The 57,671-nt window shown below is 51.4% G+C and carries 50 protein-coding genes (2 of these 50 running past the window's edge); all 50 read right to left on the minus strand.

Annotated features, from left to right (window positions below; all coding sequences use genetic code 11):
• Window positions 1-685, minus strand: partial view of a chorismate synthase gene (gene aroC / locus WC515_02075; protein ID MFA5146153.1) — the 5' portion only. The gene continues 440 nt to the left of window position 1, outside the view; only the first 685 of its 1,125 coding nucleotides appear in the window; the start codon lies at window positions 683-685; its stop codon lies off the left edge, out of view.
• An 11-nt stretch (window positions 686-696) separates the two neighbouring features.
• Entirely contained in the window at window positions 697-1,470 is a 774-nt protein-coding gene (locus WC515_02080; protein MFA5146154.1) for a prepilin peptidase, read from the minus strand.
• Window positions 1,471-1,494: 24 nt separating this feature from the next.
• Window positions 1,495-2,346 (minus strand): shikimate dehydrogenase, encoded by an 852-nt coding sequence (gene aroE, locus WC515_02085; GenBank protein ID MFA5146155.1) that lies wholly within the window; start codon window positions 2,344-2,346, stop codon window positions 1,495-1,497.
• A 51-nt stretch (window positions 2,347-2,397) separates the two neighbouring features.
• The gene (locus tag WC515_02090; protein MFA5146156.1) at window positions 2,398-3,906 is read right to left on the minus strand and encodes a 2-isopropylmalate synthase; all 1,509 of its coding nucleotides are present in this window, start codon (window positions 3,904-3,906) and stop codon (window positions 2,398-2,400) included.
• Between the two features lie 10 nt (window positions 3,907-3,916).
• Window positions 3,917-4,906 (minus strand): ketol-acid reductoisomerase, encoded by a 990-nt coding sequence (gene ilvC, locus WC515_02095; protein MFA5146157.1) that lies wholly within the window; start codon window positions 4,904-4,906, stop codon window positions 3,917-3,919.
• A gap of 104 nt (window positions 4,907-5,010) precedes the next feature.
• Window positions 5,011-5,526, minus strand: a complete 516-nt coding sequence (gene ilvN, locus WC515_02100; protein MFA5146158.1) for an acetolactate synthase small subunit — start codon at window positions 5,524-5,526, stop codon at window positions 5,011-5,013.
• 38 nt (window positions 5,527-5,564) lie between these two features.
• On the minus strand, window positions 5,565-7,241 hold the full coding sequence (ilvB, locus tag WC515_02105) for a biosynthetic-type acetolactate synthase large subunit (GenBank protein MFA5146159.1): 1,677 nt from the start codon (window positions 7,239-7,241) through the stop codon (window positions 5,565-5,567).
• 59 nt (window positions 7,242-7,300) lie between these two features.
• Window positions 7,301-8,956, minus strand: a complete 1,656-nt coding sequence (gene ilvD / locus WC515_02110; GenBank protein MFA5146160.1) for a dihydroxy-acid dehydratase — start codon at window positions 8,954-8,956, stop codon at window positions 7,301-7,303.
• Between the two features lie 109 nt (window positions 8,957-9,065).
• A complete protein-coding gene (gene alr, locus WC515_02115; GenBank protein ID MFA5146161.1) occupies window positions 9,066-10,217 on the minus strand; it encodes an alanine racemase in 1,152 nt (383 codons plus the stop codon).
• Between the two features lie 28 nt (window positions 10,218-10,245).
• Entirely contained in the window at window positions 10,246-10,914 is a 669-nt protein-coding gene (gene tsaB / locus WC515_02120; protein ID MFA5146162.1) for a tRNA (adenosine(37)-N6)-threonylcarbamoyltransferase complex dimerization subunit type 1 TsaB, read from the minus strand.
• 114 nt (window positions 10,915-11,028) lie between these two features.
• The gene (gene tsaE / locus WC515_02125; protein ID MFA5146163.1) at window positions 11,029-11,448 is read right to left on the minus strand and encodes a tRNA (adenosine(37)-N6)-threonylcarbamoyltransferase complex ATPase subunit type 1 TsaE; all 420 of its coding nucleotides are present in this window, start codon (window positions 11,446-11,448) and stop codon (window positions 11,029-11,031) included.
• A 2-nt stretch (window positions 11,449-11,450) separates the two neighbouring features.
• The gene (locus tag WC515_02130; protein MFA5146164.1) at window positions 11,451-12,362 is read right to left on the minus strand and encodes a thiamine-phosphate kinase; all 912 of its coding nucleotides are present in this window, start codon (window positions 12,360-12,362) and stop codon (window positions 11,451-11,453) included.
• Window positions 12,363-12,409: 47 nt separating this feature from the next.
• Window positions 12,410-13,444, minus strand: coding sequence for an S-methyl-5-thioribose-1-phosphate isomerase (mtnA, locus tag WC515_02135; protein ID MFA5146165.1), 1,035 nt, complete (start codon window positions 13,442-13,444; stop codon window positions 12,410-12,412).
• Window positions 13,445-13,447: 3 nt separating this feature from the next.
• Window positions 13,448-14,551 (minus strand): DUF362 domain-containing protein, encoded by a 1,104-nt coding sequence (locus tag WC515_02140; protein ID MFA5146166.1) that lies wholly within the window; start codon window positions 14,549-14,551, stop codon window positions 13,448-13,450.
• A 2-nt stretch (window positions 14,552-14,553) separates the two neighbouring features.
• Window positions 14,554-15,594 carry a CPBP family intramembrane glutamic endopeptidase gene (locus WC515_02145; protein ID MFA5146167.1) on the minus strand — a complete coding sequence of 347 codons (1,041 nt, stop codon included), beginning with the start codon at window positions 15,592-15,594 and terminating at the stop codon, window positions 14,554-14,556.
• A 33-nt stretch (window positions 15,595-15,627) separates the two neighbouring features.
• Entirely contained in the window at window positions 15,628-16,995 is a 1,368-nt protein-coding gene (locus WC515_02150) for a TatD family hydrolase (protein MFA5146168.1), read from the minus strand.
• Window position 16,996: 1 nt separating this feature from the next.
• On the minus strand, window positions 16,997-18,538 hold the full coding sequence (gene metG / locus WC515_02155) for a methionine--tRNA ligase (protein ID MFA5146169.1): 1,542 nt from the start codon (window positions 18,536-18,538) through the stop codon (window positions 16,997-16,999).
• Window positions 18,535-19,359, minus strand: coding sequence for a stage 0 sporulation family protein (locus WC515_02160; GenBank protein ID MFA5146170.1), 825 nt, complete (start codon window positions 19,357-19,359; stop codon window positions 18,535-18,537). Before WC515_02160 ends, metG begins: the two co-directional genes overlap by 4 nt.
• A 14-nt stretch (window positions 19,360-19,373) precedes the next feature.
• Window positions 19,374-20,339 carry a DNA polymerase III subunit delta' gene (gene holB, locus WC515_02165; protein ID MFA5146171.1) on the minus strand — a complete coding sequence of 322 codons (966 nt, stop codon included), beginning with the start codon at window positions 20,337-20,339 and terminating at the stop codon, window positions 19,374-19,376.
• Entirely contained in the window at window positions 20,308-20,961 is a 654-nt protein-coding gene (gene tmk / locus WC515_02170; protein MFA5146172.1) for a dTMP kinase, read from the minus strand. Before tmk ends, holB begins: the two co-directional genes overlap by 32 nt.
• On the minus strand, window positions 20,943-22,406 hold the full coding sequence (gene cysS, locus WC515_02175; GenBank protein MFA5146173.1) for a cysteine--tRNA ligase: 1,464 nt from the start codon (window positions 22,404-22,406) through the stop codon (window positions 20,943-20,945). The genes tmk and cysS overlap by 19 nt, the downstream gene beginning before the upstream one ends.
• Window positions 22,407-22,427: 21 nt before the next feature.
• Window positions 22,428-23,111, minus strand: coding sequence for a serine O-acetyltransferase (cysE, locus tag WC515_02180; protein MFA5146174.1), 684 nt, complete (start codon window positions 23,109-23,111; stop codon window positions 22,428-22,430).
• Window positions 23,112-23,585: a 2-C-methyl-D-erythritol 2,4-cyclodiphosphate synthase gene (ispF, locus tag WC515_02185; GenBank protein ID MFA5146175.1), complete on the minus strand. Its 474-nt coding sequence runs from the start codon at window positions 23,583-23,585 to the stop codon at window positions 23,112-23,114.
• Window positions 23,582-24,250: a 2-C-methyl-D-erythritol 4-phosphate cytidylyltransferase gene (gene ispD / locus WC515_02190; GenBank protein MFA5146176.1), complete on the minus strand. Its 669-nt coding sequence runs from the start codon at window positions 24,248-24,250 to the stop codon at window positions 23,582-23,584. Before ispD ends, ispF begins: the two co-directional genes overlap by 4 nt.
• Before the next feature lie 13 nt (window positions 24,251-24,263).
• A complete protein-coding gene (locus tag WC515_02195; protein MFA5146177.1) occupies window positions 24,264-25,286 on the minus strand; it encodes a PIN domain-containing protein in 1,023 nt (340 codons plus the stop codon).
• Window positions 25,287-25,320: 34 nt separating this feature from the next.
• Window positions 25,321-25,932 (minus strand): MlaD family protein, encoded by a 612-nt coding sequence (locus WC515_02200; protein MFA5146178.1) that lies wholly within the window; start codon window positions 25,930-25,932, stop codon window positions 25,321-25,323.
• A gap of 11 nt (window positions 25,933-25,943) precedes the next feature.
• Window positions 25,944-26,711 (minus strand): ABC transporter ATP-binding protein, encoded by a 768-nt coding sequence (locus tag WC515_02205; GenBank protein MFA5146179.1) that lies wholly within the window; start codon window positions 26,709-26,711, stop codon window positions 25,944-25,946.
• 97 nt (window positions 26,712-26,808) lie between these two features.
• The gene (locus WC515_02210) at window positions 26,809-27,597 is read right to left on the minus strand and encodes an ABC transporter permease (GenBank protein ID MFA5146180.1); all 789 of its coding nucleotides are present in this window, start codon (window positions 27,595-27,597) and stop codon (window positions 26,809-26,811) included.
• 9 nt (window positions 27,598-27,606) lie between these two features.
• Window positions 27,607-29,058, minus strand: a complete 1,452-nt coding sequence (locus tag WC515_02215) for a hypothetical protein (GenBank protein ID MFA5146181.1) — start codon at window positions 29,056-29,058, stop codon at window positions 27,607-27,609.
• Between the two features lie 9 nt (window positions 29,059-29,067).
• Complete coding sequence (locus WC515_02220; GenBank protein ID MFA5146182.1) at window positions 29,068-31,491, minus strand: ATP-dependent Clp protease ATP-binding subunit; 2,424 nt, start codon at window positions 31,489-31,491, stop codon at window positions 29,068-29,070.
• A 23-nt stretch (window positions 31,492-31,514) separates the two neighbouring features.
• Window positions 31,515-32,561 carry a protein arginine kinase gene (locus WC515_02225; protein MFA5146183.1) on the minus strand — a complete coding sequence of 349 codons (1,047 nt, stop codon included), beginning with the start codon at window positions 32,559-32,561 and terminating at the stop codon, window positions 31,515-31,517.
• Complete coding sequence (locus tag WC515_02230; GenBank protein ID MFA5146184.1) at window positions 32,558-33,070, minus strand: UvrB/UvrC motif-containing protein; 513 nt, start codon at window positions 33,068-33,070, stop codon at window positions 32,558-32,560. Before WC515_02230 ends, WC515_02225 begins: the two co-directional genes overlap by 4 nt.
• A gap of 26 nt (window positions 33,071-33,096) precedes the next feature.
• On the minus strand, window positions 33,097-33,969 hold the full coding sequence (ilvE, locus tag WC515_02235; protein ID MFA5146185.1) for a branched-chain-amino-acid transaminase: 873 nt from the start codon (window positions 33,967-33,969) through the stop codon (window positions 33,097-33,099).
• An 82-nt stretch (window positions 33,970-34,051) separates the two neighbouring features.
• A complete protein-coding gene (locus WC515_02240; protein MFA5146186.1) occupies window positions 34,052-34,774 on the minus strand; it encodes an ABC transporter ATP-binding protein in 723 nt (240 codons plus the stop codon).
• On the minus strand, window positions 34,767-35,948 hold the full coding sequence (locus WC515_02245) for an ABC transporter permease (GenBank protein MFA5146187.1): 1,182 nt from the start codon (window positions 35,946-35,948) through the stop codon (window positions 34,767-34,769). Before WC515_02245 ends, WC515_02240 begins: the two co-directional genes overlap by 8 nt.
• Entirely contained in the window at window positions 35,949-37,424 is a 1,476-nt protein-coding gene (gene lysS, locus WC515_02250; GenBank protein MFA5146188.1) for a lysine--tRNA ligase, read from the minus strand.
• Between the two features lie 64 nt (window positions 37,425-37,488).
• Window positions 37,489-40,902, minus strand: a complete 3,414-nt coding sequence (locus tag WC515_02255; GenBank protein ID MFA5146189.1) for a PAS domain S-box protein — start codon at window positions 40,900-40,902, stop codon at window positions 37,489-37,491.
• Between the two features lie 14 nt (window positions 40,903-40,916).
• A complete protein-coding gene (locus WC515_02260; protein ID MFA5146190.1) occupies window positions 40,917-41,750 on the minus strand; it encodes a PilZ domain-containing protein in 834 nt (277 codons plus the stop codon).
• 111 nt (window positions 41,751-41,861) lie between these two features.
• Window positions 41,862-43,184 carry a GDSL-type esterase/lipase family protein gene (locus WC515_02265; GenBank protein ID MFA5146191.1) on the minus strand — a complete coding sequence of 441 codons (1,323 nt, stop codon included), beginning with the start codon at window positions 43,182-43,184 and terminating at the stop codon, window positions 41,862-41,864.
• Between the two features lie 14 nt (window positions 43,185-43,198).
• Entirely contained in the window at window positions 43,199-44,236 is a 1,038-nt protein-coding gene (locus WC515_02270; GenBank protein ID MFA5146192.1) for a hypothetical protein, read from the minus strand.
• Between the two features lie 7 nt (window positions 44,237-44,243).
• Window positions 44,244-44,501 (minus strand): type II toxin-antitoxin system RelE/ParE family toxin, encoded by a 258-nt coding sequence (locus WC515_02275; protein ID MFA5146193.1) that lies wholly within the window; start codon window positions 44,499-44,501, stop codon window positions 44,244-44,246.
• Complete coding sequence (locus WC515_02280) at window positions 44,498-44,785, minus strand: type II toxin-antitoxin system Phd/YefM family antitoxin (GenBank protein ID MFA5146194.1); 288 nt, start codon at window positions 44,783-44,785, stop codon at window positions 44,498-44,500. The genes WC515_02275 and WC515_02280 overlap by 4 nt, the downstream gene beginning before the upstream one ends.
• Before the next feature lie 223 nt (window positions 44,786-45,008).
• Complete coding sequence (locus WC515_02285) at window positions 45,009-46,007, minus strand: hypothetical protein (GenBank protein ID MFA5146195.1); 999 nt, start codon at window positions 46,005-46,007, stop codon at window positions 45,009-45,011.
• Window positions 46,008-46,188: 181 nt separating this feature from the next.
• A complete protein-coding gene (locus WC515_02290; protein MFA5146196.1) occupies window positions 46,189-47,184 on the minus strand; it encodes an SGNH/GDSL hydrolase family protein in 996 nt (331 codons plus the stop codon).
• A 321-nt stretch (window positions 47,185-47,505) separates the two neighbouring features.
• Window positions 47,506-49,632, minus strand: coding sequence for a sialidase family protein (locus WC515_02295; GenBank protein ID MFA5146197.1), 2,127 nt, complete (start codon window positions 49,630-49,632; stop codon window positions 47,506-47,508).
• A 204-nt stretch (window positions 49,633-49,836) separates the two neighbouring features.
• Window positions 49,837-50,271 carry a hypothetical protein gene (locus WC515_02300; protein MFA5146198.1) on the minus strand — a complete coding sequence of 145 codons (435 nt, stop codon included), beginning with the start codon at window positions 50,269-50,271 and terminating at the stop codon, window positions 49,837-49,839.
• Window positions 50,268-50,828, minus strand: a complete 561-nt coding sequence (locus WC515_02305; GenBank protein ID MFA5146199.1) for a hypothetical protein — start codon at window positions 50,826-50,828, stop codon at window positions 50,268-50,270. Before WC515_02305 ends, WC515_02300 begins: the two co-directional genes overlap by 4 nt.
• A gap of 9 nt (window positions 50,829-50,837) precedes the next feature.
• The gene (locus WC515_02310) at window positions 50,838-51,248 is read right to left on the minus strand and encodes a hypothetical protein (protein MFA5146200.1); all 411 of its coding nucleotides are present in this window, start codon (window positions 51,246-51,248) and stop codon (window positions 50,838-50,840) included.
• A gap of 268 nt (window positions 51,249-51,516) precedes the next feature.
• Window positions 51,517-52,161, minus strand: coding sequence for a HEAT repeat domain-containing protein (locus WC515_02315; GenBank protein ID MFA5146201.1), 645 nt, complete (start codon window positions 52,159-52,161; stop codon window positions 51,517-51,519).
• On the minus strand, window positions 52,158-57,671 hold the final stretch of the coding sequence (locus WC515_02320; GenBank protein MFA5146202.1) for a LamG-like jellyroll fold domain-containing protein. Its footprint extends 5,733 nt past the window's final position; the window shows 5,514 of its 11,247 coding nt (coding positions 5,734-11,247); its start codon lies off the right edge, out of view; it ends in the stop codon at window positions 52,158-52,160. Before WC515_02320 ends, WC515_02315 begins: the two co-directional genes overlap by 4 nt.

The raw sequence follows: 57,671 nt of genomic DNA on the forward strand, positions 1-57,671 counted from the left end.
GATTTGCGTCGATACGCCTGTCCCACTGCGTGTAACTGCCCAATCCCGGGGGGACACCCTCTATTATGATCTCAAAGACGCCGCCCAGCGTATCACCCGCCTTGAGAGCGTTATCTATCTCCGCGCACATAAGACGCGCCGCATCGGGGTCCGCACAACGGACGATCGAACGCTCCGACATCGTGATGATCTTGCCGAGTGACATGCCTCTGGCGTCGGACTCCACGGGCCCTATCATTATAACGTGGCTCCCTACCCTGATACCGAACTCTTTCAGGAGAGACCTGGCTGCCGCTCCAGCCGCCACCCGCGCCACCGTTTCGCGGGCGCTTGCCCTCTCAAGCACGTTCCTGGCGTCCCGGAAACCGTACTTAAGCACACCCCCGAGATCGGCATGGCCCGGCCTCGGCTCCAGCACCGCGGGCAGTCTCTCTATCGACTGGTCGACATTCTTTATCATCAGGGCTATGGGGCTGCCGATGGTGAGACCCCTGCGCATGCCGGATAATATCTCCACCTTATCCGACTCTATGCGCATCCTCTTACCGCGGCCATATCCGGACATGCGCCTTGCGAGTTCGTCATTTATCGCTCTCTCATCTATGCGCAATCCCGCGGGCATGCCGTCGATTATGGTGAGCATGCACTTGCCGTGCGATTCACCTGCGGTCAAATATCGTAGCATAATCGCCTCCTTTAAACTCCGTAGAACAACATCCCGATTATTCTTTCCCCGAAAAATATAGCTATGAGCACGGCTAATGAAAGATACGGACCGTACGGTATCGTCTCCGCCCCGCGTTTTATCTTCATGATGATACCGGTTATCGAACCGAAGAACGGCGCTATGAAAAATGCGAGGATCACAAGCTCCCACCCGAGGAATGCCCCCGCCATCGCCATCAACTTAACGTCTCCGCCGCCCATCGCCTCTTTTTTGAATACCATCTCACCCAGAACTCCCGTGAGGTATATCGCCCCTCCGCCGGCTAAGGCGCCTGCCAGGGACTGCAAAAGGCCGCGCCACTTGACGCTCTCGCCGAAAAGGGACGGGAATAATGCCGAGAATATTATGCCCGCCGCAAAGACGGATATCGTCACCTCATCCGGTATCTCTTCGATCTCGAGATCGACGAATGTGGCTATTATAAGAGCTGACGTTAAGAGTGAATATGCAAAGAACCTCTCGTTTAAGCCGAATTTCAAAAATAACGCCGTTATGAGCGCCGCGGCAATGAGCTCTACAAGAAAATACCTGAAAGATATCGCCTGGCTGCATGCCCTGCATCTTCCTTTCAGCAACAGATAGCTGACGAACGGTATGTTGTCATACCAGGCTATCCTTGTACCGCACTTCGGACAGTGGGAAGGCGGCATCACTATCGATTGGCCTTTCGGAAGGCGGTATATACATACGTTGAGGAAACTCCCCACCACCGCCCCTATAACGAATACGAATAGATTAACCATCCCCTATCCCCTATACCCTATACCCTAACTTTGCTTACTCAGCTCTTCCCTCAGCGCTCTGCGCATCACACCGACCGGCGCCTTCTTCCCTGTCCATATCTCGAAAGCAATAGCGCCCTGATACAGGAGCATACCTGTCCCGGTAAGGGCATGGAGTTTCGCTTTTGTCGCTTCGGCTACAAGCGCGGTCGTCTTACGGTTATATACAAGATCATATACATATAACCCCGTATGTAAAAGATCCTTATCAACCGGCGACGGATCCCCTTCCTTCATCCCCACAGGGGTAGCGTTTATCAAGAGATCCGCCCCTTCTATGGCCCGCTCAAGAGACCCTTTGACTATATGCAGCCGCTCAACGCCGTAATACCCGCTGTAATGGGCCTTCAGGTCTTCGCATCTCTTTCCGTCGACATCATATATGAATATCTCTTTCGGGCCGTTCCCCAGATACATGGTAACGGCCGTCGCCGCGCCGCCCGCGCCCAGTATCAGTATCGTCTTGCCCTCCGGCTCGAACTTCAACTCCTCCACCAGAGACCGGTAGAAGCCCGGACCGTCCGTATTGAACCCTTCCGGCTTACTGCCGGTGACCTTTATGGTATTGACGGCGCCGAGGCGTTTCGCGTTCTCGTCCAGCACGCCGTGCCTGGCTATATAATCCTTTGCCCCTATCTTATGCGGTATGGTGACGTTGATGCCGGATATCTGTTCCTTATCGAGAGATCCGAGGAAATCTTCAAGCTCGTGGGGTGCGACATCGAAGGTCCGGTACTCGGCGTCGATGCCGGAGGCGCGGAAAGCCGCATTCTGCATCGCCGGTGACAGCGAATGCTTTACCGGATGGCCTATTATTCCGTAGATCTTACTTGTCATATCGGCTCTTACCGCACAGGCCCGGGAGCGGGACAAGGGGGAACCGCGGGCTCATTTTCCGCGGACGAGTTTGTTCGCGGCATTTATGTACGCCTTGATGCTTGCCTCTATGATGTCGGTGCTCGCCCCTCTTCCCGAAACGACCCTTCCCTTGGACCCTATCTTGACCAAAACCTCACCGAGCGCGTCCTTCCCGCTTGTGACGGATCGTATCTGATAGTCGAGGAGCTTTCCGCCGATCCCGGCGATCTTGTCGATCGCCTTATAGCAGGCGTCGACCGGGCCGTCGCCGCTCGAAACGGAGTCCGTATTCTTGCCGTTGAACCTGAGCGTGACGTTCGCGGTCGGCTTGACCTCGTCCCCGGACGACACATGAAAATGGACGAGCTTGAACTTCTCCGGGATCTTGCTTATCTCCTCGTCTATTATCGTCTCGAGGTCCTCGTCGAAGATCTCTTTCTTCTTGTCCGCCAATTTTTTGAACCTTTCGAACGCCTCATCTACCTGCTCTTTTGCGAGGTCTATGCCCAGGCGCTTGAGCCGCTCGACGAAGGCATGTCTTCCCGAATGTTTGCCGAGCACTATCTTCGACTCTTCGAAACCGACATCCTCCGGCTTCATGATCTCGTAGGTTATGCGTTCCTTCAATATGCCGTCCTGGTGTATCCCGGATTCGTGCGCGAACGCGTTGGAACCGACGATGGCCTTGTTCGGCTGTACAGGCATCCCCGTCAGCTTAGAAACGAGCCGGCTCACCTTGTATATATGCTTCGTATTCACATCCGTATGGATGCCCCGGAAGATATCGGACCTCGTCTTTATCGTCATGACTATCTCTTCAAGCGAAGCGTTACCCGCGCGTTCCCCGAGCCCGTTCATGGTGCACTCGACCTGGCCTGCGCCGTTCAGGACGGCCGCGAGAGAATTTGCCACGCCCAGCCCAAGGTCATTATGGCAGTGTACGCTTATGACGCATCTATCGATATTCGGGACGTTCTCTTTTATGCCCCTGATAAGATCGGCGAATTCAAAAGGCGTGGCATACCCTACCGTATCGGGTATGTTCACCGTTGTCGCCCCTGCGTCTATTACCGCCCCGACCACTTTATAGAGGAACTCCCTCTCCGTGCGGGACGCGTCTTCCGGAGAGAATTCTATATCGGCGCATCTGGACTTTGCGTACTTTGTGGACGCTACCGCAAGGCGTAATATCTCGTCTTCGGCCTTCTTCAATTTATACTTCATGTGTATCTTCGACGTGGCGAGGAAGAGATGGACGCGCGGCCGCGCAGAGTGCTTTACCGCGTTGACGGCGGCATCTATATCCTTTTCGATGCACCGGGCCAGGCCGCAGATCACGGGCCCCTTCACATGCCTGGCGACGGCCTTCACCGCCTCGAAATCGCCCGGGCTCGAGATAGGAAAACCCGCCTCGATCACGTCTACACCCAAAACGGCGAGCTCCCTGGCGATCTCGAGCTTCTCGTTTATATTCAAGCTCGCCCCGGGCGACTGCTCACCATCCCTCAATGTCGTATCGAATATTATTATCTTTCCCATGCTCTTACCGTTATTTCATCCACGGCATCATCTTCCTCAATGCCGCCCCTACCTTCTCTATCGGATGATCGTCTTCCTTTTTCATTATGCTGTTGAAGTTCGGCCTGCCCTCTTCATTCTCCTTTATCCACTCGCGGGCGAATTTACCGCTCTTTATCTCTTTCAGTATCTTCTTCATCTCCTTGCGTGTGCGCTCTGTTATTATGCGTTTCCCGCGGGAGATGTCTCCATAGCAGGCAGTATTGGAGACCCTGCGCCTCATACCGCTTATGCCCGTCTCCTGTATAAGATCGGTTATCAGTTTGAGCTCATGCAGGACCTCAAAATATGCTATCTCCGGCTGGTAACCTGCCTCCAGCAGAGTATCGAACCCTGCCTTGATCAGTTCGCTGGCACCGCCGCACAGCACCGCCTGCTCGCCGAAGAGGTCCGTCTCCGTCTCTTCGTCAAATGTCGTCTCGATGACCCCTGCCCTGGTACCGCCGATACCCTTGGCGTACGCCAGGGCCGTCTTCATGGCATTCCCTGTGGCATCCTGGTAGACCGCCACAAGACACGGCACCCCCTTCCCCTCCTCGTACATCCTGCGCACGAGAGCGCCGGGCCCCTTTGGCGCGATCATGAAGACATCTATCTTCTTCGAGGGCTTTATCTGCTTGAAACGTATATTGAACCCGTGCGAAAAGACGAGGGACTTGCCCTTCGTCATATTCTTCGCGATGGCATCTTTATATATCTTTGCCTGAAGATGGTCCTGGGTAAGTATCTGGATGATGTCACCTGCCGCCGATGCCTCTTCCGCAGAGACGGGCTTGAATCCGTCCTTCACCGCCTGTTCATAATTTGGGGTGTTGGGAAGTTCGCTTACTATGACATCCACTCCCGAATCCCTCAGGTTAAGGCTCTGCCCGCGCCCCTGGATACCGTACCCTATCACCGCGACCTTCTTCCCTTTCAGGATATTCAGGTCCGCGTCCTTGTCATAATATATCTTCGCCATGTCTGATTCCCCTTTCTAACACCGTATGTCACCAAGTCACCATGTCACCAGGTCACAAGTTTTAAAGTCACTGGTGACTTTGTGACTTTGTGACTTTGTGACTCTCACTCGTTTACCTCGGGCTTGCCGTCTGCCTTCAGCCCCTTGTCCTCTATGCTCATAGCTATCCTGCCGGTCCTGACCACCTCCATCATACCGAAAGGACGCAACAGCTCAAGCAGCGCATGGATCTTATTATGGTCGCCGACCGCCTCCGCGCTTATAGACCTGGCACCGGCGTTGACTACCCTGGCGCCTACAGAATCTATCGCCTCTATCGCTTCTTTCCGGTTCTTGGCGGTGACGGACACTTTGACCATAACGAGTTCCCTGTCCACGAACTCACCCTCCTTAAAATCGACCACCTTTATTATATCGATCAGCTTATTCAGCTGCTTCTTTATCTGCTCAAGCGTCTTTTCGTCGCCTTCGACGACTATGGTCATACGCGATACGGCCGGGTCTTCCGTCTCTCCGACCGCGAGCGAATCGATATTATACCCGCGCGCGCTGAAGAGCCCCGCGACCCGCGCGAGCACACCGAACTTATTCTCAACCAATACCGATATCGTATGTTTCACTTTTTCCTCCAAACTCCTAACTCCCGACTCCAAACTAACTACGCCAGCCCTCCGCCTATCATCTTATTGATCGCCTCTCCTGCCGGCACCATCGGAAAGACGTTCTCCTCTTTCTCGACATGAAAGTCCAGAAAGACGACGTTGTCGGTCTTAAGCGCCTTCTCTATGGCGGGGCGCACCTCTTCTTTTTTGGTAACGCGTATGCCGCAGGCACCGTAACTGGCCGCCAGCTTCACAAAGTCGGGGCATCCGCCATCGAAACAGGTCTGGGAGTAGCGCTTCTTATAAAAGAGCTCCTGCCATTGCCTCACCATCCCCAGGCATGAGTTATTGAGTATCGCGACCTTCACCGGCAGCTTATTGATGACCGCCGTCGCGAGCTCCTGTATATTCATCTGTATGGAACCGTCGCCGGCTATATCGAAGACGGCCGCCTTGGGATCCCCGAGCTGCGCGCCTATGGCCGCGGGGAATCCATACCCCATGGTCCCCAGGCCGCCCGAGGATAACATCGTCCTGGGCTTTATGAACTTATAGAACTGGGCGGCCCACATCTGGTTCTGGCCCACCTCCGTTGCTATGATCGCCTCTCCCCCGGTCGCCTTCCATATCTCCTCAATGATGTATTGGGGGCGGAGCTTATCGTCGTCTTTATAGAAGAGGGGATGTTTCTTCTTCCAGTCATCTATCCTCTTGACCCACTCCTTAGTATCCGTCTTCTTCACCGTCTTCACAAGTTTCGCAAGGATGGTCTTAGCGTCCCCTACTATGGGGATATCGACATCGACATTCTTGGAGACGCTTGCCGGGTCTATGTCTATATGTATGACCTTGGCATGCGGCGCGAACGCATCGAGCTTACCGGTCACCCTGTCATCGAACCGCGCGCCGACCGCTATGATGAGGTCGGACTCCATGATAGCATAGTTCGCGTAAGCGGTACCGTGCATGCCGAGCATCCCGAGCGAAAGCTTATGCGTCTGCGGGAATGCGCCGAGACCCAGCAGCGTCATCGTCACGGGTATCTCGTTTTTGGTCGCAAGCTCGAATATCTCAGCGGAAGCGCCTGATATTATAGCGCCGCCCCCAACATAGAGAAGAGGCCTCTTCGAGTCCTCGATCGCCTTTTTGGCCCTCTTTATCTGCCCGGGGTGGCCAACGTAAGTAGGTTTATACCCGCGTATATCGACCTTTTCCGGATAGTGGAATTCCGTCTCCTGGACCTGGATATCGGACGGGAGGTCTATGAGCACAGGGCCGGGCCTGCCGGTCGTAGCTATATGGAACGCCTCTTTCACTATCCCGGCGAGGTCCTTGACGTCCTCCACAAGATAGTTATGCTTAGTTATAGGCCTCGTTATGCCGGTGATATCGGCTTCCTGGAATGCGTCATTCCCTATCAAGAACGACTTCACCTGTCCGGTTATCGCCACCATCGGGATGGAGTCCATGTAAGCGGTCGCTATGCCCGTGACAAGGTTAGTCGCGCCGGGGCCTGAGGTCACGATGCAGACCCCCGGTTTCCCGGTAACGCGCGCATATCCGTCGGCCGCGTGCGCCGCACCCTGCTCATGCCGCGTCAGGATAAATCTTATCGGGGCATCATACAGCTGGTCGAAAACGGCCAGCACCTGGCCCCCGGGATAGCCGAATATCACTTCGACCCCCTCTTTCTTGAAGCACTCTATCAGTATCTTTGCGCCTGTCATTTTCATAAAGTATATAGCCCCTTAGGGTATAGGGTTTAGGGTATAGGGTATAGTAATATTTTACCTTACGCTTTTAAGATCGCTCCCTCTGATGCCGAAGAGACCATCTTCGCATATCGCGCGAGATAACCTTCCGTCTCTTTCGGCGCGGGGGCCCTCCATTTAGCGAGGCGCGCCTTTATCTCGCCTTCGCTGAGGTCCACGTCAAGCCGCCTCGACGGTATATCTATTATGATCCCGTCATCGTCCTGCACTATCGCAAGCGCCCCTCCGGCAAAGGCCTCGGGAGCTATGTGGCCTATGCAGGGCCCCTGCGTCCCTCCCGAAAACCTTCCGTCGGTGATCAACGCAACGTGGTCCGCAAGCCCCATACCGACGATCGCCGCGGTCGGGGATAGCATCTCCCTCATCCCGGGTCCGCCCTTCGGACCCTCATAGCGGATCACGATGCAATCGCCCTTTTTGATCTTCCCTGCCATGATCGTCTGCATGCACGCCTCTTCAGAATCGAAGACACGGGCCTTTCCCTTGAACTTCATCATCGCCTCCGAGACGGCGGTCTGCTTTATGACCGCGCCCTCTGGCGCAATGTTCCCGCGGAGCACCGCTATCCCGCCCTCCTGGTGATAGGCGTTCTTTGCGTCGCGTATAACGTCCTCGTCCAGCACCTGCGCATCGTTCGCTATCTGGCTGATCGATCTCCCGCTTGAAGTCATGATGTCGCTCAGGGAATTCTTCATCCTCTTCATGATCGCGGGGATGCCCCCGGCAGATTCCAGGTCTTCCATGAAATGCTCCCCGCCGGGAAGTATATTAGTGATGTGCGGCGTCCTCTTCGAGATCTCGTCGAACATATCGAGCGAGACCTTGACACCGAACTCATTCGCTATCGCTATCAGATGGAGCACCGTATTGGTCGAACCTCCCAGCGCCATATCGATCTTTATCGCGTTCTCGAACGCCTCCCTGCGCATGATCGTGCGCGGAAGGATGTTCCGGCGCACCAGGTTCACGATCACTTCGCCGCTCGCCTGGGCGATCCTCTCTTTTTTCGCCGAAACGGCAAGGCTCGTCGCGCACCCGGGCACGCTCATACCGAGGGCTTCCGTCACGCAGGCCATGGAGTTCGCCGTATAGAGCCCCTGGCAGGCGCCCGCCCCGGGACAGGCGCACATCTCAAGCGCGCTCATCTCTTCCTGGGATATCTCGCCCTTCTTGAAGCGTCCGACCGCCTCAAATGTATCTTTGACCAGGGATAACCGCCTTCCCCTCAGGTTGCCGCTCATCATGGGTCCCGCCGTCACTACTATGGAAGGGACGTTGATCCGCCCGACCGCCATCAGCATGCCCGGCGTTATCTTATCGCAGTTGGTAAGGCAGACGAGCCCGTCAAAGCAGTGTGCCTTCATGATCGTCTCGACCATATCGGCGATAAGCTCTCTTGAAGCAAGCGAATACTTCATGCCCGTATGTCCCATAGCTATGCCGTCGCATATGCCGGGAATGCCGAAGAAGAAAGGCACCCCGCCCGCAGCCGCTATGCCGCGCTCGATGAACCGCTCAAGGCGCGCCATATGTATATGCCCCGGGATTATATCGGTCCTTGAGGTCGCAACCGCTATAAACGGCTTAGCCATATCATCTTTGGATATGCCTGTGGCGTACAGGAGACTGCGCGCACCTGCCCTCTCAATACCCTTCTTTATCTTGTCGCTTTTCATAGGATTTCCTCATCTTTTAGATACCGAACCCCGTATCACACTTAGATTTAGCATTATATAATATTATGAGCTAATATGTCAATTGAATTAAAGGAGGAACCCTTGAGGACTATATGTAGATCCGCGGGACGCGGTTTGAGATGGAGCAGATGACTTCGTAGGCGATGGTGCCTGCAAGGCGGGCAAGGCGCTCGGTCCTGATCTCGTTACGGCCCTGCCGGCCTATAAGGACGACCTCGTCCCCCAGTTGTACGCCCTTTATGTGGCCGACATCTATCATCGTCTGGTCCATAGTGACCTTGCCTATAACGGGGGCGATCTGCCCTCTCACCAGGACCTCCGCCTTATTGGACAGGTTCCGGCCGTATCCGTCAGCGTAACCGATCGGCAGGGTCGCGATCTTCGTGTGCTTCTGGGTGATGTAGGTCCTCCCGTAGCTTATAGACCGCCCGGGAGGCGTATCTTTTATGAAGACTATCTTCGTCTTGAGCGAAAGGGCCTGTTTCAGCTTTATAAGCTTCGGGAAGGTATGCTTCGGATACATCCCGTATATGATGAGGCCGGGCCGCACGAGGTTCATATGCGACCTCCCGAAGTCAACGGTCGCTATCGAATTGGCCGCATGGCGTATCGGTATCTTGATCCAGTTCCTCTCTATCTCGGCAAGGAGCTTTTCGAAGGCGTCGATCTGGTATTTCGTGAAGAAATCGTCCCTGCCGGCGCTTGAAAAATGGGTGTAGATGCCTTCCAGCACAAGCCCCTTCTCCCCCACTATCTTTTTGATGAAATCGGACGCATCTTCGTGCCATACGCCTATCCTGCCCATACCGGTATCTATCTTTATATGGGCCTTCACCTTCAACCCATCCTCGCTGGCTTTGCGTATCGAATCGATCAGCTCGGGTCCGCATATGGTAAGCGTAATATCCTTCTCGGCCGCGGCCCTAACTTCTGACGGCAGGACCGAACCGAGTATAAGTATAGGCGTCTTTATGCCGTGGTCCCTCAGCCGCACCGCTTCATCCGTCGTGGCTACGCCCAGGTAGTCGACATTGAGCCGGTCCAGGACCGTCGCGACCTCGACCGTGCCGTGGCCATAGGCGTTCGCCTTGACGACCGCCATTATCATGACATTCTTCCCGACCATACGCCGGACCTGCTTATAATTATATTCGATGGCCTTCAGGTCCACCTCCGCCCATGTCGGCCTGTGGCGCGTCCTCGTGACCCCGTTCATCGTCTTTACTTTTATCTCATCCATACTTTCCCTATACCCCATACCCTAACCCCTATACCCCCTTAATGTCGCACTCCTTCGAATACATATACATCGGCTCCAGGTCTTCAGGGGCGACGGACTTCTCCCTCTTGAGGATTTCCAGGCCGAGCATCGCTACGATCCCGGCGCGCGGATGCCAGTCCTTCTTAAAATGGACGGCGCCTTCCGGTGTGACCTGCCCTGACGCATTGCCCAGAAGCATGATATCTTTTATCTTCATCTCTTTTATTTTATTCGATAGATCCCCGGCCGGCAACAATAAATATTTCGAGATCTTCTTCAGCTTCCTGCCGTCTGACCTGTAGAGACACCCATATACCTTATTCTTGCGCGCATCCAGCACGGGACATACCACCCCGGTGAATTTCACGGCGTTCTGCGCGATCGCGTCCAGGGTCGGGACGGCTGCGACGGGCTTCTTCACGGAATAAGCGAGGGCCTTTATCGTGACCACCCCTATCCTGAGGCCCGTGAACGATCCCGGACCGGCGCTTATGCAGAAGCCGTCGATATCGCGCAATTTAAACCTTGCCTTCCCAAGCGCGCGGTCTATCATCGGAACGAGAAGGCTCGAATGGCTCATATCTGCCTTCCTGTGGAACCGGCCCAGCACCTTGCCGCCGTCGCAAACGGCGATGCTGAGGTAGTCCGTCGATGTGTCTATTGCGAGTAGTTTCATTGTTCAGCTTTCAGCTTTCAGCTTTCAGCTTTCAGCTTTCAGCAGCTATCAGCATGCCTGACGGCAGTCAGGCTTTTGTTTTAGCTGATAGCTGAAGACTGATAGCTGAAAGCTCTATGCGTGTTTTTTTACAACTATCTTCCTCTCATTCTCTCCCGCGACCGACAACTTCACTTCGATATATCTCTTCGGCAAAAGGGCGCGGATCCTGTCCGCCCACTCGACGACGGTCACGCCTTCTCCGTAGAAATATTCGTCGTAATTCATGGGATCGAGGATACCCGGCTTATCGAGCCTATACAGGTCAAAATGATAAAGGGGCATCCTCTTACCCCTGTACTCTTTTATTATGACGAACGAAGGGCTGTTGACGTAACGCACATCTTTCACCCCGAGCCCTTTCGCTATGCCTTTGGTGAATACGGTCTTGCCGGCTCCCAGGTCCCCGATGAGGGCTACCACATCGCCTCTCTTCAGCTCCCCGGCAAGCTCCCGGCCCATCCGTATGGTATCTTCCCTGCTATGAGAGATCATCTTTAAAAATGGAGATATCCTTTAGGTTTCAATGGCTTCTCTCTGCCGTACTCATCGATAAGGCGGCATCCATAACGTTTATCGGTGACCTCTCCTATAAGCGTGACCGGCGTCTTCATACGGGGAAGGGCGGACCTGAAGAGACGCGCCGCCTCGGGCGCGGCCATGGTGAATAAAAGCTCGAAGTCCTCCCCTCCGTACAGCGCGTCTTCCAGGGAACGCGCCGCACCTGACAGCGGGACTGCGCCCGCACAGATCCTGGCGCCTGCGGAACTCGCCTTGAGAAGGCGCCGGAGATCGAGGGCCAGCCCGTCGGAGATGTCGATCATGGAGTGGACCTTGAAATCCCTGACGAGCGAACGCGACTCCTCCAGCCGGGGCATAAAACGGAGATGCCGTCCTTTTATTGAACCTCCCAATCCTCCGGTCACCAGGATCGCATCCCCTCTCACGGCGCCGCTTCGCAGGACGAGGTCGCCCTTCTTCACCTCTCCTATAAGCGAAACATCGATCACCACCCTGCCGGAGGCGCTCGTATCGCCGCCCACTATATTTATGCCGCACATCCCGGCGAGGCTCCGCATGCCTTTATATACACCGTCGGCGAAAGAGACGGGGAGGTCCGGATCTATGGCTGCGGAGACGAGCGCATATCTGGGCGCTCCTCCCATCGCAGCTATGTCGCTGACGTTCCTGGCAAGCGCCTTCCACCCTATCTCGAAAGGCGTCGCGCCGGACCGTTTGAAATGGACATCCTCCACGAGCATGTCGCAGGTGAAGAGGAGATATTTATCCTTTGTCCACCTGATCACGGCGGTATCGTCGCCGATACCCTTCACTACGGACCCGTCGAGCCGGATGCCTTTGGCGAGCCGCTCGATGAGCCCTATTTCACCTATATCTCTTATCTTCATATCGTTTCCCTACTACCTACGACCTAACACCTAAGATGGTGAACCGGTCACTTTAACTTTCCCAGACTTTTACCATACGGCTTCCTGAATATGCCCTTCTCGGTCACTATGGCCGTGATGAGGCCGTTAGGAGTGACGTCAAAGGCCGGGTTGTATACCTTCACGCGCCTCGGCGCTATCATCTTGCCCAGGGCGCCTCTTACCTCGTCGGCGTGCCGTTCCTCTATCGGTATCTCCCTGCCTGACCTCAGGCTGAGATCGAACGTAGATAGAGGCGCTACTACATACATGGGGATACCGTGGTGTTTGGCGAGGACGGCCAGGTTATATGTCCCTATCTTGTTCGCCGTGTCCCCGTTACCGGCGATCCTGTCGGCCCCTACGAAGACCTTGTCGACCATACCCCTCTCCATGAGACTCGCCGCCATATTATCGCAGATGAGGGTCGTGTCGATATGCTCATGCATCAGCTCCCAGGCGGTGAGCCGTGAGCCCTGGAGAAGAGGGCGGGTCTCGTCGACGTATACCTTTATCCGCTTTCCCTGCCTCTTCGACTCAAAGAGGACCCCGAGCGCTGTCCCGTAATCCGCGGTCGCCAGCCCCCCGGCATTGCAGTGTGTAAGGATCCTGTCCCCTCTCCTGACCAGGCGGGCGCCGAATCCGGCCATGAGCCGGCAATTCTTCTTATCCTCTTCGATGATATCGAGCGCCTCTTTGAGCAGTATCTCTTTTATCCTGGCCACAGGCCTCTTCCTGTTCGCGCAGGCGGTCTCTTCCATCCTCGCCATTGCCCAGAAGAGGTTGACCGCCGTCGGGCGTGAACGCCCCAGGAATGCCCTTATACGCTTCAACTCGCGGTGGAGACCCCCGAAATCCCCCGCCCTGGACCTTTTGATGCCCAGCACCATGCCGAGGGCGCCCGCTATACCAAGCGCCGGGGCCCCGCGTATCTCGAGACGCCTGATCGCCTTCCACAGGCGCCCGATATCTGCGCAATAGACATATTTGAGCTTCCCGGGCAGGAGCGTCTGGTCCACATACTTTATCTTCCCGTTCTTCCAGCTTATCGTCTCAACAGGCATCGCTCACCCCCATATCGCCTTCGTCAGCACGTTGCGCCTGATGTCGATCGCCCTGTAAGGGCAGACTTCGTGGCAGCACATGCACCTGACGCACTTTTTGTAATCTATCCTGCAGCGATCCGGCTCTATCTCTATCGCCTCCGCCGGACAGCTTATCTTGCAGAGGTTGCACCTGGCGCATACCCTTGCGTCTATATACGGGTTGAACTTCACCAGCGATGCGAAGCTGTTCAATAATGCCTTCGGCAAAAATTTCAGAGGCGTCGTCTGCGGAAGCTTGAAATCTTCTTTTATGAAATTTTTAATGTCCTCTCCGGCGATCTCTATCCTGGCCGGATCCATCTCCCCCAGCCCGGCCGCATACGCTTCTCTCGTCGTAAGTACGTCCCACGGCTCCAGGCCCATCGTCCTGGCGAGACACGAATCTATCGCCACCGCGTCTTCGCCGGCCATGATGAACCCCATATTCTTAAGCTCTCCCCTCGCCGGGCCGTCGCCCTCCATCGCTATCACGGCATCGACCACGGTCAGTTTCGGTCTCGCGATCGAATATACCCTGGCGATCAGTTTCGCGAACTCTTCGGGTTTCGGGGCGCGCGAATGGCACCCGGCCTTGTACAGGCCGACCAGGGTGCCGAATGTATTCTTTATGGCGGCCGTCAATGTGGTAAGCACGTGGGTCTTCATCTTCGGTATCGAGATAAAAGAGCCGGAATCGAAGACGTGACGGCTTACCGGTATCCCGTCCACGAACTTCGAACTTGTGAACTTGACGATCTCCGCGCCTTCCTCCAGGGCTATGCGTTTCATGCCGGATATCTCCAGCACCTCTTCTATATTGCTGCCGAAACCTCCGGGCGAATCGCCGATGACGGGCCTGCCGCCCGCGCCCTTTACGAGCCTGACAAGCGCGCGCACAACCTCCGGGTGGGTATCCACGCAGTCCTCGGGGGGACGCGGCGAAAGGAGGTTCGGCTTCAGGAGCACCTTTGTGCCCGGCTTTACGAACTTCTCCATACCGCCGACGAGGTCGACCGCCCGTTTAACGGCATCGAAGACCTGCCGCGTCTCATACTCCCTGCACCCTGTTATCGAAACTTTCGACATCTTCAGCTCAGCTGTTTCAATATGAAGACAAAGAACACCATGCTCAGGTTATGTATCATATGTACCGTGATCGAGGAGACGAGCGTGCCGGTCCTCTCGTACATATACGCAAGCGCTATGCCCAGCACCATGATAGGCAGAAACCCTACGACGTTCGTGTGCAGGACGGCAAATAAGGCCGAGGTGATGAGCGCCGCCCAGAATACGCCGATATATTTCCTGACGGCGCTGTACATGAAGCCCCTGAAGAAGAGCTCTTCGATGATCGGGCCGATGACTGCGGCAAATATGCTGGTGAATAACAGGAATGCCTGGTTCTGCTCTTTAAGGAATAGTTCGACCACCGGCTGCTTCTCCGGCACATAACCGGTCAGGCGTATGAAAAAGAGTATCACGGCCAGCACCGCTATAAGCACGGGCATTATCGCTATGTAACAGACGATGCCGTAGAATATATTGCGGGCCAGATTTTTCACGGATAGCCCGAGCGATATCAACTTTTCCTTATACTTCGTTACGGTAAAGTAAAGTATGAATACGACCGTCAACGTATCCAGGACGGCTGAATTGAGCATCATCCTGAAATTATCGTTCTTGAGCGCCGGAAAGATGTCGGCCAGGAACGATTCTATGATCACGGCCATGTACCCGAAGAAGAGAAAGAGTATGGCTACCCTCGCCACATCTGCCGGGTCCCATCCGATCCCTTTGGTCTCATGCCGGTGCGTCGTTATGTCCGGCATCCTGCCGGAAATAAGAGAAGATACGAATATCCAATCGGTCGCTATCCCCAGCAGTAATACCGCGAAGATCAGAAGGGACGCCAGGCCCAGGACCAGGGCAAGGGGCCTGTTCTCTGCGAGCTTCTTCTCCATCTCAATGCGCTGGGCCACGGGGTCTTCGTTCCATTCGGACTTTGAGATCATCTTACCGGCGTCCAGGGCTTCATCCGATGTGAAGAGCGCTATATTGAAGACGATGATAAAGGTGACGAGGAGGATATATAGCCGGTCTTTTTGTATAAAATTTAAAAGTTTACTCATACTGTAATCTCATGTAACCTTATGCAACCTTGTTTACCCCGTCACCCCTGCGTGCCTCAGCCTGAACTCCGCGCCCAACCCTTTCGCGATCTCTTCGCATCTCTTTACATCGACCCCGGGAAGGTCAAGGCACGTCACTTCCGTCTCTATCCCCTTTCCCACGCATCCCTTTATGAAATCGAGGACACCCTTATATGTCTTATCCCCGAATTTCGGGTCGCATAATCTCATGTACGCCTCTTTTGTATCGGCATTGAGGCTTACCGATACCTTATCCACCAGGCCGGCAAGTTCGGCCGCTATAGGCCTCGAGTTTATCAGGTCGCCGTGGCCGTTCGTCACGAGCCGTATCCTCGCATTCTTCGCCTTGAGCATTACCGACACCGCCTTGACCGCCTCCAGGCGCATAGTCGGCTCGCCATAGCCGCAGAAGACCACCTCTTTATATTTAGCCGGATCGCCGACGGCACCCAGTATCTCTTCCACCGTAGGCTCTCTCTCAAGCCGCAGGTTGTGCCCCTTTACAAAAGGCGTATAACTTCTGACGCAGAAATCGCAGGAATTGGTGCACCCGTTCGTTATGTTGAGGTACAGGGAACCGCGTATCCCGTATGCTATCTCAGGCGCCTCTTCCAGGCCAAGGCCGAAGAGCGCGTTGGCGTTGTGGGTCGTTATCCTGCCGATGTCCTCCGGGGATAGCCCCAGAAGCCGCGACCATTCCTCTGCCAGATACGATAGATACGACGGCTCGTTCCTCTTTCCCCTGAATTCCTGCGGCGCAAGGAACGGCGCGTCCGTCTCCAGCAGAAGGCGTTCCGGCGGCACTACGCGCGCCACCTCCCGCAGACCACCGGCGTTCTTGAATGTGAGGTTACAGGTAAAGGAGACGTATAGTCCCGCGTCGAGGCATCTCTTCAGGAAGGCCATGTCTCCGGCAAAGCAATGCATCACGCCTTTCGCTTCACCGTCCAGCTCGGATCCCAGGATATCGAGCACTTCGCTGCCGGCCTCTCTTGAGTGAAGGATGAGCGGCAGGTCCAGTTCGCGGGCCAGCTTTATGAATTTTTTGAACGCGGCGGCCTGCTGCTCTCTGGGGGCGAGGTTTCTGTAATAATCGAGGCCGACCTCTCCGACGGCGACCACTTTATCTTCCTGCGCAAGGGCCCTGATCCCGGAGACGGCCGCGTCGTCGACCGAAGAGGCATCGTGAGGATGGATACCGACCGAAGCGTATATAAATCCGTGCTTCCTGGCCAGTTCGACGGCCCGGATCGAACCGTCCATGGAACTGGCGACATTCACGATCCGCGCCACACCCTTCGAGAGGGCTCTCTCTATGACACCATCCCGGTCCGGATCAAAGTCCTTAAAATCGAGATGGCAGTGCGTATCTATCAACATGTCATACTTCTATTCTGGGAAATAACGGGTCGGCTTTACTTATCCTGGTCCCTTCTTTAAGGCATCCTGTGCCGGGCGCGGCCAGCTTACAGCCGTCCTTCTCCAGGCCGAGTTGCGCGTATATATTACCCGCTGTCGACGGCATGAACGGATAGACGGCTGACGCAACCGTCCTTAGGGCCTCAAGGAGTCGGTATATTACGCCCGCGAGCTCGTCCGTCTTCTTCTCTTTAGACAGGCTCCACGGTTTCGAATCCTCGATATATTTATTGGCGAGATTTACGACTTCCCATATCCCGGCAAGCGCTTCCGAAAATTGCAGCTTCGGTATCGTCCTCTCCAACTCCCCGGATAACGCCTCCATCTTTTCCTTTAATATTTTTCCCCCAACCCCCAACTCCGGACTCCCAACTACCGCCGGTATCTTTCCGTCAAAGTATTTCTCAACCATCGTCAGCGTCCTGTTCACCAGGTTCCCCAGGTCGTTGGCGAGGTCTGCATTATACCGGCGCGTGACCGTATCCTCGCTGAACGCCCCGTCAAGGCCGAACGGGACCTCACGAAGCAGGAAATAACGGTACGGGTCCACGCCGTACCGCTCTATCATATCGAGCGGGTTGACGATGTTGCCCTTCGATTTTGACATCTTTTCGCCTTTGACCACCCACCAGCCGTGCGCAAAGATCGTCTTCGGCGGCTCTATACCGAGCGCGTGCAGGATGACCGGCCAATATACGGCGTGGTGGCGCAGGATATCCTTGCCTATGACGTGGAAATCGCACGGCCAGTACCTTTTAAAGCGCTCCATGTCATCCGGGTAGCCCACTCCGGAAATATAATTTATGAGCGCGTCGAACCAGACATAGGTCACGAAATCCCTGTCGAACGGCATCTCTATACCCCATGAAAGGCGCGTCTTCGGCCTCGAGATACACAGGTCCAGGAGCGGTTCGTTCAGGAACCCCAGCACTTCATTCTTCCTGAAGTCGGGCTGCACGAAATCCGGGTGCGTCTTTATGTGATCTATCAGCCATGCCTGGTGGTCCGACATCTTCAGGAAATAGTTCGCCTCGTCCAGTTTTTCCAGGGGCCTCTTGCAGTCGGGGCATATCCCGTCGTGGCTCTGCGTCTCGGACCAGAACGTCTCGCACGGGGTGCAGAACCACCCTTCATATACCTTCTTATATATCTTATCCTCCCGTTTCAGTTTCTCGAGTATCGCCTGTACCGTCTTTATATGCCTGTCGTCCGTCGTCCGGATGAAATAGTCATACTGCACGTTGAGACGTTTCCACAGGTCGCTGAAATCGGGCACGATCCCGTCGACAAATCTCTTCTCTTCGCCCTTTTTAAAACCCGCTTCCAGCGTCGCCTTCTCTATCTTTTCGCCGTGCTCGTCCGTACCGGTCATGAAGAATATATCCCGCCCCGACTGGCGCAGGAACCTGGAGACGGTGTCGCAGGCTATCTGGGTATAGGAATGGCCTATGTGCGGTTTCGAATTGACGTAATAGAGCGGCGTTGTGATATAGAACGTCTTCATGCCTTTTTGTCCTGCCCCTTGCCCTTTGCCTCTTGACCCTCTTTGTAGAACACCTCGATCTGCTTCCCGTCCTCAAGCTCGACGGTAGCCGAACGTTTGAGGGCGTTCACGGCCACGACCTTCCCGGCGCCCTTATCCGTCTTGATGATCTCTCCCTGGTGCGGCGCCCCCTTCATCAGCTCCTTGTAGGTCGCGTATTCATAACCGAGGCAGCACATGAGACGGCCGCACAGCCCGGATATCTTCGTCGGGTTCAGGGGCAGGTTCTGCTCTTTTGCCATCTTTATGGTGACCGGCTCAAAATCCTTGAGATACATGGCGCAGCAGAGGCTCCTGCCGCACGGGCCGAACCCGCCCAGCATCTTCGCCTCGTCCCTCACGCCTATCTGTTTAAGCTCGATCCTCGTCTTGAACTCGCTCGCCAGGTTCTTCACCAGGTCCCTGAAATCTATCCTTCCTTCCGCGGTGAAGTAGAAGATGATCTTCGAGCGGTCGAACGAGAACTCGGCATCGACCAGCTTCATGGAGAGTTTCCGCTCCTGTATCTTCCTGGTGCAGGTCGTCATTATCTCCTGTATCTTCTTTTTGTTCTTCTCTATCTGGTGGATGTCCCACGGGTTTGTCTTCCTGATGACCTTCCGGAGCGGCTCTTCGATATCGGAATCGAGGATGACTTCCGCCTCCGACAATACTTCCCCGTAATCCAGGCCCCTGTCCGCTTCGACTATGACCATGTCTCCCACCTTGAACTTCATGCCGCTGGTGGAAAAATAGGATATCTTGCCTGCTTCTCTTAAACGTATCTGAACGACTTCATACATAATGCGCCTCTTCTTTAGCCCGCCATCCTGAGAAGGAGCGTATTCATAGCGAGCTTCGCGTTCGCGCTCTGTCCCAGGAAAAAAGTTGTCGAGATTATATCATGCGTCACGCCCTCGAGATAATCGGCGTCCAGCGTCCCGGCCTCTGCCTTTATGACATCGTGTTTGTCTTCATGTATGAGCGCAACGAAACCGCCGGCGTCCGATTTTGCCGCGATGATGTCCCTGTACCAGGAGAGCATTATATCGAGATAGAGCCCCAGGTCTTCCCTGGGGGTATTGTCAAAATCGAGCTCCAGGAGTCTTCTCCCCGAGGAGGCGCCCGCTATCATATCTCTCTTCCGGAAGAAATCTTTCTCCATGTACTCCAGCGCCTTCCCGGGGCTCCCGCCCGAAAAGCGCGCCAGCACCCGCGCCTGGCCGGGAGAGAGCGTACGGTCCTGCGCCAGGATGACTTCCACATCACCCGCTCTCAGCGCAAAGAACCTGACTACCTGCGCCCGGGATACTATCGTCGGAAGAAGGACGGCCGTATCTTCCGCTATAAGTATCAGGACAGAATCCGGCGGCGGTTCCTCGAGCGTCTTGAGCAGGGCGTTCGACGCCTCGCGCGTCATGGAGCCGGCCTCATCGATTATGCATACCTTCTTCCTCGCCTTATACGGCCGGAGCGATATATCCTTTATCAGCTCCCTTACGGCGTCTATCTTTACGGACGACCCCGGTTTCTGCGGAGCGAATATGAATAGGTCCGGATGCGCCCCTTTCTCCATGGCCGTGCAGGAGTCGCACTTTCCGCACGGCCTGTCCGTATGGGCCGCTCCGCAGTTCATGGCCTTCGCAAAATAGAGCGCCGTCGACATCTTTCCTACGCCGCGGGGACCGGAAAATATGTACGCGTGCGCCGTCCTTTCCTTCCCGAGCGAACGCCTGAGGAACGAGATCGCGCTATCCTGCCCTTTTATACCGCCTGATGACACGCATCACCTCTCGACGCACCGACCCCTGCGTCTCGTCTATGCTATCCGCCACCCGCACCACTTTGATCCGGCGCGGCTCGCCTTTTGCCAGCTTTAAATACCCGGAGCGCACCCTGCGGTGGTACGACAGGTCCTTCTCCTCCATCCTGTCTATCCCTTTAGCCCGGGCGCGCTTAAGGCCTGTCCTGACGTCAATGTCCAGGAGGATAGTGAGGTCCGGCTTCAGGCCCCCGGTAGCCACCCGGTCCACCGCCTTTACAATATACAGGGGAACGCGTCCGCCGTAACCCTGATAACTGAATGTCGCATCGCTGAACCTGTCGCAGACGACCGCCTTCCCGGCCTTAAGGTTCGGCCGTATCACCTCTTCCACGATCTGGGCGCGGTTCGCCTCGAAGAGAAAGAGCTCCGCCAGGTCCGTGATCTCGATATCCTTTGAATGGAGCAGCACATTGCGTATATGTTCGCCGAGATCTGTCCCGCCGGGTTCGCGCGTATGGATACATCCGTAAGAAAGGCCCTTCAGGTACTCACACAGTAACCTCGAGTGCGTGCTCTTGCCGCACCCCTCAGGCCCTTCGAAAGTTATGAATAGCCCTCTCTTCAGATCTTTCTTCGCCACGTAGTGCCCTCTTTAGTGTCTTCCAGTATGATGCCGCTTTCCGCAAGCCCTTTCCGTATATCGTCTGCCGCTTTAAAATCGCCGCTCTTTCTCGCATCGGCCCTCTTCGCAACAAGTTTCAGTATATCCTTATCGCTCAGCCCATTTTCGTGGACCGTTTCCGAAAGATCGAGCCGGAATATCCCGCTCAGGTCCAAAAGCATATCCCGGGCATCAGAGAGCACACCCATATCGTCTTTATCGACCTCTGTCTTAGAACCTATAAGCTTGTTGGCATATGTGACGAGGTCGAAGAGTACGGCAAGCGCAAGGGGGGTATTGAAATCATCCTCCATCGCCTCTTCAAACTGTTTTTTGTAATTTTCCAGTTCTGCAATTTTTGAATTTTGGTTTGTAGTTTTGATTTTTGATATCCTTCCCGCTTTACCCAGGAATATCAAAAACCTCTCCTTCTCCCGCTTCATCTCCTCTATCTTCTCTTCCGTGTAGTCGACCGGGTGACGGTAATGCGTACCTAAGAATAGGAGCTTAATATAATCTGCGTCCCTGTAACGGGCGAGGAAATCCTTTATGGTGATGAAGTTACCAAGCGACTTGGCCATCTTCTCTCCCCGTATCGTAAGGAGGCCGTTATGTATCCAATAACGCGCGAACCTCTTACCGGCGCCTTCGGACTGGGCGATCTCGTTCTCATGGTGTGGGAATATGAGGTCTATCCCCCCTCCGTGTATGTCAAATTCATCCCCCAATACGTCGGAACTCATCGCGGAACATTCTATGTGCCATCCGGGACGGCCTCTGCCCCAGGGGCTCTCCCATGACGGCTCGTCGTCTTTTGCCTTCTTCCATAACGCAAAATCAAGAGACCCCCTCTTATTCTCTCCGGGAGAGATCCTGGCCCCTGCTTCCATCTTCCCCATATCCTGCCTGGAGAGCTTCCCGTAATCCTTCGAGGTCTTTATGTCGAAATAGACGTCCCCTCCCGACTCATAGGCGCGCCCGTTCTTTATGAGCATCTCTATGAACTTTATCATCTTCGGTATATATACCGTCGCCTTGGGCTCCTTGTCCGGCCTCTCTATCCCGAGAAGCTTCATATCGGCGTGATAGGCGTCTAGATACTTCTCCGCAACCTCCTTTACCCCTTTTTCCAGGCTGATAGCTGAAAGCTGACGGCTGAAAGCTGAACGCGCCTTCTCGATAATTTTATCATCCACATCGGTGACGTTACGGACGAATGTGACATCGTACCCTTTATATACAAGATACTGCCGTATGACGTCGAAGATATAGGCGCTCCGCGCATGGCCTATATGCGGCTCATCGTACACCGTAGGTCCGCAGACATACATGCCTATACGGCCCTTGCGGATGGGTACGAACTCTTCCTTTTTACGGGTTAGAGAATTGTATATACGGAGGGAATTCTTCTCTGGATTTATCATTTTGATTCTGGATTCTATCTGTCATTTGCCGTTACGCTCTAACCGATCGATCCTCTTCTCCAGTTCCTCTATATTCTGCATTATGGGATCGATAACGTGTATATGGTCGAGGTCTATATCTATCTTCTTCCCGTCCTGTTTGGTGACCCTTCCCGGCACGCCCACAACCGTCGAGTTGTGCGGCACGTTCTTGATCACAACGGCATTCGCCCCTATATAAGAGTTATCGCCTATAGTTATATTCCCGAGCACCTTCGCCCCTGTCCCCACCACCACGTTATTACCTATGGTCGGGTGTCTCTTGCCGCGCTCTTTCCCGGTGCCGCCGAGCGTCACACCCTGATATATGGTGACGTTCTCGCCTATTATGGTCGTCTCGCCTATCACCACCCCCATGCCGTGGTCTATGAAGAGCCCGTCCCCTATCCTGGCCCCGGGGTGTATCTCGATCCCTGTAAAGAACTTGCCTATCTGGGATATCCACCTCGGAAAGAACGGCACGCCGAAACGCCTGAGCGTATTCGTTATCCTGTAAAATATCAGCGCATGCAGGCCGGAATACGTGAGCAGCACTTCCAGGAAACTGGTCGCGGCCGGGTCGCGTTCAAATATGACCTTTATCTCTTTCCTGAATACGAGCGCTATCAGGACCCAGAAAAGGACCGTTACGCTCAGTATCAGGAACAATATATTCGTGCACATCATTTACTTCTCCTTCAGCATGACGACCGCATATGCCGCTATCGCGTCGCCTCTTCCGATGGCGCCGACACCTTCATTGGTCGTTGCCTTTACGCTTATCCTGTCCTTGCCTATGCCGAGTATCTTCGACATCGCTTCCACCATGCTTTCCCTGAACGGCTGTATGCTCGGCTCCTCCGCGATTATCATGGTGTCTATGTTCGAGATGGAGAAGTTCTTTTTAGCCGCTATCTCGCATACCTTCCTCAATATCTCCATGCTCGCTATACCTTTATACTGTGGGTCCGTGTTCGGGAAGTGCTGTCCTATATCTCCCAGCGAAAGGCCGCCCAGTATCGCGTCCGAGACGGCGTGCAGCACGACGTCGCCGTCGGAATATCCTATAAGGCCTTTCACGTACGGTATCTCTACGCCCCCCAGGAAAAGCTTCCGCTCCTCGACCAGCCTGTGTATATCGTACCCTATCCCGACTCTCATAATAGCACCTCCGCCAATCTCAGGTCCTCTCTCGTAGTGACCTTTATATTCCCGGGAGAACCCTTTATTATCTTCACCCTCCCGCCGGCGCGTTCAACCAGGCCGGCATCATCCGTAACGTTACCGCCTTTTATCTTCCCGTAAGCCCTCTTTATCACCCCATACCTGAATGCCTGCGGCGTCTCGGCCCTGAATATGACGCGTCGGTCGAGCGTCTTCTTTACAAAAAATCCATTATCCACGAGCTTGACCGTATCGCTCTCCGGGACGGCTACTATCGCGCCGCCGTACTTCAGGGCCGCGCGGATCGACTTTTCGATGATCCCCGGCTTCGGGAAAGGGCGTCCCCCGTCCTGTATCAGGACTACGTCGTAGGAGGGCCCTGCCTTCTCAAGGCAGTTGCGGACCGATTCGAACCGCGTCCTGCCGCCCTCTGTGACTTCGATGACCTTCCGGAACCCGAACCTCCTGACCAGCTGCCGCATCCGTCCGACGCACCCCTTTTCGGCCGCCACTATTATACCGTCGACGGCACGGCACGCGTCAAGCGCCCCAAGCGCATAAGCCACAAGCGGCTTCCCGCGCAAACGGACGAACGGTTTCTTGGTCCTCAGGCCCAATCTTTTACCGTATCCCGCGGCAGCGACTATCGCGACAGTCCTCATATCTCTTAAGGCCCTACCTCTTCCAACCCTGTTGCCGCGACGACTCGTCAAGCTTCGCGAATATCATCCTGCCTGCCGACGTCTGGAGCACGCTGGTGACGATAACCTTCACGGGCTGGCCTATAAGGTGTTTCGTATTGTCCACCACCACCATGGTCCCGTCATCAAGATACGCCACCCCCTGGTTATGCTCCTTCCCCTCTTTTATTATCCTGACATCCATCGTCTCGCCGGGAAGGACGACAGGCCTCAGGGTGTTCGCCAGTTCGTTTATATTGAGGACCGGCACCCCCTGGAGCTCCGAGATCTTGTTAAGGTTAAAATCGTTCGTGAATATCTTGGCGCCGAGGAGCTTGGCAAGTTTCACCAGTTTCGCATCCACATCCTTTATATCCGGAAAATCCTCCTCGTGGATCCTTACGTCAAGCGCCGTATTCTTCTGGATCTTATTGAGAATGTCCAGGCCCCGCCTGCCGCGGTTCCTCTTCAGCGAGTCCTGCGAATCCGCGATCTGCTGCAGCTCCTTGAGGACGAACCTCGGTATTATCAGCCGCCCTTCGATGAACCGCGTCTGGCATATGTCGGCTATCCTGCCGTCGATTATGACGCTCGTGTCGAGCACTATGATATCGTCCTTCTTGTCCTGCCTTACGAATTTGACATAAGGTATTATAAGGTTGAATTCGTCCTTTCCCCTCATGGCGATGACCATGCCCAGGTAACAGAATACCAGTATCAGTATTATCTGGATCGATGAGAATAGCTCTATCTCCATCGGTATGAGCTTCAAAACGCTCGTCAGTATCCACGCCATGAAGAACCCGAATATCATGCCGAAGACGCCGGCCGATAGGTTCCTTATGGAGAAGCGCCTCATCGCGACCTCTACCAGGATGATCGCGACAGACCCTACAAACCCGCTCGCCGTACCGGTGAGCGCCCATTCCAGCCGGAAATCGCCCAGGAGGGCGCCGACATAATACCCGACCACACTGCTCAATATTACGAAAAAAGCCCTTATAAAAAGTATCGTCATCGTTTAACCCTCACCTTCCCGTTTCGGAATACCTCTATTCGCCTCTAGGTTTATTCAGTAGCTTCCACGGATGCTTCTTGATATCCTCTACAAACGCCTCCAGATCTTTATAGATCTTCTCTTCCACCAGGAGCTTCCCTATAGTCCCCTCGCCGTTCTTCAACCGTTCCACTATGACGTTCACGGAGCTGGAAAGGTTGGCGAGGTTCTCCGTTATCTTCTCCATCGGCACGGGATCGTGACCGACCACCACGTCCTGGTCCCGGAGGATGCGCTTACCGGGCGTGCCCGGGAATATCTCAAGATACTTTTCACCCAGCAGCCCCAGCGTATTGACCGTTACGATCGAATCTTCCTCTATCTTTATATCGTTGTTATTTATCCAGGCATATATCTCGACCTTCGTCTTACCGTCCTTATCATCCCGTAATATGCGCAGGCCTTCTACCTGCCCTACGCCTACGCCCGCAAGCCGCACGGGGGCGCTCCCTCCTATGCCGCTCGCGAAATTGAAGATCACCCTTATGTGATATCCCGATTTTACAAGCGTTATGTCCCCTATCGAGAATACTATAAGGAAAAGTATGGCCATGCCTATCAGGATAAATATGCCGACTTTTATTTCAAACGCCTTTGTGTTGTCCATTACACTCCTCCTTATATCAGATGGTCAAAATCTATGCCTTCGGTGATCGGCCCCTTGCTCGCACCGGTGATGAACTGGCGCACGATCGGATCCTTAGTGCCCTTTATCTCGTCCGGGGTGCCCACCGCCACTATTTTGCCGTTATACAGCATGGCGATCCTATCGGCTATCTTATAGGCGCTCGTCATATCGTGCGTAACGGCTATGGACGTTATCTTGAGCTTATTGTGCAACTCCACGATCAGGTCGTTTATCGCATCTCCCATGATCGGGTCGACGCCGGTGGTCGGCTCATCGTAAAGGATTATCTTGGGCCTCATGCAGATGGCCCGGGCCAGCCCCACCCGCTTCCTCATGCCGCCGGAGAGTTCCGCCGGTTTCTTGTCTTCTATATCTTTCAGCCCCACGAGAGAGAGGCTCTCTTTGACGTGCCTGGCAACGTCTTCCTTAGTCGCGTGGGCATGCTCTATCAGGTTGAACCCGACATTCTCCATCACGCTCATCGAGTCGAATAGCGCGGCTCCCTGGAAGAGCATGCCGAACCCCATCCTCATCTCATTGAGCTCTTTTTCGTCCATCCTGGCGACGTCTTTACCGTCTATAAGGACCTGCCCGGAATCCGGCTTCAATATACCGATTATATGCTTCAGGAGGACGCTCTTGCCGCATCCCGATCTCCCTATGATGACCGTCGTCTCCCCCATATTCATATTGAGGTTCAGGTTATCGAGCACCCTGTGCCCGTTGAACGACTTGCAAAGATTTATTATCTCTATCATCTTTTAAGCTTTCAGCTTTCAGCTTTCAGCTTTCAGCTTTCAGCAGCTATCAGCTTTTGTTTTAGCTGATAGCTGAGAGCTGACGGCTGATAGCTCTCTAACCTATAAAGTAGAACAACGCCGTGAAGAAACAATCCGACGCTATTATCAGTATGAAACTCGTCACGACGCTCGACGTCGTGGCCCGGCCTACCCCTTCCGCGCCGCCCTCCGTCGTCATCCCCTCATAACAGGCTATTATGCATATTATGACGGCGAAGAAGAAACTCTTTATAAGCCCTGTGAAGACATCCTTGTACTTGAGCGGATTCCATGTCATCTTCATATACATGGAATGGGATATGTCCAGCTTATAGACACCTATAAGGTAACCGCCCAGCCCGCCGATCACATCGGAATAGAGGGTCAGCAGCGGCACCATTATCACCAGCGCCAGGAACCGCGGGACGACCAGGTACTTTATAGGATTGGTGGCGAGGGTTTCCAGCGCATCTATCTGTTCGGTGACCTTCATCGTACCGAGTTCCGCGGTGATCGACGCCCCTACCCTTCCCGCAACTATAAGCGCCGTGAGCACCGGCCCCAGTTCCCTTGTCACAGACAGGGCGACGAGCGAAGCGATATACATCTCCGCCGATATCTTCTGCATCTGGTAGGCGCTCTGTAGCGCCAGGACCATCCCGGTGAAGAGGCTTATCAACGAGACGATCGGCAGGCTGTCCACGCCTATCCTGGACATCTGCTCGACCACCTGGCGGCGCCTGAGAGGCGGTATGGGTATCCAGAAGAGCGTCTTCCCGGTCAGGAGCGAGATGCCGCCGGCATACTGTATGAACGCCATAAAACGATGGCCTATGACCTCCGCTATCCTCGTTATCCTCTTCACCTGCCCCCCCTAAAACCTGTCTTCGTAAGCCAACCCGAAGAAATCCTTGTCCTCGCCCACCTTCAGCTTAAGGCTGTCGTGCGTATGGAGCTTATACTCCAGCTCAAATTCGTCCTTGTCGCGCAGGCTCTCGTCTATTCTCCTGTTGTTCTCAAACCTCGTATATCCCACGTTGACTTCATCGCTCATCTTCTTCTCCATCTTCACTTCCTGGAAATCCTGTATCGTCTTCATATCAAGGCCGTCCCAGTTTATGGCTATATCGCTCGAGGTCATCTTGACCCCTTCGAACATGTTGCCCTTGCCGGCCTTGCTCAGGTCCATTTCGCCGCCCAGCACGAAAGAACCGCTCCGCCTCGTTATCCTCGACTCCTCTATCCGGATGATCGCGCCCTCGCCGCGCAGGCGAGCGCTCAACAATTCGAAATCGACGCCGCAGACCTGCCCGTCCCTTATAAGCATCTTGGCATCGAGCTTCTGTTTCCCCGCGGGGCCCTTAAGTTCGAACCTGCCGCTCAATATGCCGCTCAGCGGAAGCTTCTCGACGATGCCTATGTTGGCCATCGCCTGGCTGATGTTCGTATTATCGACCACTATCACGATATCCATGGTATAGAGATCGTTGAGATATATCTTCCCGTACATCCTGAGGTCTCTCCCTATATCCAACTGCGATATCTCCAGTAAACCGTCCGACAGCCCGTACGAGGCGCTTATATCCAGGAACGGCCTGTAATTCACGACCAGGTTCTTCGTGGATATCTTCCCTTCGATGCGGTCTTTGCCGGACCCTGCGGCATCTCTTATGAACCTGTTCGTAATGGTAACATCCGAGACGATATCGAACCCCTTTATCTGAAGATGCTGCACGGTAAAATTAGCCGTCAGTTCGTTCTCCTCGGAGAGTCCGCCCGTGACCTTGAAGACACCGACCTTCGACTTTATCTCTCCCGAGAAGGCCCTGTCTTTCACCTGTCCCGTTACGTCAAGCCGTTCACCGTATATGTTTATATTGCCTTTGATCCTGGCGTCCGTCATCTCGCCCGCTATCCTTATGAAACCGGATATATCGTTCCTGTTGGCCGAGAATTTCACGTCTATATACGGTTCGTTCGAGAGCGGCCTGAGGAACGAGATCGGGCTCTTCCTCTTGAAGAGAAAGTCCCATATCCTGTAATTGGAGCGTATGCTCTTTATCTCTACGTGAGGGAGAAGGGGCGACCCGTTCTGGTCCAGGAGGAGACAGCCGTTCACGGTGAACGGGTTGACTATGCCGCCGTCCAGCGTGCCGAAAGAGAGCTTCACCTTCTTGTCCAGCGCCTCTTCTATCTTCGATTCGGCCAGGAACTTGACCTGCGGCGCAAAGGACTCCACCTTCGACTCCAGGAAGAGCATCATGCTGAAGGTGAGGAACGCCGTAAGGAGCACTTTGAAACGCCTTCTCGCCCGCACGTGTCGCATAATCAGCTTTCAGGCGGTCTTGAACTCAAGATGGTCCGCTTTTGCCGTTACCTTGATCTTGCCGCCTTTTTTGTAATTGCCCTTTATGATCTCTTCGGCCATCGGGTCTTCCAGGAAACGCTGTATGGTCCTCTTCAAAGGCCGCGCGCCGAATACTTTGTCGAACCCCTTCTCTATAAGGAATTCCTTTGCGTCCTTCATAAGCTCTATGGTTATATTCTGATCCTTGAGACGCGACTCCACCTCGTGGATCTCCAGCTCGACTATCTTTTCAAGGTCCTCGCGCGTGAGCGGCCTGAATACGATGATGTCGTCGACCCTGTTCAGGAACTCCGGCTTGAACGTCTTCTTCACCTCATCGAGAAGCCGCTCCTTCATCGACTGGTAGGTGACCTCCTCCGCCTGCGATTTGAAACCTATGGAACCCTGTTTCTTCAGGTTCTCGGCGCCCAAATTGGAGGTCATGATGATGATCGTGTTCTTGAAATCGACTTTCCGGCCGAACGAATCCGTGAGCCGGCCTTCCTCCAGGACCTGGAGGAGTATATTAAAGACATCCGGATGCGCCTTCTCTATCTCGTCCAGCAGCACTACGGAATAGGGACGCCGTCTCACCTTTTCGGTAAGCTGTCCGCCCTCATCATATCCGACGTAACCCGGAGGGGCCCCCACGAGACGCGACACGTTGAACTTCTCCATGTACTCGGACATGTCTATCTGTATTATGGCGTCCTCGTCGCCGAACATGAATTCGGCAAGCGCGCGGCCCACAAGCGTCTTCCCTACGCCTGTCGGGCCAAGGAATACGAACGACCCGATCGGTCTGCGCGGGTCCTTTATGCCAGCCCTCGAACGCCGCACGGCGTGCGCTATGGCGCTTATCGCCTCATCCTGTCCGATGACGCGCTTGTGCAGCCCCGCCTCCATATTGAGAAACTTCGCGGACTCCTTCTCTTCGAGCTTTATGATAGGTATGCCGGTCCACCTGGAGACGATCACTGCTATGTCCTCTTCCGTCACCTGCGGCTCGACCTTACCCTTAGATTCCTTCCATTCCTTTTTTGTCCGGCCCAGCTCATCTTTCAGTTTTCTCTCTTCATCCCTGAACTTTGCCGCCTTTTCGAAATCCTGCCCCTTGACCGCCTCTTCCTTTTCCTTGCGGACGACCTCTATCTTGTCCTCTATGTGCTTCACGTCCGGCGGGGCGGTCATAACGGAAAGCCGCGCCCTTGAACCCGACTCATCTATAAGGTCGATGGCCTTGTCAGGAAGATACCTGCCGCTTATATAGCGGTCCGACAGCTTCGCCGCCGCCTCGACCGCGTCATCGGTGAACTTGACCTTGTGGTGGGCCTCATATTTGTCCCTCAGGCCCTTCAATATCTCTATCGTCTCGCTCACGCTCGGCGGCTCTACCATTATCGTCTGGAAACGCCGTTCCAGCGCGGCATCCTTTTCGATGTGCTTCCTGTATTCGTCGAGCGTCGTCGCGCCTATGCACTGTATCTCACCCCGCGAAAGCGCCGGCTTCAATATGTTCGACGCGTCTATCGCCCCTTCGGCGCCGCCGGCGCCGACGAGCGTATGTAGCTCGTCGATGAAGACGATGACGTCCTCCGAGCGTTTTATCTCGTCCATCACCGCCTTTATCCTCTCCTCGAACTGGCCCCGGTATTTTGTGCCTGCCACCATCAGCGCGAGGTCCAATATGATGATACGCTTGTCTCTCAGTATCTCCGGCACATCCCCTACGACGATCTTCTGCGCGAGCCCTTCCACTATCGCCGTCTTGCCGACACCTGCCTCTCCCAGGAGGACGGGATTATTCTTCGTGCGCCGGGAGAGTATCTGTATGACCCGCTCTATCTCGTTCTTCCTGCCGATCACAGGGTCAAGCTTGTTCTCTTTTGCCAGCTTCGTCAGGTCGCGCCCGAAAGCGTCCAGGGCCGGCGTCTTTGCGTGCGAGGCCTTCTGCCCCATCTCGTATCCGGGTATGGCGGAACCTAAAAGGTTCATCACCTCTTCCCTCACCTTGTCCAGCTCCAGGCCGGAATTCATAAGGACCTGCGATGCCACGCCCTCCCCTTCCCTTATCAGGCCGAGGAGCAGATGCTCTGTGCCTATATAGTTATGGCCCAGGGCGCGCGCCTCTTCCATGGCGAGCTCTATGACCTTCTTGGCCTTCGGCGTAAAAGGTATATCGCCCGATATTACGGTGCTCGGGCCCGGCTGGACCAGCTTCTCCACCTCCAGCCGTATCTTGTCGGAACTGAGGCCGAAACTCGCCAGTACGGCCGCGGCAACACCTTCACCTTCGCGCACCAGCCCCAGGAGTATGTGCTCCGTCCCGATGTAATCATGATTGAACCTTTTGGCCTCTTCCTTGGCCAGCAGTATGACCTTCCTCGCTCTTTCTGTGAACCTATTGAACATCGGCATCTCTTTCTAACCTCCGCTTATTTTAATTTCTCTCTGATCAACTCGGCGCGTTTCACGTCACGCTCGTGGGACGTCAGGACCTTGCCTTCCAGCTTCTGCAGGTGCGCCGGCTGGGTCATTATAAAAAGTTCGTTCAGCATCTTCCTGTTCAGGTTCTTTACGATACCGAGATCTACCCCGAGGCGTATCGCGGAGAGGAGCGCTATCGTCTCCTCGCTCGATATTATATGGGCGTTCTTCAGCGTGCCGTACGCCCTCCACACCCTGTCGGAGAGCTCTTCTTTGTTCTTCATCAGGATATTCTTCCTGGTGAGGTCTTCGCGGGATATTATCTGGCTTATTATCCTGTCGATATTGTCTATGAGCTCCTCCTCCGACATCCCCATGGAGGACTGGTTAGAGACCTGGAATATGTTGCCGCTCGCTTCCGTCCCCTCTCCGTAAAGCCCCCTGATATTGAGACCCAGTTTCGCCGTCGCCTGCAGCACCTTGTTTATCTGCCCGGTGAAGACGAGCGCCGGCAGGTGGAGCATCACGGTGCCGCGCAATCCGGTCCCGACGTTGGTCGGGCAGGCCGTCAGGTATCCCCATCTCGGGGAGTAGGCAAAATGGAGGCTCTTGCTGAGCTCCGTGTCGATCTCATCTATGACACGCCACGCATCCTTGAGGTCCAGTCCGGATTTCAATACCTGTATCCTGAGGTGGTCCTCTTCGTTCACCATGATGCTGACGACCTCTTTGGGGTCTATGACGAGCGCCTTATACTCGACATCTTTGGCGTGTTCCGGGCTCATCAGGTGGCGCTCCACCAGGAATAACCTGTCTATCTCGCTAAGGTCCTTGAGCCGCAGGAAGAGCGCGCTCTTGAGAAAGGGGTTCGACCTGACCGCCTCTTCAGACAGCTCCAGGATCTCCATGAGCTGCCTCTTGTCGGCCCAGTGCGAAAAGGATAGTTTCCCTATATTCCTGGCCAGGCGCGTCCTGGAAGACATCACTATCTCCTGGTTCGGGCCGGTGCCCCTCAGCCATTCGCTGTCCTGGCGCAGAAAATCATCTATGATCATTTTGTGTTCTGCCCGTTCTTTGTCTTCTTCTCGAATTCCCGTATCTTGTCCCTGAGGCGGGCCGCCTCCTCAAAGTCCTCTGCCTGTATCGCCTTCTCCATCTTCATCCGCAGTTCCTGGATGTTCCTGGTGTCATGGACCGTCTTCCCGGCGGTGAGCGGCACTTTGCCCGCGTGCCTGTCGGTGCCGTGTATCCTTTTCAGGAGCGGGGCTAGCTGTTTCTTGAACGCGTCGTAACACTCGCTGCAGCCCAGACGTCCGACCCTCCTGAAATCCTGGTATGTAAAACCGCAGCTGGGGCACTTTATCGATTCGACCACTTCGGGTTCTGTGACAGCGCCAAGGTCGGAAAGCCCTGCGAGGAGGTCGTTCAGGCCGAAATGCTCTTCCATCTCGGTGCCCTTCTCCCGGGCGCATTCCTCACACAGGTGGAGCTTGGTCACCTTCTCGTTCACGATCTCCGTGAGATGTACCGTTGCCTCTTTCTTGCCGCAGACGTCACATAGCATAACTTTTCTCTCCGTAAGCTTAAGCCTTAGATTTTGTACTTAACCCCGTCGCTCTTCGTCATCTTTTTGAACCTCTCCAGAAGACGTAACGTGATGTCGCCGGGCCTGCCGTTGCCGATAGTGCGTTTATCTATCCTGACCACCGGGACTATCTCCGCGGCCGTGCCGGTGAGGAAGACCTCGTCGGCCGAATAGACCTCCTCCATCTTCAGGAGCCTCTCGCGGACCTTCATATCCGCCTTCCTGGCAAGGATTATGACCGCGTCTCTCGTGATCCCTTCGAGCGCCCCTATGTCCACCAGGGGCGTGATGAGCTCGCCCTTGCGCACGATAAAGATATTATCCCCCGTGCACTCCGCGACATAATCGTCCGCTGTCAGCATGATCGCCTCTTCGGTGCCCGCCTTTATCGCGTCGATCTTGGCCAGGATATTGTTGAGGTAGTTCAGCGATTTTATCTTCGGGTTCAGCGCCTGCGGGAGGTTCCTCCTCGTTGCCGCCGTGATTATCGTAAGGCCGTTCTTATAAAATTCCCGGGGATACAGGGCTATCTTGTCGGTTATTATGAAGATCGTCGGCCTTTTGCATTTGCGCGGGTCGAGCCCCAGGTCCCCGACACCCCTGGTGATGACAAGGCGCACATATGCGTCCCTCAGCCTGTTGGCCTTGAGCGTCCTGACGACCGCGTCGCTCATCTCCTTCTTGGTCATGGGTATGCTGAGCTCTATAGCGTCGGCCGATCTGTACAGCCGGTCAATGTGCTCTTTGAGGCGAAAGACGAGACAGTCATATGACCGTATCCCCTCGAAGACACCGTCCCCGTATAAAAGGCCATGATCGAAAACAGAGATATGCGCCCTGGTCTTATCCACAAACTTCCCGTCGAAATATATCTTCACAGTTCCACCCCGTTAGTAAACATATAATTATATAAGTATATATTATAAAGGGATATTATGTCAAATGAATCTTGGCGGGAGCTTATTGAACGATCTTGCCGTCTTTGAGGCGTATCACGGAACGTATCCGCGACGATATCTTCTCGTCATGGGTCACTATCACCAGGGTCATACCGATCTTCGTCTTCAGGTCGAATAGGACTTCATAGATCGAACCGCTCGTCTTCGAATCGAGGTTCCCGGTCGGTTCGTCGCACAGCAGGAGTTCGGGCTCGTTTATGAGCGCCCTTGCGATAGCTATCCTCTGCGATTCCCCTCCGGAAAGCTCTCCCGGCCTGTGGTTTGCCCTGTGGTCCAGGCCCGACAGGCCGAGTAATTCCCTCGCTCTTCTCTTTATTTCCCTGACCCTTGACCCTTGCCTGTCCGCCGAAGCCTTGGCGAAGGCGGACCCTTTGACCCTCATCAACGCCGGCATCATCACGTTCTCCAGCGCGGTGAATTCCGGGAGGAGATGGTAGAATTGGAAGACGAGGCCTATCCTCTCGCCCCGGGAAAGCGCCCTCTCCCTGTCGCTCATCGCATATATGTCTTTCCCGCTCAAAAGGACCCTGCCTGAAGTGGGCCTGTCAAGACCGGCGATAAGGTGCAGAAGCGTCGACTTTCCTGCCCCGGACGGACCGACGATGGCCACGGACCCGCCCCTCTCTATCGCGATATCTACCCCGTCGATAGCCCTGACCGTCTTCCTGGCGGGACCCTGGTACAATTTGTGCAGCCCTTCTCCTCTTATGATCACATCATTCATACCTGAGCGCCTCCACGGGATCGAGCCGCGATGCCTTATAAGACGGATAGATGGCGGCCAGAAGGCTTATCACCATGGCCGACAGCACTATAACGGTGATATCATGGATCTCCAGCTTGACCGGGAGCCGGTCTATGTAGTATATGTCCTTTGGAAGCGTGATAAATTTGTACGTCTTTAGAAGCCATGAGACCCCGACCCCGAGCACCGAGCCCGCTATGGTCCCGGCCAGGCCTATGACGCCCCCCTGCAGGGCGAATACGGCCATTATGTCGGAGTTCGTCGCGCCGATCGCCTTAAGTATGCCTATATCCTTCGTCTTCTCAAGGACCGTCATGATCAGGCTGGCGGATATATTGAAACAGGCGACGAGGATTATCAGCGTAAGTATGATGAACATGACCGTCTTCTCCAGCTTCAGGGCGGCCAGCAGGTTCTTATTTGAGTCCATCCACGTCCTGACCGCATACGGGAGCCCCAACTCTTTCTGCAACCTGCTCTTCACCTCGCCTATATGCATGGCGTCGTCCGCCCTGACCGATATCCCGCTGACGAGGCCTTTGACGGCGAGGAGGTCCTGCGCCTTATCGAGACCTATGTACGCAAGCGTCATGTCATACTCGTACATGCCGGAGGTGAAGATGCCGCATACCGTGAAATCTTTTCCCTCGACGTAGGCCGGAGATATCACGGATAGTCTATCTCCTATCTTCAGCCGCAGTTTGCCCGCGAGCTCGCTCCCTATCACTATCCCCCCGTCGCCGAGCTCAAGGCTCCCCTCTTTCATATACTTGCCGAGCTTATTTACCCTCACCTCATTGTACGGCTCTATCCCCTTCACTATTATCCCAGTCACGTTCTCATCCCGGCGCACGAGCGCCTGGCCGTTCAGGAAGAACGCCGCGGCTATCACGTGGTCGGTGGCCAGGACCTTCCTCAGGATCTCTCCGGAAGGCTTCATGCCGTAATCGGATATCACTTCCAGGTGGGCGTTCGTCCCGGTGATCTTATCCTTGAGGTCGGCATCGAAACCGCTCATCACGGCTATGACGATCATAAGCGCCGATACGCCTACGGCGATGCCCAGTATGGAGATCATGCTTATCAGGGATATGAACTTCTCTTTGCGGGGCGAGGTGAGGTATCTAAGGGCTACGAAAAGCTGCCAGCGCATCTAAGAGCCCGACTCTGGTTTTAATTGTGGAAAAAGGACGACGTCCCGTATGGAAGCCGAATTTGTAAGTATCATGACGAGGCGGTCGATGCCGATACCGAGCCCGCCGGCCGGCGGCATGCCGTACTCGAGGGCCCGCACGAAGTCGTGATCGATAGTTCGGAGTTGGGAGTTGGGAGTTCGGGGTTCGGCCTTGCCGGGCCCGAGCTCGTCCTCGAAACGCTTCTTCTGTTCGATCGGATCGTTCAGCTCGGAATAGGCGTTGGCTATCTCCATGCCGCCCATATAGAGCTCGAACCTGTCGGTAAGGAGCGGGTCGTCCGGCTTGGTCTTGGCCAGCGGGCAGAGTTCCTTGAAAAGGTCTATGACGAATACCGGATGGTCTCCCGCCTTAGGTTCGATCAGCTCCCCGACGATATTTATGAGCTGGGTGCGCGATATCTCCCTGCCTTCTATCTCCACGCCTTTCTTCTTCAGCTTCTTCACCCACTCATCCGGCCTCTCGTCAGGCGTTATGCCGAACTGCTCTTTCATGAGTTCGGCGAACGAAACGCGCTCCCACCTGGAGAGGTCTACCTTCTTACCCTGGTATTCGAACTCGGTCTTCCCCGTGACCGTCCGCGCCAGGTGCGTGATCATCTCTTCGGTCAATTTCATCATGCCGGCGCAATCCGAATAGGCCTCATACACCTCTAGCATCGTAAATTCCGGGTTGTGCCGGACGGAGATGCCCTCGTTCCTGAAATTCCTGTTTATCTCGTATACCCTATCCAGGCCGCCTACCAGGAGCCGCTTTAGATATAGCTCCGGCGCGATCCTGAGATAGAGGTCCACGTCGAGCGCCTCATGGTGCGTCTTGAACGGCTTTCCCGCGGCCCCGCCCGGCATCGGCTGCATCATGGGCGTCTCCACTTCCAGGAAACCGCGCCGGTCAAGGAAGGACCGTATCTCCGACACTATCCTCGAGCGCGCGATGAAGACGTTCCTGACCTCATCGTTCATCACGAGGTCGACATACCGCTGCCGGTATCTCGTCTCGATATCCTTCAGGCCGTGCCATTTCTCCGGCAGCGGCCGCAGGGACTTCGCGAGGATACGGAGCTCAGTAACCTTCACCGTAGGTTCGCCGGTCCTCGTCTTGAACGTCTCGCCCTTGACCCCTATGAAGTCGCCTATATCTATATTTTTGAGGAACTGGAAGGTGTCCGCGCCTATCGCCTCTTCCCGCACATACGCCTGTATCTTACCGCTCCCGTCCTTCAGGTCATAGAACACGCTCTTGCCGTGTTCCCGCGCGGCCATGATGCGGCCTGCCAGCGCCACTTTTGCCCCTTCGGAGAAATCGTCTTTCAATGCCTTTACCGACGAGGAGGTCTCGAATCTCCCGCCGTAGGCATATATCCCACGGCCGGCGATATCTTCAAGCTTCGCCTTGCGCTGCTTCATCAATTCGTTCTCTGTGCTATGCGGTTCCATATATGTATCAGATTATATATTCGGCCGGAGAGGGTTGTCAATATAAAACGGCCGAGGCGGCGCGTCACTTCTTATATTTCAATATCTTCAGGAATGCCTTCACTATATCCGGGTCGAACTGTGTGCCGGAACCGTCCTTTATCATCTTGAGGGCCTTTGCCTCGGGGAACGCTTTCCGGTAAGGGCGGTCGGATGTGAGCGCCTGGTAGACGTCGGCTATCGCGATTATGCGCGCGCCTATCGGTATCTCCTCTCCCTTAAGGCCTGCGGGATACCCCTTCCCGTCCCAGCGCTCATGGTGGTAGAGTATCAGCGGTATGATATCGTGCATAAAGTGGATCGGCCGCAGTATGTCCACGCCGATCTGCGGATGTTTCCTTATCATCTCCAGCTCTTTCTTCGTAAGCTTCGCCTTCTTAAGCAGAATCTTTTCGCTTATACCTATCTTCCCCAGGTCGTGCAGGATCGAGGCCTGGCGTATCGGCTCTATCTCTTCTTTAGGGATATGTATCGCCTTTGCTATCTCCGTAGCGTAATAGACGGTCTTTTCGGTGTGCTCTCCCGTGTAGTGGTCTTTCAGCTCTATCGTCTTTGCGAAGGCGGAGATCGATTCTATGAGGCTCTGTTTCCCGCTCTTTGTCAGTCTTTCCAGCTTCTTCTTGAGCGACTTCACATCTGCCGTCTCTTCGGGCATATGGTTCTTGCGTTCCTCCACCTCGAGCGATGAGTAGACGCGGTTACCCCCGTCTTCCTTCGCCTTGTCGAGGATGAAATCGGCTATATTTATGAGGTCTACGCCCTTGACCGTGTTGTCCTCCGGATACGACGCTACGGCTATGCTCAATTTCAGCTTCACGGTATGCTTATTGTTGCCGAAAGAGAATATGCTGAGCTCGTCTATGAGCCTCTGCGCAAGGACGATCGCCTTCGACCTGTCGGTCCCGGGAGACATGATAAGGAATTCCTCGCCGCCATACCTGACTACAACATCATACCGGCGCACCATCTTTTTGATCTGCCTGGCCAGCTGCACCAGCACCATGTCCCCGAAATTATGGCCGTACATGTCATTTATCGATTTGAAGTAATCTATATCTATCATGACTACCGAGAGAGGATGGACATATTTCCTCGCGCGGTAAAATTCCGACTCTATGACCTCGCTTATATAACGGTGGTTGTAGAGGCCCGTCTGGGGATCTTTAAGGGCAAGCTGCTTAAGCCGCTTGCTCGATTTCAGTATCGCTTCGCTCAGTATCTCCTTCTCCTTTTCGGCCATCCTGTTATCCGTGATATCGCGGATGACGGTGACCACCCTCACTACACTATCGCCTTCGAATATCGGTATCTTCCGGGTCTCCGTGATGATGTCCTTCCCCGTCACCTTGTTCAATTCTTCCGTGACGAGCATCTTCCCGGTCTCGAAGACCTTGCGGTATTCATCGCGCACGTTATCGGAGAGAAAGGGATAGATCTCGAAGAGGCCCCTGCCTATCACGGACGTCTCGAGCCCCAGTTCCTTGTTCCACCTCTTGAACGCCCTGTTGAATACGAGTATGCGCAGGTCTTTGTCGACTACATGGATGAAGTCGGCCATAGAGTCGGTCATCGTCCTGTACTGCGCCTCGCTCTCGCGTAACGCCTCCTCGATCTTCTTCTGCCCGACGAGCATCTTGGCGTTCTCTATGGCGACGGCCGAGCTGGCCGCCAGCCCCTGCATCATGAAGACGTCCTGGGCATCGAACGCCTGCTTATCCTCCTTGTTATATATCTCGAAACAGCCCAGGAGCTCCCCTTTACCGTTTATAATGGGGACGCTCACAAGGTTGTAGAGGCCGAACTTCTTCTGTATCTCCGCGGGCACCTGGGCGTCATGCTCCGCATCGTTGCATATATAAGGCTTCATGGTGTTCGCGACCCATCCCGGGACGCCGTGCCCCGCCTCAAATACGTAATCGACCGATTGCGGCTTCCCGCCGGTATTATATTCCGTGAATACCATCTTGCCGTCTTTCAAAAGCCCTCCGGCGCCGGCCGTCCCGCTCACAAGTTCCATAGCGGCGGCTACGAGGGTCCTCATGATCACCTGGACGTCGAGGACCGTATTGATATGCTGGCTGGTGCGGGATAGGACCTCCAGCTGGTAATCGCGCTTCAGCAGGTTCTCTTCGGACCTCTTCCGTTCCGTTATATCGCGCGAGAAAGCGAAGTTATATTCATCCCCCTGGAATTCGAGATAATTCACGGTTATCTCGACGGGAAACGTGGTTCCGTCCTTCCGCCGCTGCCTGCTCTCGAAATTGAACGTCTTCCTCTCCTTGAGCTCCTTCCAGTGCTTGGGCCAGGCCTCGGGCGGGAAGTTCGGGTTGATATCGCTCACCTTCATCAGGAGAAGCTCCTCGCGCGAGTACCCGAGAGAGCGGCACGCCATGTCATTCACATAAAGGATATCCGCGTCGGGCCCTATCCAGAATATGGAATCGCCCGCCCTTTCTATCGAAAACTGCGCGAGCTGAAGGACCTCTTCGGCATCCTTACGCTCCTCTTCGACGCCTATGGCCGCCGCTATAAGTTTCAGGATATTCTTGTCGTCTTCCGTAGGGTTAAAATCGTACTTATAGAGGACGCAGAGCGAGCCGATGTAATTGCTGCCGAATTTGACGCCGCAGCCCATATACGTCTTAAGCCCATATCTCGCGATATTCGGGTCGGTCTTATTATAAGCGGTCTCGTGGAGGTTCCTTATTATCGCGACCTCGCCGCTTCCCTGCCGTATGATATCATAACAGATGTGGCCGTCCGCCTTATCCTTCGATCTGAAATCGGGCGGGACATGCCACTGGCCGCACGATGACAGCATATCCCCCTCGAGATGGTTGTAGAGCGCGCAATCCGCGTTCAGGAGCTCGCCGCATATGCTGGTGAGCCGGTTTATGTTATCAGTGGGGTCGACCGAGAAGTTAAGGAAGACGTTGTTTATCTTCTCAAGGCGCTCTTCCGCCCGCTTACGCTCTGTGATGTCGCGCACCACGGCCAGTATACGGTAACGTCCGCCTATGACCGCACTCTTGAGGTTCACCTCCACCCAGAATAACCGCCCCGCCTTGTCCTTCGCCAGCCATTCGAAGAGCTGCGGTTCGCCGCGCGACGCCTTGCTGATCCACTTTATGGCATCTCCCTGGCTGTACGGCGGCTCTCCGGAGCTTATTCTGCCGACATCCAGCGCCTTTATCTCGTCGGGGGAATAGCAGTACATCTCCGCCACCTTGCGGTTGGCGTCCACTATCTCCCCGGTCTCGATATCGTGGACGAAGATGGCGTCATTGGCCGCGTCGAAGATGGCGCGGTAGTTGGCCTCGGATATCCTTAAGGCCTCCTCCACCTTGCGGTGCTCGGTCTCGTTCCTCTCCAGGCCGGCTATGTGCTGCCGCAGTTCGGCGAGTTCCTTCATGAGCTCTTCTCTCGTATTATCTTCCATCGTATCTTTCGTCTTTAAACTTTGCTGTTGGCATACCTTATGAGCGTATCTATATCCTCCCGCGCCATCTTGATAAGCGACACGCCTATGTCGAACCTGTTGTTCCCGAGCGGAGAGATCCGCACGACTTGCACGACGGCGGCAAGCGGCGAGGCGGAGAATTCCTGCGGTATATCTATCTCCAGTATGATATATGACCCGACCGGCAGTATGCTGTCCGACTCGAAGAGGAAACCATGCCTGCTGATATTCTTCGTCGTCGATTTTTTATATAGCTCCTGGAACGGGAAATGGACATCGATCCTTGCCTTTATCCTTATCGATCTTCTCAGGTCGAACCCCTTGGGGATCTTGGTATCTATGAAGAAAGGCACCTCTGCCGGCGCCTTGAGCTTCCTGTCATCCACGAAGATATCGTAATATTGCTCTATGGCCCGGACGATATCCGAGATGCGGCCGACGAAGGCCTGGACGTCGCAGCCGGTCACCTTCTCGACCTCCTTTATGGCCTCATCATCGAGCGGGTCGAGCATGACAACGGTGATGATATTCTTTATCATGTCGACCGGCATGAGCCAGTGCTTAAGGGCGATGTCGACCGGCACCATCTTGATGACACCTTTCGGTATCTTATAGAACTGCAGAGGAAGGTATGGGACACCCAACTGGTTGGAGACGCTCTTGACTATATCCTCTTCGCTTACATAGTTATAGCTGATCAGGTATTGCGTGATGTTCCCGCCGAACTTCCGCTGGTGTTCAACGGCGTCCTCAAGTATGGCCGGGGTGATAAGCTTATTCTCAATAAGGATTTCGCTCAGCTTCTTGCTTTTTATACGTCTTATCATCTTTTATAATTTCCTTATAATAATTCTTAATAGAGCGTAACCTTAATAGTATATACTGAAAAATCTATTTTGACAAATAGGAGGGCACCATTTGTCATGCAGACGTTATCCTTATTCCTGATTTTTCAATATGTTATGTTGGGCGAGATAATTATATAAGGTAAGCGCGATGAACTTATTCCCTTCGACTGTCGGGTGGTCGAAGTCGATGAAATAATATGTGGCATCCCTCCCGCTTCTCTTCATCTCATCCGAAAATAGCGGCAGAAGGTCTATGTAGCGCACCCCGTTCCTTTCGCAGAAATCTTTCAATACGGACTGCGGATATGCCTCCTGCGGAGGAAGATCGAGCTGGAACGTGTACGGGAATATCAATATCAACACCTCCACCCCGTTCTCCGAACAGTGGTCCGTTATCTTCTTAAGATCTGAGAGCGTCTTCTCCCATGCGCGCAGGACTTCCGGCGAGCCATGGCGGTAGACCAGGTCCTCCACCTGAAGCTCTTCCAGCTTCTTTGCGCCCTCTTTCACGTCTTTACCGAATCTCAGCTTGAGCAGCCTCTCTTCCAGGAAGAGATAGAACGGCATACGCGATATGGAATAGCGGAGGGACGACAATACCGAAACGTCGCCGTAATCCTTCGTATGCGAAAGCTGGAACCCTATGCCGCGGCCGCCGAACTTCTTCAGACCGAACTGTTCCGTCACGTCATTCGGCACGAACCCGACGGTGACGAGGTCCGGTTCATACTTCATGCCCTCCGTCCGCAGCAGCTCGTACTCCTGCCACGGCGAATAGCCGTCGCATCCGGCGTTTATGACCTCGACCTTGCGGGCGGAGGCACCCTTCCTGAAGAGTTCCTCCAGGAGACAGGCCGTCGTCCCCTCGTAAGGTAACCTGTACCCGACGGTGACGGAGTCGCCGAGCTGGAGTATCCTGACGGTGCCTTCCGGCTTCTCATAACCGCCATACGGCGAACGGAGCCCTTTTGAGCTGACCTGATACCGCACGCCGTCCCACTTCTCATCGGTGCCCGGCCTCATCCGCCACCCGAGGCGCTCATCCTTCATGAATACGGTCTTCGTCCCTTCCTCCGGACCGGCATGGTACTTCATACTGAGAAAATTATTCACTATGAATAAGAATAGCCATAATGAGACGATCCCGAGCGCGATATTCCCGGCGCGGGGTCGCGCCGCGAGGAACCCTGAGAGTCCTATCCGTTTCCCTATATACGCCGCCACGAAGAACGCCGTGGCCGCGGCAAGGAACCTCAATATCGCTTCCTGCGTGCGCACTATCCTGGTATCATCCACGTCGTACCGGAATATGAAGATGGACAGGAGATAAAGAGAGAGGATCAGCGCCATGACGAGAAGTATGGCGCTGACGAACCGCATACCTGAATATACCGCTTTCTCTTCTTTTTCCATGATCGGGTAAGGCCCTATTTACCGGCGCGCGAGATTATGCCGTCGGCTATCATATCGGCCAGGGCATTCTCGCCTTTCGGTGTCAGGTGTATGTTATCCAGGAAGAGGTCTTTGCTCCGTCCTGATCTCATGAACTCCTTGTCCGCATCTATCACCAGGAGGCCGTACTTCTGCCCCAGGTCCAGTATGCATTTCCTCGCCTCTTCGAAGACCGTTGCATAATACTGGGTAGCTCTTATCCCGGCTATGCCCATCTCCTCTTCTTCCTTGAACATCGGATATGGCGGTATTATGAGAACGATATCGACATCATGTGCCCTGGCTATCAGGACCATCTCTTCGATCTTCCTGGAATAGAGGTCGAGGAAGAAGGATAGCGCCCTCGCCCTCTTCTCCTCCGTATCGACATTGACCTTCGCCCCTTCCATGCTTGCGAAGGGATAGCTCCCGGCGTAGTAGGAGTCGAGGTTCCTGCCCTGCATCAGGAGGATCTTTTCGCGCAATCGCGTATAGAAGTAGCTGTGTTCCATCAAAAATACGTTTATCGACTCCGGGTTCAACCTGTCCCAATGGAATGCCAGCCGTTCGGTATAGGGGTTCACGATGAATTTATTGACCTTGGGGTCGAACGTGTGATATATGGAGAAATAATTGTAGAAACTGTGGAGCACTATGATATCGACATCCTGCTGCGATATCCTATCCCTTATCATATCCCGGTGCGATGTAGTGCGGCTCCCCATCTTCCCGCTGTTTATCACTTCGGCAAAATCTTTCCCGCGCCTCTCTGACAGTATCTTCTCCAGGTAGAAAGGATAGCTCTTCTCGGCCTCGTTGTAATAACCGTAAGTGGTCGACTCCCCGACGCAGATTATCCTGTAACGTGTATGTTTCCTCGGCTCATAACTCTTTCCCCTCGACGGGAAACCATTCTCAACCGGCCGCAGGTTCCATCCGTAATATTTGAACCTCGCGTACGCCTCGAGCGATCCGAAGGTCACGGCTAAACTTAAGATGAGCAATACGATATTGGGGACGGTTCTATTTTTCACGCGATCTTCACCTGTAGACCTCGCGGCGGTGCATGACTTTTACCACCTGGACCATCAGCATATGCCTGACGATGGCGTAAATTATCCTGTAATCACCGACCCGGTACGAATATAACCCCTCCAGGTCCGCCTTTAACGCCTTTCCGATAAAAGGATCACGCACTACGACTTGGAGGGAATTCCCTATACGCTGTTTGATATGCGGTGGAAGAGCGTCTATCTGCTTCCTGGCCGTAGGAGCTATGACAATGGTATAAACCTTCATCGCCGTGGCTTTTTAGAGGCCTTCTTATCGCCAAAGACCTCCCGGAAGCCGTAAGACCTCCCTTCGGAAAGCTCCTTCCTGGCCTTCCTGATATCATTCATAACATCCTTACTGCTTACCAGTTCAAGCGTCTCAAGCCACCCTTCATAATCGTCTACGCACATTAGGACCGCCTCCGGCTCGCCCCTGTTCGATATCACATACCTGTCGAGCCGCGTCCTGACATCATTTAGCACGTTCCCCAGGTTCGCCCGCAATTTCCTCACCGATATATTCTTTACCATATTTTCCACCTCCGCATTAAGTGTACCATATTGTGTACACATTGTCAATCGTGTATACATGAAAATGCCTCCTTCAGCTTCTTTGTATACTCCCCATATATAAAGACGCCAAAAAAGGCGAAATTATTGCAGACTATTTTAAAATACTGGCACTTTGGAAGACGAACCCTATTTAATAATAATGTTAATGTTTTGTCCTCTTATAGGACTGTCTTCTATTGCTTTATTGAGTGCTTTTGATATTATTGATTCCTTGCTCAACGTATGGTAAAAGAACTTTAGCTATTGCTAGATTTCCAGCGGTGTTATAGTGATAAGAGTCCTGATAGTAGCTTGCTATATTTCCATCGGAAAAGACGTTACCCAAGTCAACGATAACGACCCTTTTATTATTGGAGAATTTACGTTCCAAATCTTCTCTAAGGGTAATTCTTTGCTCCTCAGTATTATATTCCTGGTGCAGGGGTGCTATGGCAAGGATAAAAAATTTCCCCTGCCGGGTTAATTGCTCTATGTATGCTGCCAAAGGCTTGCCGTATAAAGATGATTCCTGTATTTTGTTCTTCGGTTTTACCTTGTTTACGCTATCAAGAAACGAAAAATTAAGCTTGGCATTTCCGAATAACTTATCTTCCTTATATCCCTTCTCAACGCTACCATATCGCATAAGGTAATACTTTTCCTGTAGAAGAGTCGGCAAAATAAACGAGTAATTAAATCGTTTTAACGGCATATCGCTAAACCGAATACAACTCTTTTCCTGAATAAATTCATCCGGGCCGCCCTGGCCATAGAAATAAATGATACATATATCTAAGTTAATGTTCTTGGTGGCATTATAATTTGCCATAAAATAATTTGCCTTATGCTCGGAGAGCACGCAAAGGTTAACTACGGTTGCCTGCTTTGATGAATATGTTTGTGTATTTCTGATATTTAACAAATTCTGCAGATAACCCGCGATGCTGAAGTCGTTAGAAACGCCATAACCGCCGCCGACGCTCCCTCCAAAAACACCAATGCGTACTTCGCCCGGCTTCTTTTTAGAAGCAACAGGATTGCCTCGATAGCCGCAGTAATTATAGAACTCTTTTATACTGTATTTACTGTGGAGGTAGAGATCGACTAACAGCAGCATAATAATCATAAAAATAAAGACCCCTGTTGAAATCGATATACCTGTCAAAAAAGTTTTGAGCCTTGCGGGTTTGTCTTTTTTCACTATTTTAATCCTTCATTGTTCTACAATGTTATGTATTAACAGCCGATTTAATGAATTTGGTAAACAAACGGTCCTTGCGAAAATCTAGGGGCAAAAAATAAAAGCACGATCGTCAACAAGATAAATAAGAATATCGGAGCTATTACATACCACATATATGTTTTAAGAAATTTTTTTATGCTCATTCTGTTCCCTCGGGAGACGGCGTTAGATCATTCCGTATGAAATCATATATGTATTTCGCGATCAATCGATGCGCAAGCGTATTCGGATGCGCATCATCGTTCGAAACCCACAATTCTTCACTTCTCTTGTAACCTTCAAAATACTGTGTAAGATCGAGATATTCTATGTTGTTCTCTTTCAAAAATGCTTCGACTACATCCTGTTCTTTCTTAAATGGGTAATGGGACAGGTCATGAAGCTCCGGCAATATCACGACTTGAAAGGCGATCTTTTTTTCATCACATACGTTTTTAATCTGTAAAAAAGATTTTTTTGTATTTTGCCATCCGGGATTTTTATCTGTATAAAGATTCGAATAATATTCCTTATAGCCCTTTGAGGGGGATAGACGACTCCGTATCGACTGAAATTTGGACCAATAAAAACTGACCATTCTGGAATGGCCAAGGAACCACAGCTTTGATTTTTTTGGAGTAAGTTCGGCATCGTTTATAAAATAAAAGATGACCACTTTGTCCGGATCATACTTCAGGCCCTTTTTTAAAAAAATCCCGACCTCTTGTTCCGTATTATAATTCCCTGTTCCGAAGTTAAGTATTTCTGTAGGCGATATTTTGTTTAATTCCTTCTCCAATATGTATGGGAAAGCATCCTCTCTCCCCACTCCCCATCCAAATGTGATCGAATCCCCGAGAAAAATTATTCTGTATTTTCTGCCTTTTGCTAAAGTACGCTCTTCGTCGCGAAACCCATCAGAATTAATATGCACATTTACGTTCATTAAATGTATATCAACGTTTGGTTTATGCATATGGGAAATCGCCGGATCGTCAACGTCCATTTTCGCAGCCAGCCCATATTTTGTCATTTCTATATCATATACCACATGATTTCGGAGATACAGCCGTGTGATTAACTCACCTAAGGTGAAAAATATGACTATAGAAATAGCTAGTGCTGCAACCTTTTCTAAAAATTTTTTTGCGCTCATATCAGGCATTAATTTGGTTTTGTTTTATTGTAACTCATAATCATCCCTTTTACAATCTCAAATCTGTCCTATATCAACTATATGTGCAGATGATCTGGAACTGCGGATTTGGAGTCTGGATGTAAAAGAAAAAACAGCGAGACAGGTCTGGGATTGTTGCAAAAACCGAACTTAAAATACTATTATTCTCCGCAACCTGGCACCTTGGAAGACGGACCCTATTTTCTCCTTTAAAAGTGAACAATAGGGACGGTTCTATTTATTTTCGGCCTCTTTAAGAATAATACCGTGGCAATTAAGTGGAACCGTTCCCTTTATTAGCTACGGGCTTACCGTGTTCAATTGAGCCCAGGTACCGTTATCATAATATATCCAGACACCATACTGCGGACCGAAATCGATTATGAGGTCTGCCTGGCCATTCCCATTAAGGTATCCCGCACTTACATAATCGGGGTTTATGGAACTGATCTGCGCCCATGCCCCAGTGTCGTAATAGACCCAAAGGCAGTATTGAGACCCGAAGTTTATGGCAATATCATCCTTACCGTTCCCGTCAATATCACCGGTGGCTAAACTGACAGGGCTTACGTTTGAGATATTGGTCCATACGGAAAAATCCTCATATATCCAGAGCCCATATGGAACACCAAAATCTATGATAAGCTCATCCTTACCATCGCTGTCTGTTTCGCCTATAGCCATTGCCTCAGGGCTGACATCGCTTATCTTATCCAGCATCCCGCCGTCTCTGTATACCCATAAGCCGTATTGAGAGTCGAATCCGATAAATATATCCTCTTTACCGTCGCCATCGATGTCTCCTGCAGCCATCGACCGGGAGGTCAGGTCGCTCACCTTATTCCAGATATTGCCATCTTTGTATGACCAGATGCCATATTGAGCGCCGAAATCTATGATCACCTCGTCTTCATCATCGCCGTCGATGTCCCCTGTTACCATAGAATCACAATTTACGTCACTTATATACGTCCAGGTAGAGCCGTCAGAATAACTCCATATACCATACTGGGGGCCGAAATCTATAACCAGATCATCCGACCCCGTCCCGTCGATATTCCCTCTGACCATCGCTTGCGGGCTTATCGAACTGAGTTGAGACCATGTGGAATCGTTATAATATATCCAGATACCATAGGAAGATCCGAAGTCGATTATAAGGTCATCCAAATTGCCGCTGTCGACATTTGAAATTATAATTGGAGAATTCAAGTTGTCCACTCCTTTATCAAAATATATACCGTTCTTTCCGTTTCGATATTCGTTCCATGAAATGTTAATATCATTATTCTGACTGATAGCAAGAGAAGGCTCGCCATGGTATGAATCACCATCTTTTGCTCTAACAGGCGAACCAAATGAAATTCCGCAATCTGTACTTTTGGAAAGATATAATTCCTTAGTCGAACTTCCTTTCTCCCATGCCATATATACATTACTATCGTTATCCAAAGCTAATGACGGTATACAAAACGCACATTCACCAACGTTATTAATCCTTATATTTTTTTCAAATGAAATTCCACCATTAATGCTCCTGGAAAAGTATAGATTATAATCATATCCACGCACATCTGTCCATCCTATATAAATTTTACCCAGTGCATCGACACACAACGAAGGGGTCAATACCATCGTAGTTTCATCAGTATCTGTAACGCGTATATTTGTACCGAATGAAACCCCGCTATCGATGCTTTTGGAAAAATAGATACCTTCAGTATCCGCATGACAATACCGCCAGGCGACATAAATGATTCCATTTCTGTCTACAGCAACAGAAGGGTTAAAAGCATGACAATCTGTAAATAATGTATCATCATTTATTCTTGTACTTTTTTGGAAAGACATGCCACCATCATTGCTTCTAGATAAATACACGCCATACTTACCGTTCTGTTTACTTGTCCACGCAATATATATATTTCCATCTCCTGACACAGCAATTGAAACGCCATTCATATATAATAAAACCACATCGCCATCATCTACACGTATAGCCGTGCCAAATGATAATCCACCATCGATACTTTTAGCAAAATAAACATTCGAAATATCGTCCTTAGAAGAAATCCATGCCGCATAAATATTCCCCACACTATCTACAGCTAATGATGGTGAATATGCAAATATTTTAGGATCAGAGACTCTAACGCTTTTGCCAAACGACCGCCCTCCGTCTATACTTTTTGCTACATATAATACCGTATATGCGTTCCGTATATCAATCCATGCTATATAAATATTTCCATCCCCGTCAATAACTAATGATGTTTCGGTGGCCATTTCGACCACTGAATCAGCATCATTTACTTTTACGCTTGGTAAAAATACCACTTCACCAAATACATAAAAAACATTTAACAAAAAAAAGCTACTGATCACTACTATCAAAAATGTCAACAGCATAAATCTATTTTTTTTCATTGCTTTATCTCTTTATTATCTCAACGCTTTCATGCTCATCTAGTTTCTTTTCATCTATCTAAATTGGGGCCATCCTAAAAAGGGACACCCTACAATCTTAAATCTTTAAGCTTTTATCTACTATCGTCTCAAATTGCAAGAAATTTTAAAATACTTTTATTCGTGTAGGGTGTCCCCTTGTGGGATGGCCCCGGTTTAACTCGGCTAGTCAACTTGCTGAGCGGTTAAGAATATGGCCTTTTCTAAGGCAGTAAAAAAATCTTGATATGTTGCAGGGTCTTCCACAGACTGGATCCCGTACTGAGCATTCGCTCTCACAAGCAATTGGCTCTCTCCCCTGGGCCTTACAGTGACGGTCATTGTAACAGCTGCCTGTTTAACAAATTTAGTGCCGGTAACTGAGCCAAGCGCGATATCAGCTTTATCAATTACAAATTCCAGATCCTGCATTGTGCTTATTACCGTTTGCATCATTTTCTTCTTGTCGATTGTATCAAAAGCTCTGGTTTGCATGCTTCTTAATTTAACCGCGCTTGCGTCGCTTTCAAGAGCTTTGGTTGCTGTAGTTGCGCAACCTGATACAGTAATAGCCACAGCCAGAATAACAAATATACTGCAATATTTTATTAGTTTCTTCATATTTGCTCAGCCTCCAAAAATATTGCCTTTGACAAGCTATCATAAAATTTCTTATATATGCTTGGTTCTTTAACGGTTTCTATCCTACTAATTTGATTGCTCATGTTCCAAACAACTCTCTGAAATGTCACTCTAACAGCCGTCTTGCTTCCATCAAGAGAAGGTTGCGTAATAACTGAGGCCTTTACCATTTGAGCTTTATCGCATGCCGCGGTGGTATTAGAATAAACGCCAAATAGAGCCGATGCCACATCAAGCGCAATCGCTGCTGTGATTTGGCCCGCATTTTTTGCATCTGCCTTTTTTGAGGCAGCTACAAAACCTACTTCGGTCTCGCTATTATCTAGAGTAAATCCCAGGTCTTGTAAAACTCCGGCAACAGAAGTAACTATTTTCTCTTCATCTTTTGTTTCATATTGCCTCATTTGTAACTGGCGATCCTTGAGAGACTGTTCTGAAGCTTTCAGAAAACCTTTCGGGACGGTAGCACAACCAACTATGCCTAAACATAAAAATACAACTAAAAATATCTTTAGCGTATTACTTGGTTTTTTCATGTTGTTCTCCTAAAAACTGGAAGAATGATAGGCAAAGTCACGAACTTTTTTATCGGCGTCGAATTTAATAACTATTGTAAGCGTTCTCTGCGAAGTAGAACTTGCCCCTGAGTTCGGATGAATAGATCCGATTATTAACCAAGCACCTCCTGATTCATTTGAATAAACTACGTCTGTCGCAATCTTATCATAAACCCAATTTTCCAACCTGTTTTCATCGGTTGTAACGATATTAGGCGATCCGAGTATTTCGACAACTTGAGCAGATGCCATCCCAATACGAATTTGACTCTGAACCTTCCCCACCGTAACTCTATCCAATTGATCTGCTTTATTAACTTGTTTTGCATGGTAATAAGCAGATGAACATCCCGATAAAAATGCTAACGATATTATTATTATCAAAACTTTTTTCACCATCCACCTCCGTTTTGCAATAAAAAAGCAACTTTCTGAAGAAAGTTGCTAAAGTTACTTTCCTTTATCCTTTATATGCACAACCACTCCTTTGTGGCTTCCGTACACTATAGCATCTATAAATTATAAAGTCAATTCTCCTTGCTACTCTTTTCCTTTTTAATTACTTATGGGACGGTTTTGGGATTGCCGCCAGAACCACTCCTTGAACCTGGCCAAGAAAATAATCTTAAAATAAATGGTCGTTGTCCCTATTTATTTTATTTTTGACTCATTTTATGCTCTTGTTGATATACTCAATTGCTTCATTTGCTTTATCGCGAACATAATTTTCACGTGTAGATTTACTAATTTCTATTAGTGTCGGCAATGTTTCTGGTCTATCTGGATAATTCTTAATCATATCGATAATATAAGAGTAATGCATCCCATTATTTTTCATTTCAAGTATTAATGGATAAGCTCCATCATAATGCATTTTCGAGAGTGTGTCGAGTGCCAATAAATAATCTCTATCTTTTTGTTTTCTGTTTACAATTTTCGTTAAAGGCTCTATTGCTCGGTCGTCTTTGATTTTCGCAAGTGCATACATAGCTTCTTGTCTATAGAAACTTTTTTTGGAATTTAGTAATTTAAGTATAGCAGGGACAGCCTTTTTCTCTTTTCTTTCTGCAAGGATGTTTAGAATAAGATATGGGTCATAAAATGGGTCAATATAACGAATATTAAGCATTGCAATTAGTGTCTCAGAGGATAATTTTGTCAAATCATTCTTCGTCTTATCCTGTATCTGAGGACTATTGCCTATGGCCATTACAAAATGAAATACATAGAAAACTCCATAATACGCTGTGGCCAAACAGATTAGAATAATTAAAACATTGCCAATCTTGTCTTTTTTAAATTTTAACCTCATGGTTCTTCTCCCTTCAAAAACTTTTCATAGACATAAGATAGGGAAACCTTTTCTAGCAATCGGCCGTTATATATTACATCATATTGGGCATTCGGATCCAATGCTCCTACAATGGCCGCTGTGTGAGGAAAAAGTTCGAGACTAATATCACGATCTACTCCTGGTCCAGATAATATTTTCATATAAATGTACTTATTGTTCGGATTGCTACTATAATCGTTACATGCATTGTTACTCAAGAGATTATTTATATCTGTCGTTACTAGATCGGCTGGGGTAGCGAGATTGCTGATAATATCCGCTGGACTTAGGTATATCAAATCTGTTGGCCTATATGGCAGATCTTGCGCTACATCAACAAGCAATACTTTATCTTGAGAATAGTTCATACTCTGGAGCCAGCTTTCTAGAGATCCTCTCTTCTCTTGAGTATCGGTTATAATAAGTCGCTCTGGTCTCATAGCTGTCCTAATAAGAGTTGATATGCCAGCACTATGTGTTATACCAAAAGAGCTTACAGCAAGTGGTGATAGTTGTTTAGTTAACGAATCTAGATTAGCTCCATCATCATTTATTCCTGATATAGAAAAGCCTTTAAGGCTTCCGTTTGTGATATAGCTATTTATCCGCGGGCCTTCCTGAGCTGCACGTTGTGACGCCATATCCCACCTTATATTAGCAAATTTAGCAAGCGTAATCCAGTCCATTGTGCCGGATATGGGTTGCTGCATAATATTGGCATAATTTAACGCCGGGTCTACTTTTAGTGTTTTTGTAATCGGATCAATATCTGATACTATTGGCGTAAAATCACCAAGACAGAAGAAATCTTGAGATTCCTTTATAAACTCCTGTCCTATAGGGGTATCGAGTTGAGCCATTGCTGGACTTAACATAGTGAGTGCAAATTTGTTAGCTTCGGCTATTATGTTAGCTCTATTATCCCACGCGGTTTGAGCAGTGACTTTCACCCATTCCCAAAAACTCTTTGCTCCAATCTGTTCTATTATGGTGCCCGAACCTGGATTACCCAATGCCACCGAGGCAAGTTCTTCAAATAAATTATATCCGTTAAATGTTTCTGCAGCTTGATTGTTAAGCTGTTCACGGAACGCCTCACTACCAAGTAGGTTCATTAGCATTTCCGTTCCGGGAGCAAGTGCAGGACTTATGGAATTTGAAAAGAGCAAGGTTGCGGTATTCGCCCAGTCTGCCATAAAGCCAGATGTTACAAATATGCTCTGCCAGGTAGATGCAGAGGCAAGGGTGGCAAGGTCTACCGATTGACCAGAACTGATTCTGTTAATTGCGAGATTTGCTACGTCTGTTAGAGGAGACGTTATATTTTCGGCGGCTTCGGCTATTCCGACCAACCCTTGCCATGTGGGCTGTTTAATCAATTTGTCTAAAACTATCTTTCCGTTTTCAACAGCGCTGAACAATAAACCACTAAAATCCTGACTGGATATAGTAAGGCCTACTTCTCCAGCGCCTTGTCCTATGGTGACGTTACTGGAAGCGCCATGAACAATATCAAATTTCATATCGGTAATAGTACTTAATATCTTCGCATTTTCATACTCTCCGTATGAATTATATACGTTGTAATGCCCACCCTCTGTCGGCTCTATTACGAGAAGTGTATTCCCTAATGAGTCCTTTATCTCAACATACGCCTGCTGTCCGTCTATAACACGTTGATATTGAATATCGGAGTCAAACATAGCGTATATCTCTGCGTCTGAATAACCAAGCTTCGCATAGGCATCTACACCTGGGTCACCCCAACTAATATATGTGCTGTCTCCTATAAATTCTTCTTTTCCAACAACATCCCAATAGAATGATACCCCATCCTGTTTTTCTTCAAAGAAGACATTAGCGACGGTATTACCCTGAGCATCTTTAATAGCAACTTGTCTCACTTGCTTGCCGTCTTGTAGTGTTCTTATAGTAGAATGTCCTGCATTAAGTTCGTTCATAAAGTAGTTACCTAACGTATTACCAGATTGAACAATCTGATTCACTGCTACCGCATTTAAGAAACCTGTTCCGTAGATATCCAAAGCCTCTACCAAACCTTTGTCTTTTACAATATTAGTAAAGTCTAAAATCTGAGCAGTATAAGTCGACTGTTGCCAATAATATTGACCCCACGCCCTATCATAAGCAACCTGGTTAAAGTCTGCACGTAAATAGTTACCTAATTCATCATAAATAGGCGTCCAGAATTGCTCGTCACCTCTATTAGGAGCATTTCCATACCCCAAGAAAGTTAATATGTTATCTGTATATGTTTTAAAGATAGACTCGAAGAAATTAGACCTCTCCCCTGTTTGTGAGTCTGGAGTACCGATCGTTGCTTGTATGCCTGAGTTTATCATAGACGCAATGGCGCTAAACCCAAGGTTGGCTAAAATAGGATTTAATCCCAGCTCCTGCGTAGCATAATTTATTCCTATTGAGGTAACGCCCTGCAATAGACCCGTCGTAACACTTTGGAATATATCTCGAGGATTCCATCCCGAATCAATGCCTGTACCTATTGTTGAACTTATAGCTAATGAAGCCATGTAAGATAAACGGTTGTCTACGCCAAGAATCTCGCCGAGCTCAATTACGCCTAGTTTAGTAGCTTCTCTTATAAATGTAGGGGCTATATTTTCCATAAGCTCATCATATGTGAAATTCCTACCATTTATATCGAGCGCTCCATTTACTAAAGTTCCCGCCATCATAGCCGCAAGATGAGTTATGTTAGGATCAAGATCTGTCGCTCGGCCTAGTTCTTCAGCTGTTGCAATAGTGCCACGCGTAAGCGCTTCTTCAACAATATTCATACCCATATCGCCCGGGGTTAACGCTCCCATGATAGCGCCGGACAATAACGCACTACCTATACTTGCCAAAGATGGGTCGACACCCAAGCTTTTAAATAGAAAATCTGTACCTAGCTTAACCCCCGTTTCGATAACGGCTATGGCTAAATGGCTACCGATAGCTTCTCCGAATATTGGTGTAAAAATATTTCCAATACCTGTCGCGATATTAGAAACCACAGAGGAGAGCGTATTAAATACTCCCATCGTTGCCTGAAAAATACCATTCAGCGGTGCGAATAACTGTCCTACTGTTCCAAATATATCTGTTATCGCACTTCCTATAGCACCAAAGGCATTGCCGACAGCGTCAAAAATACCCGGCAGGATCTGCGCGCCTAAGGCCGCGCCTATTCCGCTTATAGCGGCCCAGGCAATATCCATAAGCGTACCTGTATGTACGACAAAAGAGATCGTTTGTATCACTATATTAATGCCGGCAAGCACGGCTCCTATGGGTGCCAATGGAGGTATCATCAAAAGGATGGCCGCAACTGGCGCGACTATCTTCTGGAAAAACTTGACGATCCCCTTCCAGAATTTTTCCCACCAGCCGCTGCCGCGTATATTTTTCTCCTGCGTTGCATTAAGGTGCTTGGCGGGATCCTGCGGCAACTCTTTCGAAAGAGAATATCCTCTCCACGTCTCCATGAATTCAGCTCTCGAGAGGGTCATCTCTTGGCCATTCGCACTCACTGTTGGGTCTGTATAAGTAATGGTGCCCTTCTGGTCATCTATGCTTGTCACCAGCACATAATGCTTGCCGTCTATATGGACGATGACATTATCCCGCAAGACCATATCCTTTAAATCGTCGTATGTAATCTTGTTGCTATATAAAGCGAGGGTATTTATTTGAGCGGCTTTGCGCATGGCGTACATCGATATCAAGAGATCGCCCGTTGTATCCTTTGTGATCACGCCCGTCAGGATATCTATCTTTATGGCGTCTTTGCCTATATCCTCGAAGGACCTTGCTATTCCTTCATTCTTCAGCATAGAGATAACCGTCTCAAAGGCGCTGTCCCCGAAGTGCAGGGATTGGCCGTTCAGCCACGAGAGGATGGAGTCGATATCGCTCTGGGTAAGGTTATTCTGGATGATATCGCCGGCTTCATCAGGTGTAAAACCTAAGGATAAAAGCATGGACTCTTTTTCTGTATCTGAGACAGATAAATATTGGGTAAAGAAACCTGTGATATCTGTTATTATGCTCTGTTTTCTCGCTTGTCTATCAGCGTATTCCGGCAGGTTCTCCAGATATTGAGTTATCTCAGTGGCTGTAAACGGCCTTAAGTTCGTCTTTGCCCTGTCAGTCCAATATAATAAATCGTCATCCCCCGGATCTCTCCCCAAAACCTTTCGATAATACTGGTAAATCAATGGGGTACTCTCTTTTTGAACAATGTCGGCAAGGATCTTATTGTAATCATTCGTGATAAGGTCCTGCATTGCAGTGCTGGCATCGGCCTCTATGCGGGCACGCGCCGCCACTACCTGATTGTCCAAATCTACATATGCATCCTGCGTCTGTTGAGCAAGTTTTGTTTCATAATCATCGATCTCGCTAAATGCCCTATCGAACTCTGACAGGTCATATATGTTGGGGTCGTATTTTGTCTTCTCTTGCTCCAGGCGCGCCCTTTCCGCATTAATCTGTATCTGGATATCGGCCGATTTTGAGGCGATATCGACCCGCGCATCGGCCTCCGCTTTGGCAAGTTTCTCTAAAGCCAACTCCTTCTGCAGAGTTATTTCAGTTAGGGCTTTCTGATAATTCTCTTCAAGTTTTTGCCGGGCGTCGACAAATTCAACCTTGATAACGTTCTTATTCTCGTCGTAGGTATAGATGACTTGCGTTATTCCGTTCTTATCCACTACCCTGGTGGCAAAACCCTGGTCGAAATAGGTTATCGACTGTCCTGCCGTCACTATCTCTACGGGAATATCATTGCCCTTATCATAGATCGTTATGACCTTCTGCGCATCGCTGAGCTTATCGGAAGGAATATCTTTTTTCAACGCTTCCAATTCGGTCGAATTGAAAAGCATGCTGCTTATACTGATCGTATCCTGCGGATCGTCGACATTCATGCCGCTGGCATTATAGGTTTTCGTAATGCCGTTTTCTGTAATCTTTATATAAGAAAGGTTATCGATATCCTGCGACTTTACTGAATTACGGGTATAGCTTATGGCTACACCGCTTGTACTCGTCAAGGCAAGTCGGGGAGTTTCCGAATTATTGTTTGTAGTTAAATTAGTTCTATACTGAATATACTTTCCTGCAGGTGAAGTGATCTGGGAACCGTTATTATCCGTCACCGGTTCTGACCACTCACTCCACGTGGGATCGGGCATAGACGTGTTGCCGGTCCTCGTCTGTATGGATATGTCGGTGCCTTGAGGTATAACTTCGTCCCAGCTGATCGAACCGAGCTGAGTGGCATCGATCTCTATAGGGTCAGAGATGAATGTCCCTGAGTCTTTATGAACACCGGAGAATTCGGTATCGGGTGTGCTAAAGGTATCGGTTGTCCAGCGCGCCACACCTTTGGATATATGTATCTCATCCACATATCCGTTAAGATAACTATAGCCACCGCTATCCTGATTGCGCCCTATCTCTAA

The sequence above is a fragment of the Candidatus Omnitrophota bacterium genome (assembly GCA_041650805.1).
Classification (GTDB): Bacteria; Omnitrophota; Gorgyraeia; order 2-01-FULL-45-10; family 2-01-FULL-45-10; genus JBAZKM01.

Excerpts from the sequence above, each read along its gene's own strand:
- WC515_02080 (MFA5146154.1), bottom strand. The coding sequence starts at position 1,470 with ATGGTTAATCTATTCGTATTCGTTATAGGGGCGGTGGTGGGGAGTTTC.
- aroE (MFA5146155.1), bottom strand. The coding sequence starts at position 2,346 with ATGACAAGTAAGATCTACGGAATAATAGGCCATCCGGTAAAGCATTCG.
- WC515_02090 (MFA5146156.1), bottom strand. The coding sequence starts at position 3,906 with ATGGGAAAGATAATAATATTCGATACGACATTGAGGGATGGTGAGCAG.
- ilvC (MFA5146157.1), bottom strand. The coding sequence starts at position 4,906 with ATGGCGAAGATATATTATGACAAGGACGCGGACCTGAATATCCTGAAA.
- ilvB (MFA5146159.1), bottom strand. The coding sequence starts at position 7,241 with ATGAAAATGACAGGCGCAAAGATACTGATAGAGTGCTTCAAGAAAGAG.
- ilvD (MFA5146160.1), bottom strand. The coding sequence starts at position 8,956 with ATGAAAAGCGACAAGATAAAGAAGGGTATTGAGAGGGCAGGTGCGCGC.
- alr (MFA5146161.1), bottom strand. The coding sequence starts at position 10,217 with ATGGATGAGATAAAAGTAAAGACGATGAACGGGGTCACGAGGACGCGC.
- tsaB (MFA5146162.1), bottom strand. The coding sequence starts at position 10,914 with ATGAAACTACTCGCAATAGACACATCGACGGACTACCTCAGCATCGCC.
- tsaE (MFA5146163.1), bottom strand. The coding sequence starts at position 11,448 with ATGATCTCTCATAGCAGGGAAGATACCATACGGATGGGCCGGGAGCTT.
- WC515_02130 (MFA5146164.1), bottom strand. The coding sequence starts at position 12,362 with ATGAAGATAAGAGATATAGGTGAAATAGGGCTCATCGAGCGGCTCGCC.
- mtnA (MFA5146165.1), bottom strand. The coding sequence starts at position 13,444 with ATGCCTGTTGAGACGATAAGCTGGAAGAACGGGAAGATAAAGTATGTG.
- WC515_02140 (MFA5146166.1), bottom strand. The coding sequence starts at position 14,551 with ATGTCGAAAGTTTCGATAACAGGGTGCAGGGAGTATGAGACGCGGCAG.
- WC515_02145 (MFA5146167.1), bottom strand. The coding sequence starts at position 15,594 with ATGAGTAAACTTTTAAATTTTATACAAAAAGACCGGCTATATATCCTC.
- WC515_02150 (MFA5146168.1), bottom strand. The coding sequence starts at position 16,995 with ATGTTGATAGATACGCACTGCCATCTCGATTTTAAGGACTTTGATCCG.
- metG (MFA5146169.1), bottom strand. The coding sequence starts at position 18,538 with ATGAAGACGTTCTATATCACAACGCCGCTCTATTACGTCAATTCGAAA.
- WC515_02160 (MFA5146170.1), bottom strand. The coding sequence starts at position 19,359 with ATGTATGAAGTCGTTCAGATACGTTTAAGAGAAGCAGGCAAGATATCC.
- cysS (MFA5146173.1), bottom strand. The coding sequence starts at position 22,406 with ATGATAAATCCAGAGAAGAATTCCCTCCGTATATACAATTCTCTAACC.
- cysE (MFA5146174.1), bottom strand. The coding sequence starts at position 23,111 with ATGATGTGCACGAATATATTGTTCCTGATACTGAGCGTAACGGTCCTT.
- ispF (MFA5146175.1), bottom strand. The coding sequence starts at position 23,585 with ATGAGAGTCGGGATAGGGTACGATATACACAGGCTGGTCGAGGAGCGG.
- ispD (MFA5146176.1), bottom strand. The coding sequence starts at position 24,250 with ATGAGGACTGTCGCGATAGTCGCTGCCGCGGGATACGGTAAAAGATTG.
- WC515_02195 (MFA5146177.1), bottom strand. The coding sequence starts at position 25,286 with ATGACGATACTTTTTATAAGGGCTTTTTTCGTAATATTGAGCAGTGTG.
- WC515_02200 (MFA5146178.1), bottom strand. The coding sequence starts at position 25,932 with ATGGACAACACAAAGGCGTTTGAAATAAAAGTCGGCATATTTATCCTG.
- WC515_02205 (MFA5146179.1), bottom strand. The coding sequence starts at position 26,711 with ATGATAGAGATAATAAATCTTTGCAAGTCGTTCAACGGGCACAGGGTG.
- WC515_02215 (MFA5146181.1), bottom strand. The coding sequence starts at position 29,058 with ATGCGACACGTGCGGGCGAGAAGGCGTTTCAAAGTGCTCCTTACGGCG.
- WC515_02220 (MFA5146182.1), bottom strand. The coding sequence starts at position 31,491 with ATGTTCAATAGGTTCACAGAAAGAGCGAGGAAGGTCATACTGCTGGCC.
- WC515_02225 (MFA5146183.1), bottom strand. The coding sequence starts at position 32,561 with ATGATCATAGATGATTTTCTGCGCCAGGACAGCGAATGGCTGAGGGGC.
- WC515_02230 (MFA5146184.1), bottom strand. The coding sequence starts at position 33,070 with ATGCTATGTGACGTCTGCGGCAAGAAAGAGGCAACGGTACATCTCACG.
- WC515_02240 (MFA5146186.1), bottom strand. The coding sequence starts at position 34,774 with ATGAATGATGTGATCATAAGAGGAGAAGGGCTGCACAAATTGTACCAG.
- WC515_02245 (MFA5146187.1), bottom strand. The coding sequence starts at position 35,948 with ATGCGCTGGCAGCTTTTCGTAGCCCTTAGATACCTCACCTCGCCCCGC.
- lysS (MFA5146188.1), bottom strand. The coding sequence starts at position 37,424 with ATGGAACCGCATAGCACAGAGAACGAATTGATGAAGCAGCGCAAGGCG.
- WC515_02255 (MFA5146189.1), bottom strand. The coding sequence starts at position 40,902 with ATGGAAGATAATACGAGAGAAGAGCTCATGAAGGAACTCGCCGAACTG.
- WC515_02260 (MFA5146190.1), bottom strand. The coding sequence starts at position 41,750 with ATGATAAGACGTATAAAAAGCAAGAAGCTGAGCGAAATCCTTATTGAG.
- WC515_02265 (MFA5146191.1), bottom strand. The coding sequence starts at position 43,184 with ATGGAAAAAGAAGAGAAAGCGGTATATTCAGGTATGCGGTTCGTCAGC.
- WC515_02275 (MFA5146193.1), bottom strand. The coding sequence starts at position 44,501 with ATGAAGGTTTATACCATTGTCATAGCTCCTACGGCCAGGAAGCAGATA.
- WC515_02280 (MFA5146194.1), bottom strand. The coding sequence starts at position 44,785 with ATGGTAAAGAATATATCGGTGAGGAAATTGCGGGCGAACCTGGGGAAC.
- WC515_02290 (MFA5146196.1), bottom strand. The coding sequence starts at position 47,184 with ATGAGCGCAAAAAAATTTTTAGAAAAGGTTGCAGCACTAGCTATTTCT.
- WC515_02295 (MFA5146197.1), bottom strand. The coding sequence starts at position 49,632 with ATGAAAAAAAATAGATTTATGCTGTTGACATTTTTGATAGTAGTGATC.
- WC515_02300 (MFA5146198.1), bottom strand. The coding sequence starts at position 50,271 with ATGAAGAAACTAATAAAATATTGCAGTATATTTGTTATTCTGGCTGTG.
- WC515_02305 (MFA5146199.1), bottom strand. The coding sequence starts at position 50,828 with ATGAAAAAACCAAGTAATACGCTAAAGATATTTTTAGTTGTATTTTTA.
- WC515_02310 (MFA5146200.1), bottom strand. The coding sequence starts at position 51,248 with ATGGTGAAAAAAGTTTTGATAATAATAATATCGTTAGCATTTTTATCG.
- WC515_02315 (MFA5146201.1), bottom strand. The coding sequence starts at position 52,161 with ATGAGGTTAAAATTTAAAAAAGACAAGATTGGCAATGTTTTAATTATT.